Origin of the sequence: Streptomyces sp. NPDC002870, from assembly GCF_042888505.1 — a bacterium.
Classification (GTDB): domain Bacteria; phylum Actinomycetota; class Actinomycetes; order Streptomycetales; family Streptomycetaceae; genus Streptomyces.
Genome location: NZ_JBIAPW010000011.1, coordinates 177,129 through 233,786, shown reverse-complemented (window position 1 = coordinate 233,786; position 56,658 = coordinate 177,129). Strand labels below are relative to the sequence as shown.

At 69.8% G+C, this 56,658-nt stretch carries 52 protein-coding genes, 1 pseudogene and 1 riboswitch (1 of these 54 cut by a window edge); of the genes and pseudogenes, 39 read left to right on the top strand and 14 right to left on the bottom strand.

The window, feature by feature from the left end:
• On the bottom strand, positions 1–906 hold the 5' portion of the coding sequence (gene glgX / locus ACFYWY_RS16945; protein ID WP_389186333.1) for a glycogen debranching protein GlgX. 1,371 nt of this gene lie to the left of the window's left edge; 906 of the gene's 2,277 nt are visible here — the first part of the coding sequence; its start codon is at positions 904–906; its stop codon lies off the left edge, out of view.
• A 204-nt stretch (positions 907–1,110) separates the two neighbouring features.
• On the opposite strand from glgX, the gene ACFYWY_RS16940 reads away from it, so the two are divergent.
• From ACFYWY_RS16940 to ACFYWY_RS16915, 6 genes and pseudogenes are all read left to right on the top strand, one after another.
• Positions 1,111–2,337: an Ig-like domain-containing protein gene (locus ACFYWY_RS16940; RefSeq protein ID WP_389186330.1), complete on the top strand. Its 1,227-nt coding sequence runs from the start codon at positions 1,111–1,113 to the stop codon at positions 2,335–2,337.
• A gap of 185 nt (positions 2,338–2,522) precedes the next feature.
• On the top strand, positions 2,523–3,767 hold the full coding sequence (locus tag ACFYWY_RS16935) for an Ig-like domain-containing protein (RefSeq protein WP_389186327.1): 1,245 nt from the start codon (positions 2,523–2,525) through the stop codon (positions 3,765–3,767).
• A gap of 82 nt (positions 3,768–3,849) precedes the next feature.
• A complete protein-coding gene (locus ACFYWY_RS16930) occupies positions 3,850–4,617 on the top strand; it encodes an enoyl-CoA hydratase/isomerase family protein (RefSeq protein ID WP_389186324.1) in 768 nt (255 codons plus the stop codon).
• 251 nt (positions 4,618–4,868) lie between these two features.
• Positions 4,869–5,384 carry an ATP-binding protein gene (locus ACFYWY_RS16925; protein ID WP_389186321.1) on the top strand — a complete coding sequence of 172 codons (516 nt, stop codon included), beginning with the start codon at positions 4,869–4,871 and terminating at the stop codon, positions 5,382–5,384.
• A gap of 530 nt (positions 5,385–5,914) precedes the next feature.
• Positions 5,915–6,172: pseudogene (locus tag ACFYWY_RS16920) on the top strand (polysaccharide deacetylase family protein); the annotation flags it as partial.
• On the top strand, positions 6,172–7,362 hold the full coding sequence (locus tag ACFYWY_RS16915) for a YncE family protein (protein WP_389186318.1): 1,191 nt from the start codon (positions 6,172–6,174) through the stop codon (positions 7,360–7,362). The pseudogene ACFYWY_RS16920 and the gene ACFYWY_RS16915, both read left to right, overlap by 1 nt.
• A gap of 38 nt (positions 7,363–7,400) precedes the next feature.
• Here the strand turns inward: ACFYWY_RS16915 and ACFYWY_RS16910 are convergent, their stop codons facing one another.
• Positions 7,401–8,039 (bottom strand): GNAT family N-acetyltransferase, encoded by a 639-nt coding sequence (locus ACFYWY_RS16910; RefSeq protein ID WP_389186314.1) that lies wholly within the window; start codon positions 8,037–8,039, stop codon positions 7,401–7,403.
• A gap of 82 nt (positions 8,040–8,121) precedes the next feature.
• Between ACFYWY_RS16910 and ACFYWY_RS16905 the strand changes: the two genes are divergently transcribed.
• A complete protein-coding gene (locus ACFYWY_RS16905; protein WP_389186311.1) occupies positions 8,122–8,337 on the top strand; it encodes an EF-hand domain-containing protein in 216 nt (71 codons plus the stop codon).
• 86 nt (positions 8,338–8,423) lie between these two features.
• Here ACFYWY_RS16905 and ACFYWY_RS16900 read toward each other — a convergent pair whose 3' ends face one another.
• From ACFYWY_RS16900 to gcvT, 5 genes are all read right to left on the bottom strand, one after another.
• Positions 8,424–8,816, bottom strand: a complete 393-nt coding sequence (locus ACFYWY_RS16900) for an STAS domain-containing protein (RefSeq protein ID WP_389186308.1) — start codon at positions 8,814–8,816, stop codon at positions 8,424–8,426.
• Between the two features lie 196 nt (positions 8,817–9,012).
• Positions 9,013–10,380 carry an L-serine ammonia-lyase gene (locus ACFYWY_RS16895; protein ID WP_389186305.1) on the bottom strand — a complete coding sequence of 456 codons (1,368 nt, stop codon included), beginning with the start codon at positions 10,378–10,380 and terminating at the stop codon, positions 9,013–9,015.
• A gap of 137 nt (positions 10,381–10,517) precedes the next feature.
• The gene (glyA, locus tag ACFYWY_RS16890; RefSeq protein ID WP_389186302.1) at positions 10,518–11,780 is read right to left on the bottom strand and encodes a serine hydroxymethyltransferase; all 1,263 of its coding nucleotides are present in this window, start codon (positions 11,778–11,780) and stop codon (positions 10,518–10,520) included.
• Positions 11,781–11,791: 11 nt separating this feature from the next.
• Positions 11,792–12,169 (bottom strand): glycine cleavage system protein GcvH, encoded by a 378-nt coding sequence (gene gcvH, locus ACFYWY_RS16885; RefSeq protein WP_307660977.1) that lies wholly within the window; start codon positions 12,167–12,169, stop codon positions 11,792–11,794.
• A 61-nt stretch (positions 12,170–12,230) separates the two neighbouring features.
• Positions 12,231–13,364, bottom strand: a complete 1,134-nt coding sequence (gene gcvT / locus ACFYWY_RS16880; RefSeq protein WP_389186298.1) for a glycine cleavage system aminomethyltransferase GcvT — start codon at positions 13,362–13,364, stop codon at positions 12,231–12,233.
• Positions 13,365–13,512: 148 nt separating this feature from the next.
• A riboswitch (glycine riboswitch) is annotated at positions 13,513–13,610 on the bottom strand.
• A gap of 148 nt (positions 13,611–13,758) precedes the next feature.
• On the opposite strand from gcvT, the gene ACFYWY_RS16875 reads away from it, so the two are divergent.
• The 10 genes from ACFYWY_RS16875 (at position 13,759) to ACFYWY_RS16830 (ending at position 24,748) form a co-directional block, all read left to right on the top strand.
• Complete coding sequence (locus ACFYWY_RS16875; RefSeq protein WP_389186295.1) at positions 13,759–14,448, top strand: AAA family ATPase; 690 nt, start codon at positions 13,759–13,761, stop codon at positions 14,446–14,448.
• A gap of 106 nt (positions 14,449–14,554) precedes the next feature.
• Positions 14,555–15,325: an enhanced serine sensitivity protein SseB gene (locus ACFYWY_RS16870; protein WP_389186292.1), complete on the top strand. Its 771-nt coding sequence runs from the start codon at positions 14,555–14,557 to the stop codon at positions 15,323–15,325.
• 102 nt (positions 15,326–15,427) lie between these two features.
• On the top strand, positions 15,428–16,219 hold the full coding sequence (locus ACFYWY_RS16865; protein WP_389186290.1) for an enhanced serine sensitivity protein SseB C-terminal domain-containing protein: 792 nt from the start codon (positions 15,428–15,430) through the stop codon (positions 16,217–16,219).
• 450 nt (positions 16,220–16,669) lie between these two features.
• Positions 16,670–17,674 (top strand): ABC transporter permease, encoded by a 1,005-nt coding sequence (locus tag ACFYWY_RS16860; protein ID WP_389186287.1) that lies wholly within the window; start codon positions 16,670–16,672, stop codon positions 17,672–17,674.
• A 128-nt stretch (positions 17,675–17,802) separates the two neighbouring features.
• Positions 17,803–19,578: an ABC transporter substrate-binding protein gene (locus ACFYWY_RS16855; RefSeq protein WP_389186284.1), complete on the top strand. Its 1,776-nt coding sequence runs from the start codon at positions 17,803–17,805 to the stop codon at positions 19,576–19,578.
• Positions 19,579–19,708: 130 nt separating this feature from the next.
• Positions 19,709–20,707: an ABC transporter permease gene (locus ACFYWY_RS16850; protein WP_389186281.1), complete on the top strand. Its 999-nt coding sequence runs from the start codon at positions 19,709–19,711 to the stop codon at positions 20,705–20,707.
• The gene (locus tag ACFYWY_RS16845) at positions 20,704–21,828 is read left to right on the top strand and encodes an ABC transporter ATP-binding protein (RefSeq protein WP_389186278.1); all 1,125 of its coding nucleotides are present in this window, start codon (positions 20,704–20,706) and stop codon (positions 21,826–21,828) included. The genes ACFYWY_RS16850 and ACFYWY_RS16845 overlap by 4 nt, the downstream gene beginning before the upstream one ends.
• The gene (locus ACFYWY_RS16840) at positions 21,825–23,180 is read left to right on the top strand and encodes an ABC transporter ATP-binding protein (RefSeq protein ID WP_389186275.1); all 1,356 of its coding nucleotides are present in this window, start codon (positions 21,825–21,827) and stop codon (positions 23,178–23,180) included. The genes ACFYWY_RS16845 and ACFYWY_RS16840 overlap by 4 nt, the downstream gene beginning before the upstream one ends.
• 18 nt (positions 23,181–23,198) lie before the next feature.
• The gene (locus tag ACFYWY_RS16835; RefSeq protein WP_389186272.1) at positions 23,199–23,858 is read left to right on the top strand and encodes a trimeric intracellular cation channel family protein; all 660 of its coding nucleotides are present in this window, start codon (positions 23,199–23,201) and stop codon (positions 23,856–23,858) included.
• A 41-nt stretch (positions 23,859–23,899) separates the two neighbouring features.
• Positions 23,900–24,748 carry a thioesterase family protein gene (locus ACFYWY_RS16830; protein WP_389186270.1) on the top strand — a complete coding sequence of 283 codons (849 nt, stop codon included), beginning with the start codon at positions 23,900–23,902 and terminating at the stop codon, positions 24,746–24,748.
• Positions 24,749–24,772: 24 nt separating this feature from the next.
• Here ACFYWY_RS16830 and ACFYWY_RS16825 read toward each other — a convergent pair whose 3' ends face one another.
• Positions 24,773–25,651: a helix-turn-helix transcriptional regulator gene (locus tag ACFYWY_RS16825; protein ID WP_389186267.1), complete on the bottom strand. Its 879-nt coding sequence runs from the start codon at positions 25,649–25,651 to the stop codon at positions 24,773–24,775.
• 433 nt (positions 25,652–26,084) lie between these two features.
• Here ACFYWY_RS16825 and ACFYWY_RS16820 point away from each other — a divergent pair, with 433 nt between their 5' ends.
• Positions 26,085–26,948, top strand: coding sequence for a helix-turn-helix domain-containing protein (locus ACFYWY_RS16820; protein WP_389186264.1), 864 nt, complete (start codon positions 26,085–26,087; stop codon positions 26,946–26,948).
• Between the two features lie 118 nt (positions 26,949–27,066).
• Here the strand turns inward: ACFYWY_RS16820 and ACFYWY_RS16815 are convergent, their stop codons facing one another.
• Both ACFYWY_RS16815 and ACFYWY_RS16810 read right to left on the bottom strand, forming a co-directional pair.
• The gene (locus ACFYWY_RS16815; protein WP_389186261.1) at positions 27,067–29,538 is read right to left on the bottom strand and encodes an alpha/beta fold hydrolase; all 2,472 of its coding nucleotides are present in this window, start codon (positions 29,536–29,538) and stop codon (positions 27,067–27,069) included.
• Positions 29,539–29,588: 50 nt separating this feature from the next.
• Entirely contained in the window at positions 29,589–29,990 is a 402-nt protein-coding gene (locus tag ACFYWY_RS16810; protein ID WP_389186258.1) for a nuclear transport factor 2 family protein, read from the bottom strand.
• Positions 29,991–30,140: 150 nt separating this feature from the next.
• Between ACFYWY_RS16810 and ACFYWY_RS16805 the strand changes: the two genes are divergently transcribed.
• The 6 genes from ACFYWY_RS16805 to ACFYWY_RS16780 all read left to right on the top strand — a co-directional run bounded on the left by ACFYWY_RS16805 (position 30,141) and on the right by ACFYWY_RS16780 (position 37,306).
• The gene (locus ACFYWY_RS16805; RefSeq protein ID WP_389186255.1) at positions 30,141–31,607 is read left to right on the top strand and encodes an MFS transporter; all 1,467 of its coding nucleotides are present in this window, start codon (positions 30,141–30,143) and stop codon (positions 31,605–31,607) included.
• Positions 31,608–31,733: 126 nt separating this feature from the next.
• A complete protein-coding gene (locus ACFYWY_RS16800) occupies positions 31,734–33,293 on the top strand; it encodes an FAD-dependent monooxygenase (protein WP_389186252.1) in 1,560 nt (519 codons plus the stop codon).
• Complete coding sequence (locus ACFYWY_RS16795) at positions 33,290–34,300, top strand: ketoacyl-ACP synthase III family protein (protein WP_389186249.1); 1,011 nt, start codon at positions 33,290–33,292, stop codon at positions 34,298–34,300. The genes ACFYWY_RS16800 and ACFYWY_RS16795 overlap by 4 nt, the downstream gene beginning before the upstream one ends.
• A 108-nt stretch (positions 34,301–34,408) precedes the next feature.
• Positions 34,409–35,494, top strand: a complete 1,086-nt coding sequence (locus ACFYWY_RS16790; RefSeq protein WP_389186246.1) for a ScbA/BarX family gamma-butyrolactone biosynthesis protein — start codon at positions 34,409–34,411, stop codon at positions 35,492–35,494.
• Positions 35,491–36,222, top strand: a complete 732-nt coding sequence (locus tag ACFYWY_RS16785; RefSeq protein WP_389186243.1) for an HAD family hydrolase — start codon at positions 35,491–35,493, stop codon at positions 36,220–36,222. The genes ACFYWY_RS16790 and ACFYWY_RS16785 overlap by 4 nt, the downstream gene beginning before the upstream one ends.
• 22 nt (positions 36,223–36,244) lie before the next feature.
• Positions 36,245–37,306: a 3-oxoacyl-ACP synthase III family protein gene (locus tag ACFYWY_RS16780; protein ID WP_389186240.1), complete on the top strand. Its 1,062-nt coding sequence runs from the start codon at positions 36,245–36,247 to the stop codon at positions 37,304–37,306.
• 170 nt (positions 37,307–37,476) lie between these two features.
• On the opposite strand, the gene ACFYWY_RS16775 is transcribed toward ACFYWY_RS16780, so the two are convergent.
• On the bottom strand, positions 37,477–38,406 hold the full coding sequence (locus ACFYWY_RS16775; protein ID WP_389186236.1) for a LysR substrate-binding domain-containing protein: 930 nt from the start codon (positions 38,404–38,406) through the stop codon (positions 37,477–37,479).
• Positions 38,407–38,630: 224 nt separating this feature from the next.
• Here ACFYWY_RS16775 and ACFYWY_RS16770 point away from each other — a divergent pair, with 224 nt between their 5' ends.
• From ACFYWY_RS16770 to ACFYWY_RS16760, 3 genes are read left to right on the top strand one after another with little or no spacing between them, the layout of a single operon-like run.
• Positions 38,631–39,581: a zinc-binding dehydrogenase gene (locus ACFYWY_RS16770; RefSeq protein ID WP_389186234.1), complete on the top strand. Its 951-nt coding sequence runs from the start codon at positions 38,631–38,633 to the stop codon at positions 39,579–39,581.
• A 2-nt stretch (positions 39,582–39,583) separates the two neighbouring features.
• Entirely contained in the window at positions 39,584–40,231 is a 648-nt protein-coding gene (locus ACFYWY_RS16765; protein WP_389186231.1) for an NAD(P)H-binding protein, read from the top strand.
• The gene (locus ACFYWY_RS16760; RefSeq protein ID WP_389186228.1) at positions 40,228–41,313 is read left to right on the top strand and encodes a hypothetical protein; all 1,086 of its coding nucleotides are present in this window, start codon (positions 40,228–40,230) and stop codon (positions 41,311–41,313) included. Before ACFYWY_RS16765 ends, ACFYWY_RS16760 begins: the two co-directional genes overlap by 4 nt.
• Positions 41,314–41,372: 59 nt before the next feature.
• Here ACFYWY_RS16760 and ACFYWY_RS16755 read toward each other — a convergent pair whose 3' ends face one another.
• Complete coding sequence (locus ACFYWY_RS16755; protein ID WP_389186225.1) at positions 41,373–41,993, bottom strand: TetR family transcriptional regulator; 621 nt, start codon at positions 41,991–41,993, stop codon at positions 41,373–41,375.
• Between the two features lie 122 nt (positions 41,994–42,115).
• Between ACFYWY_RS16755 and ACFYWY_RS16750 the strand changes: the two genes are divergently transcribed.
• The 3 genes from ACFYWY_RS16750 to ACFYWY_RS16740 all read left to right on the top strand — a co-directional run bounded on the left by ACFYWY_RS16750 (position 42,116) and on the right by ACFYWY_RS16740 (position 43,848).
• A complete protein-coding gene (locus ACFYWY_RS16750; RefSeq protein WP_389186222.1) occupies positions 42,116–42,268 on the top strand; it encodes a hypothetical protein in 153 nt (50 codons plus the stop codon).
• Positions 42,269–42,282: 14 nt separating this feature from the next.
• Positions 42,283–42,594: a DUF4190 domain-containing protein gene (locus tag ACFYWY_RS16745; protein ID WP_389186219.1), complete on the top strand. Its 312-nt coding sequence runs from the start codon at positions 42,283–42,285 to the stop codon at positions 42,592–42,594.
• Between the two features lie 90 nt (positions 42,595–42,684).
• Positions 42,685–43,848, top strand: coding sequence for a cysteine desulfurase family protein (locus ACFYWY_RS16740; protein ID WP_389186216.1), 1,164 nt, complete (start codon positions 42,685–42,687; stop codon positions 43,846–43,848).
• Here ACFYWY_RS16740 and ACFYWY_RS16735 read toward each other — a convergent pair.
• Positions 43,841–44,566 (bottom strand): N-acetylmuramoyl-L-alanine amidase, encoded by a 726-nt coding sequence (locus ACFYWY_RS16735; protein ID WP_389186213.1) that lies wholly within the window; start codon positions 44,564–44,566, stop codon positions 43,841–43,843. The two genes, ACFYWY_RS16740 and ACFYWY_RS16735, sit on opposite strands and share 8 nt — an antisense overlap.
• A 61-nt stretch (positions 44,567–44,627) precedes the next feature.
• On the opposite strand from ACFYWY_RS16735, the gene mnmA reads away from it, so the two are divergent.
• Positions 44,628–45,755: a tRNA 2-thiouridine(34) synthase MnmA gene (mnmA, locus tag ACFYWY_RS16730; RefSeq protein ID WP_389186210.1), complete on the top strand. Its 1,128-nt coding sequence runs from the start codon at positions 44,628–44,630 to the stop codon at positions 45,753–45,755.
• Positions 45,756–45,890: 135 nt separating this feature from the next.
• Here the strand turns inward: mnmA and ACFYWY_RS16725 are convergent, their stop codons facing one another.
• A complete protein-coding gene (locus ACFYWY_RS16725) occupies positions 45,891–46,217 on the bottom strand; it encodes a DUF427 domain-containing protein (RefSeq protein WP_389186207.1) in 327 nt (108 codons plus the stop codon).
• Positions 46,218–46,335: 118 nt separating this feature from the next.
• Here ACFYWY_RS16725 and ACFYWY_RS16720 point away from each other — a divergent pair, with 118 nt between their 5' ends.
• The 8 genes from ACFYWY_RS16720 to gatB all read left to right on the top strand — a co-directional run bounded on the left by ACFYWY_RS16720 (position 46,336) and on the right by gatB (position 56,525).
• A complete protein-coding gene (locus ACFYWY_RS16720; protein WP_389186203.1) occupies positions 46,336–47,025 on the top strand; it encodes an SDR family oxidoreductase in 690 nt (229 codons plus the stop codon).
• Positions 47,022–48,017: a methionine synthase gene (locus ACFYWY_RS16715; protein WP_389186200.1), complete on the top strand. Its 996-nt coding sequence runs from the start codon at positions 47,022–47,024 to the stop codon at positions 48,015–48,017. Before ACFYWY_RS16720 ends, ACFYWY_RS16715 begins: the two co-directional genes overlap by 4 nt.
• A 41-nt stretch (positions 48,018–48,058) precedes the next feature.
• Positions 48,059–50,242: an NAD-dependent DNA ligase LigA gene (ligA, locus tag ACFYWY_RS16710; RefSeq protein WP_389186197.1), complete on the top strand. Its 2,184-nt coding sequence runs from the start codon at positions 48,059–48,061 to the stop codon at positions 50,240–50,242.
• Positions 50,243–50,557: 315 nt separating this feature from the next.
• Entirely contained in the window at positions 50,558–52,690 is a 2,133-nt protein-coding gene (locus ACFYWY_RS16705; RefSeq protein WP_389186192.1) for a putative bifunctional diguanylate cyclase/phosphodiesterase, read from the top strand.
• A 278-nt stretch (positions 52,691–52,968) separates the two neighbouring features.
• Complete coding sequence (gene gatC / locus ACFYWY_RS16700) at positions 52,969–53,265, top strand: Asp-tRNA(Asn)/Glu-tRNA(Gln) amidotransferase subunit GatC (RefSeq protein WP_389186189.1); 297 nt, start codon at positions 52,969–52,971, stop codon at positions 53,263–53,265.
• A gap of 5 nt (positions 53,266–53,270) precedes the next feature.
• The gene (gene gatA, locus ACFYWY_RS16695; protein ID WP_389186186.1) at positions 53,271–54,764 is read left to right on the top strand and encodes an Asp-tRNA(Asn)/Glu-tRNA(Gln) amidotransferase subunit GatA; all 1,494 of its coding nucleotides are present in this window, start codon (positions 53,271–53,273) and stop codon (positions 54,762–54,764) included.
• A complete protein-coding gene (locus tag ACFYWY_RS16690; RefSeq protein WP_389186183.1) occupies positions 54,761–55,000 on the top strand; it encodes a hypothetical protein in 240 nt (79 codons plus the stop codon). The genes gatA and ACFYWY_RS16690 overlap by 4 nt, the downstream gene beginning before the upstream one ends.
• Before the next feature lie 16 nt (positions 55,001–55,016).
• Positions 55,017–56,525, top strand: coding sequence for an Asp-tRNA(Asn)/Glu-tRNA(Gln) amidotransferase subunit GatB (gatB, locus tag ACFYWY_RS16685; RefSeq protein ID WP_389186180.1), 1,509 nt, complete (start codon positions 55,017–55,019; stop codon positions 56,523–56,525).
• The last annotated feature ends 133 nt before the right edge of the window (positions 56,526–56,658 follow it).

Sequence of the window (56,658 nt, the reverse complement as noted above, 5' to 3'; positions counted from 1 at the left end):
GCCGACCTGCTCGCCCCGCGTCCCGCTCGCCGAGTACCCGGCATGCGGCGCGAAGTAGCCGATGGAGTTGTAGCCCCAGTAGTTGCGCAGCCCCCGCTTCAGCAGATGGTCCTCGTGCGCGTACTGGTGCACCGGCAGCAGCTCGACCGCGGTCACCCCGAGCCGCACCAGATGCTCGATCGCCGCCGGATGCGCGAGCCCCGCGTAGGTGCCCCGCAGCTCTTCGGGGATCCCCGGATGGAGCTTGGTGAAGCCGCGCACATGAAGTTCGTATATGACCGAGTCCGCCCACGGGGTCTTGGGCCTGTGGTCGTCCATCCATTCGTCATCGGGGGCGTCATCGTGGACGACGACACCCTTGGGCACATGGGGCGCCGAGTCCCGGTCGTCGCGCACGGTGTCCGCGACATGCTGCTGCGGCCAGTCCCGTACGTGTCCGTACACCTCCGCGGGCAGGGCGAAGTCCCCGTCCACCGCCCGGGCATAGGGATCGAGCAGCAGTTTCGCCGGATTCCAGCGGGCGCCCGTCCACGGGTCCCAGCGGCCGTGCACCCGGTAGCCGTACCGCTGACCCGGCCGGATCCCGGGCACGAAGCCGTGCCAGATCTCATGCGTCAGCTCGGTCAACGGCACCCGCGTCTCCGTGGCCGAATCGCCCCCGTCGTCGAAGAGGCACAGCTCGACCGCCTCCGCTCCGCCCGCCCAGAGCGCGAAGTTGGTCCCCGCCACCCCGTCCGGACCGACCCGGAAACGGGCCCCGAGCGGCGTCGGCGCCCCCGGCCACACCGATGGCCTGCGGGCACCGGGCTCCCGGTGGCGGCCGCCCACCCCGGCTGCCGGAAGGAGGCCGGGCAGGCCGCCCCGCACCCCCTCCTGCACTGTCTCCTGCTCGGCTGCGCTCGACACCTGCCGGCCTCCCGCGGCTCGTCGGGCCCCGCTGGGATACCTCTCCCAGGCCCCTCAGGGCACTGGGGGAGTACGGCTGCTCGCGGCGTCCCGGCCGCGGCAGCCCACGCGTGGTCCTCCCACCTGTTCTGCCCGCGCTGCTCTTGTCCCAACATGGCCCTGCTCTCACGTTTCCCCTGGAGGGGCGTGGTCGTTGGGCGGTACGTGAGACACGTAATGAAGCGGGCAGGGCAGGGCATGGCAGTCGTCCTGACATGGGCAGGACTCATGGCCGGGCTGACGGGCTGCACCAGCGAGAAGCTGGACATCGGCAGCAAGCCCCGGTCGGTCCAGGACACGATCCGAGTCGTCCCCGAGGACGGCGCGAAGGGGGTCGGCCCGGAAGACCCCCTCGAGGTGCGGCTGCCCAGCGGGCGGCTCGAGCGGGTCAAGGTGACGCAGGTGGAGGACGCCCAGCCCACCGAGGTCCACGGCGCGATCTCCGAGGACGGCCTGAGCTGGAAGCCGGACCCGGGCACCCGCCTCGACCTGTCCGCCAAGTACAGCGTGGACGTGGTCGCGCTGGACGCGCACGGCCGGCGCTCGGCGCGCCACACGACCTTCACCACGCAGGTGCCCGAGCGCCGCTTCATCGGCTACTTCAAACCGGAGAACCGCTCGACCGTCGGCACCGGCATGATCGTCTCCTTCGACTTCAACCGGGAGATCGAGAATCTCGAGGCCGTCGAGCGCGCCATCCGCATCAGTTCGGACCCGCCGGTCGAGATCGCGGGCCACTGGTTCGGCAACGAGCGACTCGACTTCCGTCCGCGCGACTACTGGAAGCCGGGCACCAAGGTCACCGTCGAGCTGCGGCTGCGCGACGTCGAGGCCGCGCCGGGGGTGTACGGCATCCAGCAGAAGACCGTCACCTTCACCATCGGCCGTTCGCAGGTCTCGCTCGTCGACGCGGCGAAGCACACCATGGAGGTACGGCGCGAAGACGGGGTTCTGGCGACCCTGCCGATCACGGCCGGAGCGCCCAAGTCGACGACGTACAACGGAAAGATGGTGGTCATGGAGATGTTCGAGGTGACCCGGATGAACGGTGCGACGGTCGGCTTCAAGAGGCGGAACGGCAGGGGCGAGTACGACATCAAGGATGTGCCGCACGCGCTGCGGCTGACGAACTCCGGCACCTTCCTGCACGGCAATTACTGGGCCGCGCCGGAGACGTTCGGCTCGGCGAACGTGTCCCACGGCTGTGTCGGACTGCGTGATGAGAAGGGCGGCAGCGGGGACGCCCCGGCCGGCTGGTTCTTCGACCGGACGCTGATCGGCGATGTGGTCGAGGTCTTCAATTCGCGTGACAAGAAGGTCGACCCCAGCAACGGCCTCGGCGGCTGGAACCTGGACTGGAAGGCGTGGAAGGCCGGTTCCGCGCTGCACTGACCCTCGCTGACCTGCAGGGCCCGCACCGATTCAGATGAGCCCACCGGACAAGTTGGGACTGAACGGTGACATTCGCGGGGAGGATCAACTACCCGCGGTGTGATTGTCTATCGCCGTGCGTGCGTGAGGCACGCGCGGGGGTGCGGGCTTTGGCGGGGCCAGGCCGTGCGAGGGGAGAGACCATTTTGAACGGGCAGCCGATATCGGGGGCGTCGGCCGGGGCGGGACGCGGACGCGGGCGCGGGGGCGCTCCACTGCGAGCTCTGGTTCTGGGGGCATTGCTGGTGCTGGTCACGGCTTGCGGGGGCGGGGACTCCGACAAGGACGGCAAGGGCAAGAAGGACGGTGGGAAGGTCGGGAACGCGGCCTCCCAGGCGGTGGTGACCATAGCGCCCAAGGACGGCGCAGGCTCGGTCGCCACCAGTGGCGTGCTGAAGGTCAGCGCGGCCAAGGGCAAGCTGACCACGGTCACTGTCCAGGACGACAAGGGCACCCCGGTCGAGGGCAAGCTCGCCGCGGACGGCAGCAGTTGGCAGCCGCTGCAGCATCTGGCCGGCTCCACCAAGTACAAGGTGCACGCCGTCGCCAAGGACGCGGACGGCCGTGAGTCGGCGAAGGACACCAGCTTCACCACGCTCGTTCCGAAGAACACCTTCATCGGGCACTACAGCCCCGAGGAGGGATCGACGGTCGGCGTCGGCATGCCGGTCTCGATCAACTTCACCCGTGGCATCACCGACCCGGACGCCGTCGAGAGGGCCATCAAGGTGACGGCCGAGCCGTCGGTGCCGATCGAGGGCCACTGGTTCGGCAACGACCGCCTCGACTTCCGCCCGGAGAAGTACTGGGCCGCGGGCACCAAGGTGACCGTGAAGCTGAACCTGGACGGCGTCGAGGGGCGCCCGGGTGTGTACGGCAAGCAGTCCAAGACCGTGAAGTTCACCATCGGCCGCAGCCAGGTCTCCACCGTGGACGCGGCGGCGCACCGGATGAAGGTCGTACGCGACGGCAAGCAGATCAAGAACGTCCCGATAACCGCGGGCGCGCCGTCGACCACGACGTACAACGGTCAGATGGTCATCAGTGAGAAGTACAAGGTGACCCGGATGAACGGCGCCACCGTCGGCTTCGGCGGCGAGTACGACATCAAGGACGTGCCGCACGCGATGCGCCTGTCCAACTCGGGCACCTTCATCCACGGCAACTACTGGGCCTCGTCCGGGACCTTCGGATCGGCGAATGTCAGCCACGGCTGCGTGGGCCTGCGCGACGCCCGCGGCGCCGGTGACGGCTCCACTCCGGCGGCCTGGTTCTTCGACAACTCGATCATCGGCGACGTGGTGATCGTGAAGAACTCCAAGGACAAGCAGATATCCCCGGAGAACGGCCTGAACGGCTGGAACATGTCCTGGGCGGAGTGGACCAAGTAGTTTCCGCACGACGAGAACGGACCCGGTTTCTGTGACGCAGAGCACCGGGTCCGTTGCCGTTAACGCGCGCTAACCTCGGTCCATGACAGTCAATCTTGAGGTCTCCGAAGGCGTCGGCACGATCCTTCTCGACCGCCCGCCGATGAACGCGCTGGACATCGCCCTCCAGGACCGGCTGCGCGAGCTCGCCGACGAGGCGGCTCGCCGGGACGACGTACGAGCCGTGATCCTGTACGGCGGCGAGAAGGTGTTCGCGGCCGGCGCGGACATCAAGGAGATGCAGGCGATGGACCACACGGCGATGATCGTGCGGTCCCGGGCGCTCCAGGACTCCTTCACCGCCGTCGCCCGCATCCCCAAGCCCGTCGTCGCGGCCGTCACCGGCTATGCGCTGGGCGGTGGCTGCGAGCTGGCGCTCTGCGCCGACTTCCGGATCGCCGGGGACAACGCCAAGCTCGGTCAGCCGGAGATCCTGCTGGGCCTGATCCCGGGCGCCGGCGGCACCCAGCGGCTGTCGCGGCTGATCGGCCCGTCCAAGGCCAAGGATCTGATCTTCACCGGTCGCATGGTGAAGGCGGACGAGGCGCTCGAACTGGGCCTGGTGGACCGTGTCGTACCGGCCGCCGAGGTGTACGAGCAGGCCCACGCCTGGGCCGCGAAGCTCGCCCAGGGGCCCGCGCTGGCGCTGCGCGCCGCCAAGGAGTGTGTCGACGCGGGTCTCGAGACGGACATCGAGACGGGCCTCGCCATTGAACGCAACTGGTTCGCGGGCCTGTTCGCGACGGAGGACCGCGAGCGCGGGATGCGCAGTTTTGTGGACGAGGGCCCGGGCAAGGCCAAGTTCCTCTGAATTAAGTTCAGTTGGACAGATCGGCTGTCCGCGTCAACTCTGTGTGCGGCTTAGCTGGGTCTTAAGGCAGCCTTAAGTCCCGTCGGCCCGCTGCGCCTTGCGATCATTTGCGGGCAAGGCGTCAGGGCAGCTCAGGGTGGGCGTGAGGGCCTGCATACAGCCGCGGTCATATGCCATCCGACATTCCCGGAGCAGCCGATTCCGGGGGCCCTATTCCGCCGGAACGGCCCCGGAATTCGCTCGTTGCGGCCATGATGGGGGGCATGGCGCGCCTCGAAGGTGTGGAACAGCCGCGGCAGCGCGGCAACGCTGCCGCGGCGCGGTGGTTGCCTGCGGTCGAGGACGAACAGGCGCTCAAGGCGCTGGAGTTGTTCGGCAATCCCACGGACGAGGAAATAAAGCTTCCCTCCCGTCCCGAGTCCGCCGCCACCGCGCGCCGGCTCACCCAGTGCGTGGTGCTGCGCCAGTGGGCACTCTCGTCGCAGACCGCCGAGCACGCGGTGTTACTGGTCTCGGAACTCGTCGGCAATGCCGTACGGCACACCGGGGCGCGGGTGTTCGGGCTGCGGATGCTGCGCCGCCGCGGCTGGATCAGGATCGAGGTCCGCGATCCCTCGCGAGGTCTGCCCTGTCTGATGCCGGTCCAGGAGATGGACGTCAGTGGCCGCGGGCTCTTCCTCGTCGACAAGCTCTCCGACCGCTGGGGCGTGGATCTGCTGCCGCGCGGCAAGACCACGTGGTTCGAGATGCGGGTCTCCGAGCGCTGACGCGATCCAGACACACAGAAGCCCCCTGAGCGGGGGCTTCTGCGGAGCGCCGTGGATTGGGGGGGTGTATCCACGGCGGCTTACGACGACCTGGCCCGGGTCAATGGGGGTCGTGCCCTCGACTATGGCAGACGCAAGGTCGCACCGCCAAAGCCCTTACTCGGGCATAGCTGAGTAAAGTGGCGCATCTTGGAAGTGAATCGTAGGTGAGGTGAGCCACCTGCCTAATAAATGCTGAGTAAATATAGGGTTCAGCTAGCGTTTCATTGCCCGCCTGCTCAAGGCGGGGCTCCGGCGGTCGCGACCTGCGCATATCCCGAATTAGGTCAATCGTTATCTTTTGGCTGGTTCGCCCTTACTGTGCTTTCCCGTGAGCTCGATCGACCGCCGCAGCGCACTGCGCGCAGGAGTGGGGGCCGCCGCCGCGGGCGCCCTTGCCACAGGCTGCACCGACGACGGTCCCGCCACGGCGCCGCCCGCCCCGCCTGCCGCTGCGTCCCGCGGTCCCCGTCTCGCGCCCGCCCCCCGCGTACGCGACCCCCCTCGTCGCCAGACCCGCCCACCAGGCCGGATACCCGCACGTCCTCGCGTACGACGTCGGCTCCCTCGACTTCACCTCGCCGGGCGCCTCGGCCGTCACCCGCCACGTCACCGGGCAGATCCAGGGCGGATCCGTGGTGAGCCTGCACTTCGGCTACGCGGACACGGTCGCCGCCCTGCCCGGACTCCTCGACGAACTCGACCGCCGCCGTCTGCGCGCGGTGACGACCACGGAGCTGCTGACCTGATGGACCCGATCATTCCGCTCACCAAGAGAACCGCCGCGCTGATCGCCGGCGCGCTGCTTGCCCTGCTCGCCCTGTTCGTGGGCTGCAGCTCACCCGACGACCAGGCGGAAGTGCGCCACACCAAGGCCGCCGCCAAACCCCACAAGGCCCTCGCCCCCGCCGGACTGCCCGGCATGCCGCCGGTGCTCGACCCGAACGACATCTACGCCGCGGACCGGCCGGGCAAGCTCTCGCCGGTGGTCAGGGGCTTCCCGTCCCGGGTGTACGTCCCCAACAGCAGCTCCAACACGGTCTCGGTCATCGACCCCGCAACGTACAAGGTCATCAGTACGATCCCGGTCGGCGTCCAGCCGCAGCACGTCGTCCCGTCCTGGGACATGAAGACGCTCTGGGTCAACAACAACCGCGGCCACACGCTCACCCCCATCGACCCGGTCACCGGCATCGCGGGCAAGGCGGTCGAGGTGCACGACCCGTACAACCTCTACTTCACGCCCAACGGCAAGTACGCCATCGTGATGGCCTCACTCGACCGCGAACTCGTCTTCCGCGATCCGCACACCATGCAGGTGGTCAAGACGACCCCGGTCTCCTGCTACGGCGTCAACCACGCGGACTTCTCCGCCGACGGCAGGTACTTCATCGTCTCCTGCGAGTTCTCCGGCGAGCTGCTGAAGGTCGACACGCAGCTGATGGAGGTCATCGGCCTGCAGAAGCTGCCCTTCCACGGCGCGATGCCGCAGGACGTGAAGCTCTCCCCGGACGGCAAGACCTTTTACATCGCCGACATGATGGCGCACGGCATGTGGGTGCTCGACGGCGACAGCTTCCTGACGCCCCAGCTGCTGCCCACCGGCAAGGGCTGTCACGGCCTCTACGTCAGCCGTGACTCCAAGGAGATGTACGTCTCCAACCGCGGCGAGGGCTCCGTCTCGGTCTTCGACTTCAAGCAGAACAAGCTCACCAAGAAGTGGTGGCTGCCGGACGGCGGCAGCCCCGACATGGGCGGCGTCTCGGCGGACGGCAAGGTGCTGTGGCTGTCGGGGCGTTACGACTCCGAGGTGTACGCGATCGACACCACCACCGGCAAGCAGCTGGCCCGTATCGCGGTGGGCGGCGGCCCGCACGGGCTCGCGGTCTACCCGCAGCCCGGCCGCTACTCGCTCGGCCACACCGGCGTATTCCGGTAGGGCGTGCCCATCCGCCCGGGGCCTTTCCTGCCGCCTGTTCAGCCGGCCACGAACAGCGCCTCTGAGCCCACCGGTTTGAAGCCCGCGGCCTGGAACGTCCGCACGCTGCGGGCGTTCCCCGGCGACTGCTGGGCCCACACCACGTCGTCCGGCACCAGATGGCGGGCCGCCAGCGCGAGCGCCACGCCCAGGCCGAGGCCGCGCGCCCGCTCGTCCACCTCGATCGCGCTCTCCCAGCGGCCGGCCACCCCCCGGCCGAGCACCACCACGCCGCCGGCGGCTGCCCAGACCCGTACGCCGTCACGGAACTTCAGGGCCCGCGCCACCCGCGGGTGGTCCGGGTCCTCGATCTCGTGCAGCTCCAGATCGGGCCTGCCCGGCAGCGCCCCGGCGACCGTCAGCATGTCGATGGTGTTCATCGAGCGGCCGGTGCGGGCCAGCATGGCGGCGAGGAACGCCGGGTTCATCGCGGCCGCAAGCCGGTCGGAGTCGGTCGCGGCGAGCTCGGCCCGTACCCACTCGGGATCCTCGTCCGTGAAGATCACCGAGTGCGCGGTGAACGCCACCACGCCCGCGTCGCGCGCGTTCGGCTGCCCGATCACGGTGGTGGAACCGTCCGGTGGCGGGAACACCCCGGCCGCCGCGGCTGCCAGAATCCTCGCCAGTGCCTCGCTCATCCCGTGTACCTCCTCGTCCCAAGTCTCCACCAGGCCGTTAATCTGACCCCCGTCAGTAATGCACCAAGAAGGGGCGGAAGCAGTGGCGGACATCGAAGAGGCGCGCCGGGCGTTCGAGCGGTACGACGTGAACGGCGACGGCCTGATCACGGCCGCGGAGTACAAGAGCGTGATGGCGCAGCTGGGGGACTTCAATGTCACCGAGACGGTCGCAGAGGCAGTGATCAGGACCAAGGACGCGAACGGCGACGGTCAGTTGACGTTCGAGGAGTTCTGGGCCTCGCTCAACAAGAGCTGAACAAGGCCTGATTCACCGGGGGCGCCTCCCAGGCCGAAGGCTCTGGGGGGAGGCTCCCCGCCCGGGCCGGGGACCCGCCCGGGAGTTCACCAGTCCTCGGCCGCCAGGGCGTCGTCCAGCGTCGGCAGCGTACGGAACACCTCGAGCACCGCGCCCGCGCGGAACACGCGCAGAATCGCCGGGCGGCCGCACACCACCCACATCCGGCCGTCGTTCTCGGCGGTGCGCCGCCGCGCGCGGCACAGCAGGGCCAGCCCCGAGCAGTCGAAGAACGCCACATGCGTCAGATCGATCACCACATGGTGGCCCCGGACGGCGGTGACCACGTCCAGATAGGCCCCGATGGGCTTCGCCGTGGCGATGTCGACCTCGCCGTGCAGCTCGACGACGGTACGGCCCCGGGTGCGGTAGGCCCGGCCGCTCTGTCCGGGCAGGGGTGCGTGTAAGCCGGACGACGTGGAAGTCAGCCCCTCGGCCATGGCTGTTCTCCTTGCTGAGGCGAGCCCGATGTGGCCACCTGGGGTTGGGCGTACTGGCTGGGAGGCTAGTGCGGGGTTTCGGGCGCACGGAGGTGAAAAAACGTTCGGAGCTCTGAAAACTCCCCCGTGTGGGTGAATTCGCATGAACTGGCTTGACCTGTCCAGTTCTGTGCACCGGCTCAGCGGCGGATGACGCTCAGCACTCGATGATGTTCACCGCGAGGCCGCCGCGCGCGGTCTCCTTGTACTTCACCGACATGTCCGCGCCGGTCTCCTTCATCGTCTTGATGACCTTGTCCAGCGAGACCTTGTGGCTGCCGTCGCCGCGCATCGCCATCCTCGCCGCCGTCACGGCCTTCACCGCCGCCATGCCGTTGCGCTCGATGCACGGGATCTGGACCAGGCCGCCGACCGGGTCGCAGGTCAGGCCGAGGTTGTGCTCCATGCCGATCTCCGCGGCGTTCTCGACCTGCTCGGGGGTGCCGCCCAGCACCTCGGCGAGTGCGCCCGCGGCCATCGAGCAGGCGGAGCCGACCTCGCCCTGGCAGCCGACCTCGGCGCCGGAGATGGAGGCGTTCTCCTTGAAGAGCATGCCGATCGCGCCCGCGGCCAGCAGGAAGCGGACCACGCCCTCCTCGTCGGCGCCGGGCACGAAGTTCATGTAGTAGTGCAGCACGGCCGGGATGATGCCCGCGGCGCCGTTGGTGGGGGCGGTGACCACCCGGCCGCCCGCGGCGTTCTCCTCGTTCACGGCCATCGCGTACAGCGTGATCCACTCCATGGAGCGGGCCAGCGCGTCGCCCTCGGCGCGCAGCTGGCGGGCCGAGTTGGCCGCGCGCCGGCGGACCTTGAGACCGCCGGGCAGGATGCCCTCGCGGGACATGCCGCGCGAGACGCAGGCCTGCATGACCCGCCAGATCTCCAGCAGGCCCTCGCGGATCTCGTCCTCGGAGCGCCAGGCCTTCTCGTTCTCCAGCATCAGCGCCGAGATGGACAGGCCGGTCTCCTGGGCGAGCCGCAGCAGCTCGTCACCGGTGCGGAAGGGGTACTTCAACACGGTGTCGTCGAGCACGATCCGGTCCTCGCCGACGGCGTCCTCGTCAACGACGAAGCCGCCGCCCACCGAGTAGTACGTCTTTTCCAGAACGGTCGCGCCCTCGGCGTCGTACGCGAAGATCGTCATGCCGTTGGCGTGGTACGGCAGCGTCTTGCGGCGGTGCAGGACCAGATCCTGGTCGAAGTCGAAGCCGATCTCGTGGGTGCCGAGCAGACTGATCCGGCCGTCGGTCCGGATGCGCTCGACCTGCGCGTCCGCGGTCTCGACGTCGACGCTGCGGGGGGAATTGCCCTCCAGGCCGAGCAGGACGGCCTTGGGGGTGCCGTGGCCGTGGCCGGTCGCGCCCAGGGAGCCGAAGAGCTCCGCGCGTATGGCGGCGGTGTGGGCCAGCACGCCCTCGTTCTTGAGCCGCCGGGCGAACATGGCGGCGGCGCGCATCGGGCCGACCGTGTGGGAGCTGGACGGGCCGATACCGATCGAGAACAGGTCGAAGACCGAGATGGCCACGGAGAACTCCTAGAGGGTTGGTAGACGCCGTTGTCTGCCGGGGTGGTGCAGAAGCGAGCGGATTACACGGTGCGGGGCACCGCGCGCACAGTCCAGTGTGCGCGGTGCCCCCCAGGTTCGTACAAAAGGGTACGGAACTACTTCAGGCCGGGGTAAAGCGGGTGCTTCGCGGCCAGTGCCGAGACCCGGGCGCTCAGCGCCTGAGTGTCGTACGACGGCTTCAGCGCCTCGGCGATGATGTCCGCGACCTCACGGAAGTCCTCGTCCTGGAAACCACGGGTGGCCAGCGCCGGGGTGCCGATCCGCAGACCCGAGGTGACCATCGGCGGCCGCGGGTCGTTCGGAATGGCGTTCCGGTTGACGGTGATGCCCACCTCGTGGAGCCGGTCCTCGGCCTGCTGGCCGTCCAGCTCGGAGTTGCGCAGGTCGACCAGGACCAGGTGCACATCGGTGCCGCCCGACAGGACGGAGACGCCGTGCTCGGTCACATCGTCGCGGACGAGACGCGTGGCGAGGATCCGGGCGCCGTCGATGGTGCGCTGCTGGCGCTCCCGGAACTCCTCGGACGCCGCGACCTTGAAGGAGACCGCCTTCGCCGCGATGACGTGCTCCAGCGGACCGCCCTGCTGGCCCGGGAAGACCGCCGAGTTGATCTTCTTGGCGAGCTCCTGTGTGGACAGGATCACACCGCCGCGCGGACCGCCGAGGGTCTTGTGCGTGGTGGTGGTGACGACGTGGGCGTGCGGCACCGGGTTCGGGTGCAGTCCCGCGGCGACGAGACCCGCGAAGTGGGCCATGTCGACCATCAGATACGCGCCGACCTCGTCGGCGATCCGGCGGAAGGCCGCGAAGTCCAGGTGACGCGGGTACGCGGACCAGCCGGCCACGATCAGCTTCGGCTTCGACTCCTTGGCGAGCCGCTCGACCTCGGCCATGTCGACCTGGCCGGTGGCGTCGTCGACGTGGTACGCGACCACGTTGTAGAGCTTGCCGGAGAAGTTGATCTTCATGCCGTGGGTCAGGTGCCCGCCGTGCGCGAGGTTCAGACCCATGATCGTGTCGCCCGGCTTGAGCAGCGCGAACATCGCGGCCGCGTTCGCCTGGGCGCCCGAGTGCGGCTGGACGTTGGCGTGCTCGGCGCCGAAGAGCTCCTTGATGCGGTCGATGGCGATCTGCTCGACCACATCGACGTGCTCGCAGCCGCCGTAGTAGCGGCGGCCCGGGTAGCCCTCGGCGTACTTGTTGGTGAGGACGGAGCCCTGCGCCTCCATGACCGCGACCGGAGCGAAGTTCTCCGAGGCGATCATCTCGAGGGTGGACTGCTGTCGGTGGAGCTCGGCGTCGACAGCGGCGGCGACGTCGGGGTCCAGTTCATGGAGAGGGGTGTTGAGAACAGACATGCCATACGTCCTTAGGAGCCGGAGAACTCGGTGTACTCGTCGGCGGAGAGCAGGTCCTTCGGCTCCTCCGCGACGCGCACCTTGAAGAGCCAGCCGCCCTCGAAGGGGGCGGAGTTCACCAGCGACGGGTCGTCCACCACGTCCTGGTTGGCCTCGACGACCTCACCGCTGATGGGGGAGTACAGGTCGCTGACCGACTTGGTCGACTCCAGCTCGCCGCAGGTCTCGCCCGCGGTCACCGTGTCACCGACCTCCGGGAGCTGTACGTACACCACATCGCCGAGCGCGTTGGCCGCGTGCTCCGTGATGCCGACCGTCGACACGCCGTCCTCGGCGGGCGACAGCCACTCGTGCTCCTTGCTGTAGCGCAGCTGCTGGGGGTTGCTCATGGCCTGAATTCTCCTGTACGCGGGGGAGTGCTGGTGAACGGGCGTGGTGCGGGCTCGATGATCACTTCTGGCGCTTGTAGAACGGCAGCGCGACGACCTCGTACGGCTCGTGGGCGCCGCGGATGTCGACGCCGACGCCCTCGGTGCCGGGAGCGGCGTGCGCCGCGTCCACGTACGCGATGGCGATCGGCTTGCCCAGCGTCGGCGACGGGGCGCCCGAGGTGACCTCGCCGATCACCTGACCGCCTGCGACGACCTGGTAACCGGCGCGGGGGACCCGGCGGCCCTCGGCGATCAGGCCGACGAGCTTGCGCGGCGGGTTGGTCCCGGCGCGCTCGGCTGCGGCCTCGAGGGCCTCACGGCCGACGAAGCGCCCGCCGTTGGCCGTCTTCTCGAACTTCACGACCCTGCCCAGGCCCGCGTCGAACGGGGTCAGCGCCGTCGTCAGCTCGTGCCCGTACAGCGGCATGCCCGCCTCCAGGCGCAGCGTGTCGCGGCAGGAGAGGCCGCAGGGGATCAGACCGGCCGGCTCTCCGGCCTCGGTCAGCGCCTGCCAGAGCTTCTCGGCGTGCTGCGGCTCTACGAAGAGCTCGAAGCCGTCCTCGCCGGTGTAACCGGTGCGGGCGATCAGCGCCGGGACACCGGCGACGGTGCCGGGCAGACCCGCGTAGTACTTCAGCCCGTCCAGGTCGGCGTCGGTCAGCGACTTCAGAATGCCGGGGGACTCGGGGCCCTGGACGGCGATCAGGGCATACGCGTCGCGGTCGTCGCGCACGTCGGCGGCGAAGCCGTCGGCGCGGGAGGTCAGCGCGTCCAGCACCACCTGGGCGTTGCCCGCGTTGGCGACGACGAGGTATTCGGGCGCCTCGCTCTCGCCCAGGCGGTAGACGATCAGGTCGTCGAGGATCCCGCCGTCCTCCTGGCAGATCATGGTGTAGCGGGCGCGGCCGACGGCGATGCTGCCGATGTTGCCGACGAGCGCGTAGTCGAGGAGGTCGGCGGCCTGTGGCCCGGTGACGGTGATCTCGCCCATGTGGGAGAGGTCGAAGAGACCGGCCTTGGTGCGGACGGCGTTGTGCTCGTCGCGCTCACTGCCGTACCGCAGCGGCATGTCCCAGCCCGCGAAGTCGGTCATGGTGGCGCCCAGCGAACGATGCAGGGCATCGAGGGCGGTCAGACGGGGGACGTTGCTCATAGATGTGGCTCCCAGGGCATGCTGGCGAGGACAATCCTCCCCATCTGTCATCGGAACCTGAGAGGTTCGTCGCGACCGCACGTATTGGTGGTCGTGACTTGCACCTTGGGTGGAGCCACTCGACAGCGGCTCGCTTTTCAGATCTGCCTCATCACACGCGGTACGGGGCCTGAGAGATTCAAGGGAGGGACTTGCTCCTTCGGCGCCCGGCGCACACAGTGGCCAGGACTCTCCCGCGTGGATTCAAGCGGCCGGTATGCAGTTGGCGCGCACATCATTGCACGCATCGTGGCGGAGTGGGGCGACAGGCCCATGGCTGCAATATGGTTGTGCCGCATTACCGTTTCTTTACACTTCATGGGCAAGGGTGGGTAACCCGGCATGGGGGAGGGTGATGACGTTGCAGCGGTCTGAGGCATACGCGACGACCGCGGGGGTGCCCGCCCCGCCGGGCGCGTCCGCCCGGCGACTGGCCGAGGCGCCCGCGCCCGTGCTGCGTGACCTGAGAGACCGCTCGGGGCACAGTCCGCGCAGTCTGGTCTTCGCCGCAGGTGACGTGGTGGTCGTCTCCGGCCTGCCCGGCAGCGGAAAGTCCACGCTGATCCGGCGCGCGGCCCGCGGCCGCGGCATCGACTCGCAGGACACCCGGGACCGCTGGGACGCGCGGATGCCGAAGCTCCTGCCGTACGCCGTCTACCGCCCGCTGGTCCGGATCGCGCACTACGCCGGACTGCGGCGCGCGCTGCGCTCCGGCGAGAGCGTCGTCGTACACGACTGCGGCACCCAGGCCTGGGTGCGGCGCTGGCTGGCCCGTGCGGCGCGACGCCGCGGCCGCGGCCTGCATCTGGTGCTCCTCGACGTCACGCCCGCGGTCGCCAGGGAGGGGCAGCGCGAGCGCGGCCGCGGGGTGTCGGGGTACGCATTCGCCCGGCACCGGCGGGCGGTGGGCCGTCTGGTCGGCGACGCGGAGGCCGGGCGGCTGCCCGCGGGCTGCGCCTCGGCGGTGCTGCTGGACCGGGACGCGGCGGGGGCGCTCGGCCGGGTCGGCTTCGAGGAGTCGAAGGCAGGCCCGTCGGGCGATTGAGGACGAGCGGCGCGAGAGGCCGCGCCCCCACCCGCCCCGGCGGGCCACCACGGCGTTAGGGTCGTGGCGCGCAACCGTGGGAACGCAGGGGGAGAAGGACAAGCACATGCAGACACCGGAGCATCCGCATCCGCATCCGTACGGCGGCTGGCCGGCGAACGAGCTCGAAGAGGTGCTCGCCGCATCCCTCGGCAACCCCTCCGCCGGAGGCCGCCTCGTCGAGGTGCTCGGCCGCAGCCAGATCTGGGTGCCGCTGCCCAACGGCGGCGGTCCGGACAGCCCGGACCTCGATCTGCCCACCATGGAGATCGACGGGGCCGCGTACGTCCCGGTCTTCAGCTCCGAGCAGCAGTTCCTGCAATGTGTCGGCGGCCATATGCCCTGCACCGTCGCACCTGCCCGCGAATTCGCCCGCGGACTGCCCCCGCAGCTCGGCATCGCCGTGAACCCGGGCGGCACGGTCGGCGCCCCGCTGCCGCCGCCCGCCGTCGCCGAGCTGTGCCGGGTGGGACGCACACCCCTGGACGGTCCGGCGACCGGCGGCCGGGTGCGGCTCTTCGAGCCCGACTGGCAGGAGGAGCCGGTCGACTTCCTCGCCGCCGCGGCCGGCGAGTTCGAGAGTTCCGGCGTCGTCCTCACCGCCCGCCGCGCGCTCGCCTCCATCGAGGGCGAGCCGCCGACCCTGTTCATCGGCGTCCAGCTCTCCTCCTGGGAGGCCGCCGAGCGCAACGCCCCGATGGACGCGCTCGGCCGGGCGCTGGGCCGGGCCCAGGTGGGCTGGCCGGTCAATCTCGTACTGCTGGACGTGGCGCAGGACCCCGTCGGCATATGGATGCTGGAGCGGGTGCGGCCCTTCTACCAACGACAGCACGTGTAGTCGTCAAGTCGGCGTCAGAACTCCCGATTATGCTGGTTTGATGGCGAGAGAGGACCCGCCGCACTTGTGTGCCGGGTCGATCGAAGAGGGGCGGAACCCAGGGTGAGTGCGTCAGGCACCGCGGCGGCCGGGCAGGTCGAGCACATGCTGCGCCAGGTGACTCCCGGACGCTACGACGCGTACGAGGCGCTGCTGCAGGCCATCGCCGACCCGGCGAGCGGCCGACTCTGGATGCTGCTCTGGCACGGCCGGGCGGGCTCGCCCGACGCCCAGTACGGAAACATGGAGGTCGACGGCGTCGGCTACGCCCCTTGCGTCACCTCCGCCCAGGAGCTCTCCGTCTCCGGCTGGAACCGCGCCCACGAAGTGGTCAGCGGTCCGGACGTCGCCCGCTCCCTGTTCCCCGACCGCTGGGGGATCTGGCTCAACCCGCACGCCCCCGGCGGCGGCGTCGGCATTCCCTGGCTCGATCTGCGCAGGATCGCCACCGGCCTCGACCGGATGCCCGCCGGACCCCTGCGGATGTCCGAGCCGGCCATCGAGATCCCGCACTTCTACGCCCTGCTCGCGCAGAACGCCCACCGCACGGCCGCGGTCCGCTCGTTGCGCCGCACCTGGGTGCAGCCCGCGCTTGGCGCTCCGTATCTGGCCATCGGGCTCGATCTGTACGACACCGGCAGGCAGTCCGTCGACGCGGTGCGCGCCATGATGCAGCAGTCGATCGCCGCGGTACCGGACGGGCTGCCGGTCTCCACCGTCGCGATGTCCGACGAGTACGACCCGGTGACGATGTGGCTGCGGGCCAACGCCCGTCCGTTCTACGACCGGGACGCCCACGGCGGCGGCGCACCGGCCGCCGGAGGGTACGGCTACCCTCCGCCGCACGGCCGCTGAACCATTGCACAGCGGGGCCGTTGAAGGCCTCGCTCAGCGCACTTCCGTGCCCTGGAGTGACGGTCAGGGTGGGATTGTGTGCGCCTTGAGCCTCAAGGGCCTTTCAATCGAATGAGTCGATGAGTGCGGCAGGCGAGTCCGCATGGCGGTACCTCACTCAACTTTCGCCCCATACGCGGTAGATGGCGATCCGCTCAGTCAGAGCTGTCGTCCGTATAACGGAACCCCCCTCCCCTCATCACGTTTGGGCAAACATTCCCCGGGGGGTCTGGCGGGTGATCGCGAGACCGTTGAAGACTCCCGCACCAAGGGGATATTCGCCCCTGTGTACGGCGTGCTTCACGCGTACTTCCCGCATCAAAGCTCCACGTGCACCACAAGTTGTGAACAATGCCGCTACAGCGGCGGGTACGGGCCGGTCACCTCCGGCCGAGAGGGGTCCCCACCACGATGACGGCACCATTGCACGACACGAGCACGGACGCGGACAAGGCCGCAGCCGTCGATGTCGCGGCGGATGTAGTCAAGAAGTCGGTAGAAGGGCGGTCGCTGCGACAGATCGCCTGGACGCGCCTCAAGCGGGACAAACTGGCGCTGGCCGGCGGCATCGTCGTCATCTTCCTGGTGCTCGTGGCGATCTTCGCGCCGCTGATCGTGAGTCTGCTCGGCCACCCGCCCAACGAGTTCCACCAGGATCAGATCGACCCGCTGTTCGGCACCCCCAAGGGCTCCTTCGGCGGCATGAGTTCGGACTTCCTGCTGGGCCTCGAGCCGCAGAACGGCCGCGACGTGTTCAGCCGCATCGTCTACGGCGCCCGTATCTCGCTGCTGGTGGCCTTCCTCGCCGCGCTGGTCGCCGTTCTGCTCGGCACCGTCTTCGGCATCGTGGCCGGTTACTTCGGCGGCTGGGTCGACGCGATCATCAGCCGGGTGATGGACATGCTGCTGGCCTTCCCACAGCTGCTCTTCATCATCTCGCTGGTCTCCGTGCTCCCCAGCGATCTGTTCGGCCTCACCGGCACCAGTGTCCGCATCGCCGTCCTGGTGATGGTGATCGGCTTCTTCGGCTGGCCGTACGTGGGACGCATCGTGCGCGGCCAGACCCTCTCGCTGCGCGAGAAGGAGTACGTCGAGGCGGCCAGGAGCCTGGGCGCCGGTCAGCGGTACGTCCTCTTCAAGGAGTTGCTGCCCAACCTGGTCGCGCCGATCACCGTCTACACCACACTGATGATCCCCACGAACATCCTCACCGAGGCGGCGCTCAGCTTCCTCGGGGCGGGCGTGAGGCCGCCGACGGCCTCGTGGGGTCAGATGCTCTCCAAGGCAGTGGAGTACTACCAGGAGGACCCGATGTTCATGGTCGTCCCGGGTGTGGCGATCTTTGTGACGGTGCTGGCCTTCAACCTCTTCGGCGACGGAGTGCGGGACGCACTCGACCCCAAGGGCACCCGGTGACGGCATCCCCCGCGGCGCCGTCCGGCCGCAGACAACTGAACGTGCCCCTGCCACACATGTCAGGCGGCTCCCCGATGGTTCCCCGGCATCAAGCCAAGGACCGCGCTACTCCGGAGGTTGCAGAAACAATGAAACCCCTACGTTCGTCGAGGAGCAGGCAGATCGCCGGTGCGGCGGTTGTCGTGGCAGCCCTCATGTCCACCGCGGCGTGCGGTGGCGGCGGTTCCAAGGACGATGACGGCGCCGGCAAGGCCGCCGGGTACAACGCCGGTACGAAGGGCGTCGCCAACGCCTCCGCCAAGAAGGGCGGCACGCTCAAGTTCATCGGCAAGCAGGACTTCGACTCCACCGACCCGCAGCGCCAGTACTACGGCATGGCCTGGGACTTCTCCCGGTTCTACGCGCGCCAGCTGGTCTCCTACGCGCCGAAGCCGGGTGCCGGCGGCGCCGAGCTCGTCCCCGACCTCGCCAAGGCGAACGGTGTGGTCTCCAACGGCGGCAAGACGTACACGTACGAGCTGCGGGACGGGATCACCTGGGAGGACGGCACGCCGATCACCTCCAAGGACATCAAGTACGGCATAGAGCGCATCTGGGCCACGGACGTCATCACCGGCGGCCCCGCCTACCTGCGCCAGGTCCTCGACCCCAAGGGCGAGTACAAGGGTCCCTACAAGGACACCACTGCGGACAAGCTCGGTCTGAAGGCGATCCAGACGCCGAACGACAAGACCATCGTCTTCAACCTGGCGACGCCCAACGGTGACTTCGAGCAGATGCTCGCGATGCCGGCCGGCTCCCCGGTGAAGAAGGAGAAGGACACGCAGGCCAAGTACCAGCTGAAGCCGTTCTCCTCCGGCCCGTACAAGTTCGAGTCGTACGCGCCCAAGAAGAGCGCTGTCCTCGTCCGCAACGACAAGTGGCAGAAGGCCTCCGACCCGATCCGCGCCGCGCTGCCGGACAAGATCACGGTCACGATCAACTCCAACATCGAGGCGATCGACCAGCTGCTGATCAAGGGCGACTACGACCTCGACCTGAACGCCACGGGCATGTCCCAGTCGGGCCGCACCTCGGCGCTCAAGCAGCACAAGGACAACGTCGACAACATCGAGACCAGCTTCATCCGGTACGTCGACATCGCCACCAAGGTCCCGCCGTTCGACAACATCGAGTGCCGCAAGGCCGTGATCTACGCGGCCGACTACAAGTCGATGCAGACGGTCCGCGGCGGCCCGGACGCCGGTGGCGAGATCGCCACGAACATGCTGCCCAAGTCCATCAAGGGCTCGGACGACTACGACCCGTACGGCATCCTGGCGCGCGACGGCAAGCCGGACGTCGCCAAGGCGAAGGCGGCCCTGAAGGCGTGTGGCAAGCCCGAGGGCTTCACCACCAACATCAGCGCCCGCAGCAACAACCCGGGTGAGGTCCAGGTCGCCGAGGCGCTGCAGCAGTCGCTGCAGGCCGTCGGCATCAAGGCCCAGGTGGAGTCGATCGACGGCGCCGAGTCCTCCAGCATCACCGGTGCTCCCGCGGTGGTGAAGAAGCGCGGTCTCGGTCTGGTCATGACCGGCTGGGGTCCGGACTTCCCGACCGGCCAGGGCTTCTCGCAGCCGCTGGTCGACGGTCGCTTCATCGTGGCCAACGGCAACTACAACGTCTCAGAGACGAACGACCCGAAGATCAACAAGTTCTTCGACGACGCTCTCAAGGAGACCGACCCGGAGAAGGCCGGTGAGATCTACAAGCAGATGAACCACGCTGTCGCGGACCTCGCCGTGCAGATGCCGTTCATCTACGAGAAGAACTTCACCTGGCGCAGCTCGCGGCTGACCAACGCCTACTCCACCGCGGCGTACAACGGCCGTTACGACTACGTCTCCCTGGGCGTCGTCAAGTAACCGTCCCTCGTGACGAGTCACAACCCACCATCGCCCAACCCGCCAGTCCCGAAGGGCAGGTGATGGCCTCGGGCGGCGGTCCGGGGAACCCGTAATCCGGGATCTCCGGGCCGCCGCCGGGCCGCGCACAGTGCTTGCTTACGTCATCCGGCGCTTGTTCGCCGTCGCCATGATGCTGATGGTCGTTACCCTGACGACCTTCGTCATCTTCTTTGTGCTGCCGAAGTGGGCCGGAATGGACCCCGCCTACTTGTTCGCCGGCAAGCAGACCGACCCGGCCTCCATTGAGGGAATCCGTCAGAAGCTGGGGCTCGCCGATCCGGTCCTGGTGCAGTTCTGGCACTTCGTCCAGGGTCTGTTCGTCGGTCGTGACTACATCAGCGGCACGGATGTCACGCACTGTCCGGCACCCTGCTTCGGCTACTCCTTCCGCACCGAGCAGGAGGTGTGGCCGCAGCTCACCGAGGCGATCCCGGTCACCCTGTCGCTCGCTGCGGGCGCCTGCCTGCTCTGGGTCGTCGGCGGTGTCGCCACCGGCGTCGTCTCCGCGCTGCGCCGGGGCACCCTGTGGGACCGGGCGGCGATGACCGTCGCACTGGCCGGCGTCTCGCTTCCCATCTACTTCACCGGCCTGTTGTCGCTGGCCATCTTCAGCTACCAGCTGGACTGGGTCAGCGGGGAGTTCGCGCCGTTCAGCGAGGACCCGGCCCAGTGGTTCCAGACGCTGATCCTGCCGTGGATCACCCTCGCCTTCCTCTACGCGGCGATGTACGCCCGGCTCACCCGGGCCACCATGCTGGAGATCATGGGTGAGGACTACATCCGTACGGCCCGGGCCAAGGGCCTCACGGAGAGGGTCGTCATCGGGCGGCACGCGATGCGCTCGACCTGGACGCCGGTGCTGACCCTGCTCGGCCTGGACCTTGGCGCGCTGCTGGGCGGTGCGGTGCTCACGGAGTCCACGTACAACCTGCCCGGCCTCGGTCACCTCGCGATCGATTCGATCGAGACCAAGGACCTGCCGCTCATCCTCGGTGTCACCCTCATCGCGGCCCTGTTCATCTGCGTGGCCAACCTCTTCGTGGACCTTCTGTACGCAGTCATCGACCCGCGAGTGAGGATCGGATGACCAATCTCGACAAGACCGGTACCGAGGACCTCGCGGTGACCGGCACCGCACTGGGGGAGCCCGCCGCGGTCGGCTCGCCCGCCCCCACCGCCTTCCTGGAAGTACGCGACCTCAAGGTCCACTTCCCGACCGACGACGGTCTGGTCAAGTCCGTCGACGGCCTCAGCTTCCAGCTGGAGAAGGGCAAGACGCTCGGCATCGTCGGCGAGTCCGGCTCCGGCAAGTCCGTCACCTCGCTCGGCATCATGGGCCTGCACACCGCGGGTCAGTACGGCCGCCGCAAGGCACAGATCTCCGGCGAGGTCTGGCTGGACGGCCAGGAGCTGCTCGGCGCCGACCCGGACACGGTGCGCAAGCTGCGCGGGCGCGAGATGGCGATGATCTTCCAGGATCCGCTCTCCGCGCTGCATCCGTACTACACGATCGGCCGCCAGATCACCGAGGCGTACCGGGTGCACCACGACGTCGACAAGAAGACCGCGCGCAAGCGCGCGATCGAGCTGCTCGACCGGGTGGGCATCCCGCAGCCCGACAAGCGCGTGGACGGTTATCCGCACGAGTTCTCCGGCGGCATGCGCCAGCGCGCGATGATCGCCATGGCGCTCGTCAACAACCCCGAGCTGCTGATCGCCGACGAGCCGACGACCGCGCTGGACGTGACCGTCCAGGCGCAGATCCTCGACCTCATCCGTGATCTGCAGAAGGAGTTCGGCTCCGCGGTCATCATCATCACCCACGACCTGGGCGTCGTCGCCGAGCTGGCCGACGACATCCTGGTGATGTACGGCGGCCGGTGCATCGAACGCGGCCCCGCCGAGAAGGTCTTCTACGAGCCGCAGCACCCGTACACCTGGGGCCTGCTGGGCTCCATGCCGCGCATCGACCGGGACCAGACCGAGCGCCTCATCCCGGTCAAGGGCTCGCCGCCCAGTCTCATCAACATCCCCGACGGCTGTGCCTTCAACCCGCGGTGCCCGTACGCCGATGTGCCGAAGGACAACCTGACGCGCACCGTCCGCCCCGAACTCCACGAGGTCGGCAGCCGGCACTTCTCCGCCTGCCACATGTCGCAGGACGAGCGGACGCGGATCTGGACCGAAGAGATTGCGCCCAAGCTGTGAGTGAGAACGATGTGAAGATCCCCGAGCAGCAGACTGCCGCGGCCGCCTCCTCGTCCGAGGCGCTGCTCAAGGTCGACGGCCTGGTCAAGCACTTCCCCATCAGGAAGGGGCTGCTGCAGCGGCAGGCCGGGGCCGTGCAGGCGGTCGACGGGCTGACCTTCGACGTCCGCCCGGGCGAGACCCTGGGCGTGGTGGGCGAGTCCGGCTGCGGCAAGTCGACGATGGGCCGGCTGATCACGCGGCTGCTCGAACCGACCGGTGGGAAGATCGAGTTCGAGGGTCACGACATCACGCACCTGGGCGTCGGCAAGATGCGCCCGCTGCGGCGCGACGTCCAGATGATCTTCCAGGACCCGTACTCCTCGCTGAACCCGCGGCACACGATCGGCACGATCGTCTCCGCGCCGTTCAAACTGCAGGGTGTGCGACCCGAGGGCGGGATCAAGAAGGAGGTCCAGCGGCTGCTCGAGCTGGTGGGCCTCAACCCCGAGCACTACAACCGTTATCCGCACGAGTTCTCCGGCGGCCAGCGCCAGCGCATCGGCATCGCGCGTGCGCTCGCCCTCAAGCCGAAGCTGGTCGTTGCGGACGAGCCGGTCTCCGCGCTGGACGTCTCCATCCAGGCGCAGGTGGTCAACCTGCTGGACGACCTCCAGGACGAGCTGGGCCTGACGTACGTGATCATCGCGCACGACCTGTCGGTGATCCGGCATGTGTCGGACCGGATCGCGGTGATGTACCTGGGCAAGATCGTGGAGCTGGCGGACCGCAAGTCGCTGTACGAGGCGCCGATGCACCCGTACACGAAGGCGCTGATGTCGGCGGTGCCGGTGCCGGACCCGCGGCGTCGCGGCGGCAAGAGCGAGCGCATCCTGCTGAAGGGCGACGTGCCCTCTCCGATCGATCCGCCGACGGGTTGCCGGTTCCACACGCGGTGCTGGAAGGCGACGGAGATCTGCAAGAAGCAGGAGCCGCCGCTGATCGCGCTGCGACCGGGCCAGCAGGTGGCCTGCCACCACCCGGAGAACGCGGAGGACCAGGCGCCGGAGGATGCGGCGCTGGCGTCGGCGCGGGAGGCGATCGAGATCGTGACGGCGACGCCGAAGTCGGAGGAGTCGGCGACGGCGGAGAAGGCCGAGGCGGCCCTCGCGAAGGCCGAGGCGCGCGAGGCGAGCCTGGCGAAGGCTGACGCGGCCGGGGCGGCTGCCGGGGCGGGCCTGGCGAAGGCCGACGCCGACGTGGCCAAGGCCGACTCTGGCGACAGCCAGGACCGGCCCGCCGAAGGCACCGGCAACGCTGACAGCGCTGACTCCGACCGTTCCGAGGGCTCGGGGGACATCTCCAAGGAGTAGAACCGGCACAATCGTCCGGTGCTCCAAGAACTGTTCACGCCTTCCGTCCAGCACGCGCTCGACATCGTCGGGATCTTCGTCTTCGCGATCTCCGGCGCACTGCTCGCCGTACGCAAGAACTTCGACGTCTTCGGCATCGCGGTGCTCGCAGAGGTCACCGCGCTGGGCGGAGGGCTTCTCCGTGACCTGATCATCGGGGCCGTACCGCCGGCCGCCTTCACCGATCTCGGGTACTTCCTCACGCCGCTCGTGGCGACCGTCCTCGTCTTCTTCCTGCACCCGCACGTCGAGCGCATCCAGGTCGGCGTCAACGTCTTCGACGCCGCCGGCCTCGGGCTGTTCTGCGTCACCGGCACCACCAAGGCGTACGAGTACGGGCTCGGCCTGACCGCCTCCGCCGCGCTCGGGCTCGCCACCGCCGTCGGCGGCGGTGTTCTGCGCGACGTACTGGCCAACGAGGTCCCCTCCCTGCTGCGCTGGGACCGCGATCTGTACGCCGTCCCCGCCATGGTCGGCGCGACCATGATCGTGCTGTGCATCCGCCTCGACGTGCTGAACGCGGCCACCAGCGGTCTCGCCGTGGTGACCGCGTTCGTCCTGCGCCTGCTCGCGATGCGTTTCCACTGGCGGGCACCGCGCGCCTGGAACCGGCGCTCCGCGGCCGCCGAGGAGAGCTGAAAAAGCTACCGCTCAGTAATTGTCTGTTGTACGGTGCTGCCATGGCACAGGCTGTACAGGCATCCATCGGGGACAGTGAGTTCGACCGCGACACCGCTGTCACCCCGCGCGCTCCCGGCGTCTACGACGCGGAGCTCTCGGCGGGCTGGACGATCATCAACGCCGTCAACGGCGGCTATCTGCTGGCCCTGCTCGGCCGCGCGCTGGGCGAGGCGCTCCCGCACCCCGACCCTTTCACGGTCTCCGCGCACTACCTGAGCGCGTCGCAGCCGGGTCCCGCGGTGGTCCGCACCGACGTCGTACGCACCGGGCGCACGCTCTCCACCGGCCAGGCGTCGCTGTTCCAGTACGGGGAGGACGGCGCCGAGATCGAGCGGATCCGCGTCCTCGCTACGTACGGAGACCTGGACGCGCTGTCCGACGACGTACGGACGACGGCGAAGCCGCCCGCCATGCCGCCGCTCCAGCACTGCCTCGGTCCGTCCGACGGCCCCGCGCCGAAGATTCCCGGCAGCTCGGCGATCACTGACCGTCTGAACATCAAGCTGGACCCGGCGACCGTCGGCTGGGCCGTGGGCGCGCCCTCCGGCAATGGCGAGATGCGCGGCTGGTTCTCCCTCGCGGACGGCCGCGACGCGGATCCCTTCTCGCTGCTGCTCACGGTCGACGCGCTGCCGCCGACATCCTTCGAGCTGGGTCTGAAGGGCTGGACCCCCACGGTCGAACTCACCACGCACATCCGGTGCCGCCCCGCGCCGGGCCCGCTGCGGGTCTCGATCACGACCCGCAACCTGGCCGGCGGCTTCCTGGAGGAGGACGCGGAGGTCTGGGACAGCGCGGACCGGCTGGTGGCCCAGTCGCGCCAGCTGGCGATGGCCCCGCGCCGCTGACGCGCGAGGGTATGTCGTCCGCTCTCATGGGGCGGGCGGCAACGAGGCCTGCCGCCCAAGGGGGTCCTGTGGCCATACCGGCAGGGCGGCGAGGCGGCTGAGGGCCTTCTCCGACGGGGTGTCCGGTTCCGCGCTGAAGACGAGCACCTGCTGCCCCGGATCGTCCGGGGGCTCCACGTTCTCGTAGGCCAGTTCCATGCAGCCCACCACGGGGTGCCGGAAGAGCCGGGTGCCGAAGGCCCTGGCGCGCACGGGCGGCTGAGACCACAGCGCGGCGAACCCGGGGTCGGATTCGGTGAGTTCACCGATCAGGGCGGCCAGTCTGTCGTCCCGGGGATGTTCGTCCGAGGCGAGGCGGAGGCCCGCGGCCACCCCGCGGGCCTCGACCGCCCACTGCGGATACAGCTCGCGGGTGCGCCGATCGAGGAACAGCATCCTCGACAGGTTCGGGCGGTGGCGTGCGCTGAGAGGGCTGTCCCTGTCGAGGTGGCAGGCGAGCAGCGCATGCCCCAGCGGGTTCCAGAAGAGAACGTCGTGGCGGTGGTTCAGGGCGACGGCGGGCATGCCCTTCAGACCCCCCATCAGCTGCCGGACACCTGGCCCGGCGCATTCGTCGGGTACCGGTTCCGCACTCTGCGCGAGACGGTACAAGTGGGCGCGCTCGCCGTCGTCGAGCCGTAACACCCGGGCGATAGCGTCGAGTACGGCGAGCGGGGCTTCACGGTGCCTGCCTTCTTCGAGGCAGATGTAGTGGGTCAGGCCAAGCCCGGCGCGTCTTGCCACCTCTTCTCGCCGCAGGCCCGGACCGAGGTCGCTCGAACCAGCGGTGGGACTGGTCTCTTCCGGGGGCATGCGGGCACGCCGGGTGCGCAGAAACTCCCCCAGGTCGGCAGGTCTGTCCATGTGAACAAGTCTCCAACAGGCGGGGAGGTTGGGGGAGGGCCCCAGCCTGCCCCTGTCAGCCCCACCTCCCGAATGGGCACCCACCCCGCGCTATCACCAATTTTGGCTGATGGTTCAACAATATGCAGAAACTTCCCGGATCTTGGCCTATTTCGCTCTCTCAATAAACCGAACAGTGCGAGACTTTGAGCACCGACTGGCCGATTAGCATCCGACTGCGTGCAGCTGACCGGGCGACCGTGAGCAGGGCATTTTCATCGACACCGAACGTAATCACCATTCGTGAAACGAAGATTTAACTCCACACCGGACAGGGAAGCGCATGCATCACATGCGGAAGTGACCTACATCACTCTGGCTTTTTTCCGATGCCTGCCCGCCCGCGGGGCTTGACCACACCGCCCCTGTACCGCCATGCGGAAGGAGATCAACCTTGCAGAAATCCACGGGGGATCGAAGAACCGAGTTGGGGAGATTCCTCCAGTCGGTGCGCAGCCGGCTGCGCCCGGAAGACCTCGGTCTCGCCGGTGACGGCAAGCGCCGCCGGGTGGCCGGACTGAGGCGTGAGGAAGTCGCCCTGCTCGCGGGAGTGAGCGTCAACTACTACACACGGCTGGAGCAGGGGCAGAACCGGAACGCTTCACCAGAGGTGCTGGACGCGCTCGCCACCGCACTGAGACTGAGGCCGGACGAACGCGCCCACTTGCACGACCTCGTCCGGCCGACCCATGCCACCAAGGCGCCGCGGACGACCGAGCAGGTACGCCCGGGCCTGGAGCGGATGATCGGCTCCTTCGAGAGCGGTCCCGCCGTGCTCCTCGGCAGACAGACCAAGGTGCTCGCCTGGAACCACCTGGCCCGCATCCTCTTCACCGGATACATCGATCTAACCGGCCGGGACGGCGACTTCGAGCCGCCCAACCTGGCCCGGTTACTCTTCTGCGCCTCCGGCGCGCGGCAGCTCTACACCGACTGGGAGTACGAGGCCCAGGACCTGGTCGGCTATCTGCGACTGATGCACGGCCGTTACGCCGGCGATCCCGAACTGACCGATCTCATCGCCGAACTCTCGTCGAGGAGCCGGGAGTTCTCCGCGATGTGGTCGGAGCACCGGGTCTGGGACAAGTCGCACGGCACTCGCCGGCTCAACCACCCCGATGTGGGCGCGCTTACGCTCATTTATGAGACGTTCAGGCTCCCCGAGGCTCCTGATCAAGCCATCGTGCTGTACCAGGCCGAGCCTGGATCGCCTTCCGAAGCCACACTTCGCAGGCTTCTGGAGAAGCGGGAGACCTGAGCGCACCCCGGGGCCTGGGCGGACGCCGGATTTTCGCTGTCCTTCATCAAACGCCGACACGGCGGATACCCGGCCGCCGACAGGAGGGCCTTCAGGTATCCGCCGTGAGTTCTCGGCACTACGCGGCGAGGAACTTCTCCAGCGCAGTGGCCAGCGCGATGGGGGTCTCCACCATCGGGTAGTGGCCCGAGTTGCCCATGACCAGCAGCTCGGCGTTCGGGTAGTGCTTCATCCAGGTCTCGTTCATGGCGTCGGCGTTGACCGCCGGATCGTTCTCGCCGACGACCGCCAGCGCGGGCACCTCGGCCCCGGCGATGCGGGCCGAGAAGTCCGTGGAGCGGAACGAGTCGAGGTAGCCGCGGAAGGCCACCGGGCCGACCTCCTTCATCGACTGCTGTGCCCAGGCGTCCACCCAGGTTGCGGAGAGCCGGTTTCCGGTGGTCAGATCGATGATGATCCGCCGGTTCTCCACCTGGTGGGCGGCGTCGGCGAAGAGCGGGAAGTCCGAGTCGGGTATGGGCATTCCGGTGGCCGGCACCGGGCTCAGGCCGATCAGCTTGCGTACCCGCTGGGGGGCCTTGAGGAGCACCTGCTGGATCGGCATTCCGCCCAGTGAGTGGCCGATGAGCGAGAACTCCTGCCAGCCGAGGCTGTCCGCCAGCGCGAGCGTGTCCGACGCGATCTCGTCCGTGCTGTAGGTGCCCGTCACATCGAGGGCCTTGCCGAAGCCCCGGGCGTCCATGAACGCGTAACTGAACCGGGTCCCGTCCAGATAGGGCCACCAGGCGCGGAACGATTCGAGTCCGCCGAAGAGTGAGTGCAGCACGATGACCCGGTGCGGGCCATTGCCGATGACATGGCTGTTGGGGACGTAGCGGCCGTTGCCGGACATGGTTTCCTCCGTGGAGTCGGTCGGAAGGGCGGTGGCTTCCCGAATGTCGGGAGCCAGGTCGGGGGACGGATCGGGATCCGTGAAGATCCGGTTCAACTCGCCGTACAGAGCGTCGAGTTCGTCGTGGTGGCCGTGCATGACGATGTGCCCGTCGGGGCGCACCAGGTGGAATCCCGCGCGCCGGCAGTGCAGTTCCCGGTGCGCGCGGCGCAGCAGTTCGGTGCCGCGCCGCCCGCCGCCCGGACGGCCGGCCCCCGCGTCGATCACCCGGACCTGGCGTTGCCACGGCCGGGCGAGGTGGCGTACCGCCTCGGCGAGCCGGCCGTCACCGCCCTTGGCGGCAGGGACGACCACGACGGCGAACCGGTTGGGGTCGGCTTCGGGACCCGCGGCGCCCAGGCCGAGGGCGAGGTCCCTCGGGAGCGCGGCGCCCTGCTTGGCGTGCCGGCGCAGTGAGGACCTCATGTCGCACCAGTCCGCGGGTACCTGCCGGCGGGGGCTGTCCGCGGAGGCCGCCGTGGGGTACACCCAGCGGCGTCCGGCCGCGATGGGGACGTAGAACCGCTCGAGCGTCCGGGTGCGGTCCAGTGCGCGCATGGCGGTGTCGCGCAGCGCCACCTGCGTGCTCTTGTTCCACATGGCCGCGCGGGTCTGCAGATCGGTGTCCCGGACGACGGCGTCGGCCACTGCCGCCCGCTCGGGGGTGTAGCTCTCCAGCAGGCCGGTCCGCGCGTCACCACGGATGACGGAGGCCAGTTTCCAGGCCAGGTTCTGGGCGTCCTGGATCCCGGTGTTGAGGCCCTGGCCGCCCATCGGGCTGTGCGCGTGCGCCGCGTCTCCCGCGATGAACACCCGGCTCAGCTGGAAGGAGGCGGCACGGCGCCGGTGCACCCGGAAGGTGGTGACCCAGTCCGGCTCGATGAGCCGCAGGCCACCGGGGCCGCGCACGTCCACCAGGCTCTGCATGTCCGCGAGCGTGCCGTTCTCCAGGTCCGCCGGGGCGTTGGTGAAGAAGCGGTACAGGCCGTAGGGCTGGGGGACGATCGCCAGTACGCCGATCCGCGACTGGTAGTAGTGGATCTCGTCCGGGTCCAGCGGATTGTTCGCGATCCGGGCGTCGGTGATGAGGAAGCGGTTCTCGTACGTCGCGCCCTCGTACGGGATGCCGAGCTGGTTGCGTACGACGCTCGTCGCTCCGTCCGCGCCGATCACCCAGGGCACGGTGAAGCGCTCGACGGAGCCGTCGGCATGTTCCAGGGCGGCGGTCACCCGGTGGCCCGGTGTGATCCGGCCGCTGAAGTCGATGCCCTGGAGCCCGAGCAGCCGCACCTCGCGCTCGATCGCGCCACCCAGGCCCTTGAGGCCGGAGATGAGGATCTCCTCGGTGTGCCGCTGCGGAAGGCAGTACGGGGCCAGGTCGTCGGGCATCCGCATCCGGGTGACCGGGCGCCGCTCCGAGTAGTACGTCATCTGCCGTAGTTTCACGGCGACTTCGTCCACCGATTTCGCAAGACCCAGGTCCTGCAGGACATCCAGGGTGCGCGGCCATACGAGCATCGCCTTGGAATGCACACTCGCCTGCGGAGCGGCATCGACAAGACGCACCCTGATGCCGCGCCGCAGGAGTTCGCAGGCCGCGGTCAGACCGGTCGGCCCGGCTCCGACGATGAGCACATCGCAGTCATTCTCGGTGTTCATGGAGAGCCTCCTACGCGGTCGGCTACTGGGGCTGGGTGTACTACTCGGCTTCAGGTGAGGAAGGCCAGGGAAATGGCGTAGCTGTCCTCGTGCATGCGGTAGCGGTCGATCAGCCCGTCGGTCACGCGGAGTTCGAGGGCGAAGTCCGACGCGAAGCTCTTTCCGGTCGCATTCACCTTGTACTGGAAGTGGCCGAGCACGATGGCGAGCTCGCCTTCCACCACGATCCGGTGCACCTGGAATTTCTCCGGCTCCATGTTCTCGCCAGCCTGCCGGAAGAATTCACGTACCTCCGCGTGACTCGACCTGCTGCCCATCCAGGGAATGAGATCGGTGTCGCCGGGAGTGAACCAGTCGATCGGCTCGGAAAGCAGTTCTGTCGCACGTTCGAGATCACCGCCGCCAAGCAGCCGGAAGTATTCCTCGACGACGCTTCGTGTGGAGTTTGGCATGCGCCGAAGGTATTCACTTTTCGGCCGGATGAGACAGACCCTGCCAGTGGTAGGAACCAGGGCCATATGAGGACGCGGGTACTGGCTAGGCCTCCGTCGCGACTCGGATGCTCGTTGCCGAATCAGCCGACAGGAATCGAAAGGCCTCCCATGTCAACTGTCAATAGTGCGGACGGGACAAGGCCGGCTCCGGCCACCGAGCCGGACGCGCCGCCGAACCGCATGACGCGGCGCCAGACGCTGACCCTTGTGCTACTGCTCGGCGCTCAATTCACGCTCGCGGTGGACTTCTCGATCATGAACGTCGCGGTTCCGGTCATCGGCCGGGAACTCGACGTCGCCCAGGAAAACCTGCAGTGGATCGCCACGTCCTTCGCCCTCGGCGCGGCCGGCTTCAGCCTCCTCTTCGGCCGTATCGCGGACATGATCGGGGCACGCCGGGTGTTCCTGGCGGGCCTGGCGCTGCTCACGGTCGCCTCACTGCTCGGTGGTCTCGTCGACTCCTCGGGGCCGCTGCTGGCCGCCCGCGTCGCCCAGGGCCTGGCCACGGCGATGGTGACCCCCGCGGGCCTGGCTCTGCTCACCACCTCGTTCCCCGAAGGGCCACTGCGGGAGCGTGCGTTGGGGCTCAACGGAGCCATGCTCTCCGCGGGCTTCACCTGCGGCGCGATCGTCGGCGGCCTGCTCACCGACACGCTGAGCTGGCGCTGGGGCTTCTTCATCAACGTGCCGATCGGCCTGCTGCTGATCATCGTCACCCCCATGCTCCTCGCGGGCAGCCGCGGCAACCGCGGCAGCAAGCTGGACATCCCCGGCGCGATCACGGTGAGCGCGGGTCTGATCGCCCTCGTCTACGGCATCTCGGCGGCCGGCCAGTACGGCTGGTCCGACTCCACCACACTGCTGGCCTTCGGGATCGGTGTGGTGCTGCTCGCGGCCTTCGGGTTCATCGAGCTGCGCGCCGCGGAACCGCTCGCGCCGCTACGCGTGTTGAAGCTGCGCAGCGTGACGTGGGGGAACATCGGCGGCTTTGTGACGTTCATCGGCTTCACCGCCATGATCTTCCTGCTCACGCTGTACCTCCAGGAGGTGCTGGGCTACTCGGCGATGACGACCGGTCTCACCTTCGGTGTGCTGGGTGTCGGCGCCTTCCTCGGTGGTGTCACCGCGCCCCGCTGGATCGGCGTACTCGGCAGCCCCCAGGCGCTTTTGGTGGCCGGTCTGATCGTCCAGGGCGTCACTGTCGGTGTGCTGTTCTTCGCCGGCGCCGAGCGCGGCTGGCTGATCCCGGTGCTGGTCCTCGCCTTCCTCAGCAGCTATGGCCATGTGGCCGCCATCGTGGGCTTCATGGTCACGGCGACGTCCGGGCTGCCGAACGAGCAGCAGGGCCTGGCCACCGGTATCACCACACTCACCCAGCAGGTGAGCATCACCATCGGAATTCCGATCATGAGTGCCATCGCCACAGCTCGGATCCGCTCTCAGGCCGGGGCGCCGATCAGGGACGCGACGCTCAGCGGGATCAATGTGGCGATCCTTGCCAACGGTCTGCTGATCGTCGCCGTCGCTCTCCTCGTCGGCTTCTTCCTCAAGAAGCGCAGGACAGCCATGAGCTGACCGGCAACGAGCTGAAGGGCCGGCCGACCGGCCCTTCAGCCCGCCGGAGTCCTGCTGTCGACGTCCCACCCATGTGCCCGCTATGGACACCAGCTCCGCCATGAACACCGCTGTCACCCAGGGGGAATGATGGATCGAGAGACGAACCACGGGTCGGTCACGCACACCGGAACCGACGTCCTGATCATCGGCGCCGGGCCGACCGGCCTCATGCTCGGCTGCGAACTGCGGCGGCGGGGCGTCGACTGTCTCGTCGTCGACCGGGAGAGCCGGATCGACCGCCGCACCCGCGCGGTGATGGTGCACGCGGCCGGCCTCGAACAGTTCGAAGCGCTGGGCCTGCGAGCGGAGCTGGAGGCGCGGGGCGTCCCTCAGCAGCGGATCTCGTTCCATACGTACCGCGGCGTCACACACACCATCGACTTCGCCGGACTGGACACCGCCTACCCGTACTACCTCAATGTGCCCCAGCCCGAGGTCGAGGCGGTACTGGCCGCCGCGTACCGGGACATGGGCGGCACGCTGATCCGCTCTCTGCGCTACGAGCGGCACACGCAGGAGGCCGGCAGCGTCCGGGCCGAGCTGACCGGTGAGGCGGGCCCCCACTTCGTCACCGCGCGCCATCTGGTGGGCGCCGACGGCGCCGGGTCGACCGTGCGCGAGCGGCTCGGCATCGAATTTCCCGGCGTCACCTACCCCATGAGCTACCTCCTTGCCGAGGGCACGCCCGCCGTCCAGGTCGACCGCGGCGAGTCCGCCATGTACATCGGCCCGGCGGGGGCGGTCTCCCTCCTCCCGCTCCCCGACGGCCTGGTCCGCATAGCGGGCCCCGTCTCCGCCGCACAGCTCGACCGCGATACGACCGTCGAAGTGACTGAGTTCCAGTCGACGGTGGACCGTCTCGGATTCGGCAGCAGGCTACGGCTGGCCGAGGCGCGCCGCGTCGCCCACTACCAGGTGCACGAGCGGCTCGCCGACCGCTTCCGTACGGGCGGGGCAGTACTCGCCGGGGACGCCGCCCACCTCAACTCTCCGGCCGGCGGCCAGGCCATGAACACCGGCTTCGGCGACGCAGCCGCGCTGGCCTGGCGGCTCGGCCACCCCCTCGACGGAGCGGACCCCGGTCGGGGCGGCCCCGGTCCGCTCGACGACTACGCACGCGAGCGGCGGGCCTTCGCCGCGGATGTCGCCCGCACCACCGGAGTGCTCGGGCTCCTCGACGCCATGCGCGACGCGGTGACCCCCGCCGCTCACCAGGCCGTTCAGGACGCGCTCTCAGGACTCGCCGAGGCCTGGAGCCAGTTGTACGTCACCTACCCGGCCGCCGACTCCGACGGCGGCGGTCCCCAGGAGCGGCCGCACCGCGACGCCTACCGGCTGCGGCCGGGCGCCCGGGTCCCCGGCCACACCCCGGATCCCCGCCGCTTCACTCTGCTCCTGCCGCCCGGCGGCGACCCCTCGGCCGCCGCCTGGGCAACCGGCATCCCGGCAGACACGCTCAGCGCCGGACAGACGCCCCGCCAGGCCGCGCTGCTGCCGGTCCCCGCCGCCGTACTCGTACGCCCCGACGGTCATGTCGCGGCCGTGCTCCCCGAGTCACCCGGCGGCCGTCCGTCAGCCGGAGAACACGCGGAGCGCACAGAGCACGCGCACCACCATGACGTCATCAAGGGAGTCGCCGTATGACCACGCCCGTTCTCACGATCACCGGCACCGGCAGCTACCTCCCCGAGACCCGGGTGGACGTCGCCGACGCCGCCGAGCGGTACGAGGGGGAGGCCGAACGCATCCTCTCCACCGGATACCGCACCGTCTGCGCCGAGGACACCCTCTACCCGGCGGACATGGCTCTCATCGCGGCCCAGCGCGCACTGTCCGCGGCGGGTACCAAACCCGAAGACCTCCAGCTGCTGCTCGTGACCGCCATCCACCGGCACGGCCACAAGCGGCTCTGGTCACCCGCCTCCTGGCTGCAGTCCCAACTCGGCGCTCCCCAGGCGCTGCCCCTCACCGTCAACCAGGGGTGCAACGCCCAGATGCTGGCACTCGACGTGGCGAGCCGGTTTCTGGCGGGAGGCAGCGGCGGGAGCGCGCTCGTCGTCGCGGCCGACCAGTTCGCCTCCTCGGGCTTCGACCGCTTCACCGCCGACTTCGGCATCGTCTACGGCGACGCGGCCGCGGCAGCGGTCCTGACGTCCGGGGCGTCCGGACCGGGATGGCGGGTGCTGCGCACTCGTACGGTCTCCGATCCCGGCCTCGAAGGACTCCACCGCGCCGACGCGCCGGCCCCAGAGAACCCCGAACTCCTCGACGCGGAGCACGACGTGCGCAGCGCCAAGCGGCGGTTCTTGACCGAGAACGGCGCGGACCGGCTGCAGCACTCCACCCGGGCGGCCGTCAACGAGATCCGCCGCGCCCTGCTGCCGGACGGCGACGACCCCCGGCTGCGCCGGGTCGTCTACCCCAACCTGGGGCTCCGCCTGCTCGAGGAGAACTACTTTCCGGAGTTCCCGGGCGGCGAGGCGAAGTCGCTGTGGCACTTCGGGCGGACCGTCGGACACCTCGGCAGCGGCGACCAGATCGCCGGTCTCGACCACCTCGCCGACGAGGAGTTCGCCGCCGGCGACCGGGTCCTGCTGCTCGGCGCCGGGGCCGGATTCACCTGGACAGGGACTCTCCTCGAACACGACTGAGCATCCGGACATGACCTATCGAACCTATCGAACACGACCGAACTCCCATATCACCGCAGGCGGTCCACCGCACAGGGCCGACCCACCTCGCAAAGGCAGGCTCTGATCATGACGACTACGACTCTCTCGCTGGACGACCACACCCCAGAAGACGCCGAGCTGACCTACACCCGGACCGTCGACCGCGCACTGGTGCACCGGGACTCGCTGGGCGAGGTCTTCCTCACCGACCTGCGGCCGCTCAGTGACACGTGCTACGCGGCGGCAGCCCAACTCCCGCGCTCCCACGCCTATTACGGTGACCATCTGCTGCGCCCCAGCGCCTACGACCCGGTGCTGCTCCTGGAAGCCTGCAGGCAGTCCTGCCTGGCCGGCGCCCATGAGTTCTACGGGGTCCCGGCCGGCCACAAGTTCATCCTCACCCATCTGCGCATCCAGCTGACGCGCCTGGAACGCATAGCCGTGGGGACGGCCCCCTGTGCGCTGTCGATGCGGGTGACGGTCGTCGCCCACCGTCGGCGAGAGGGCCGTACCACCGGACTGGACTACGAGATCGGCCTGTTCGTCGGGCGGATCGAGATCGGCACCGCCTCCGTCGGCCTGCGGTTCAAGTCACCCGAGGACTATGTGGAGTTGCGGCTGAAGAACCGCGGCGGGATGCCGCTGCCGTCGTCGGGTACGCACGAGGACACCAACCCGGCCAGGGCCGTCGACCCGTACCTCGTCGGCCGGACCAACCCTCGTAACGTGGTGCTCGCCGACGCCGTGGCCGAGGACGACACCGCGACGGCGGTGCTGCGGATACCGGGTGACCACCCGAGCATGTTCGACCACCCGCAGGACCACCTCCCCGGCATGGTGATCGCGGAGGCCGCCCGGCAGATCGCGCTGCTGACCGCGCTGGAGGCCCGCGGTATGTCCCCCTCCAAGACCCTCCCCACCGCCCTGTCCGTGGTCTTCAGTCAGTTCGGTGAGCTGGAGAAGACGACCGTGATCACCTCCCAGGTGGGCGAGGAGCGCCAAGCCCCGGCCGACGACGAGCACGTGTACTACACGCAGGGCGGCACGCTGGAGCTGGACCCCGCCGCGTCCGCGTCCGCCGGCCGGCTGCCGGTGCGGGTCGTGGCCGCCCAGGACGGCGAGACGCTGTGCGTCTTCTCCCTCACCCTGAGCCGCGTCGGGTTCCGGTCATGACGTACCTGAATCCGCCTGTACGGGAGACCTCGGCCGCGTTCTTCGACGTGGACGAGACGCTGATCAAGGTCAAGAGCATGTTCAGCTTCCTGGAGTTCTATCTGCGCAAGCGGGGCGAGCCCGAGGCCACGTACGGGCGGCTGGCCGCCGAACTGCGCCACTCGGCCGGGCTGGGAGTCCCCCGCAAGGACATCAACCGTCACTACTACCGTTTCTACGCGGGTCACAGCGCACAGCAGCTGGCCCGGGCCGGCCGTGAGTGGTTCACCGCCGAGCGGGAGAAGGGGAGTCTGTTCATCCCGGAAACGGGGGCTCGACTCCAACGCCACCTGCAGCAGGGTGAGTTCGTGGTCCTGCTGTCCGGTTCCTTCTTCGCCTGCCTGGAGCCGGTCGTCGAACATCTCGGCGCCCATTGGGCCATCGGCACCCGGCCGGTGATCCGCCGGGGCAGGCTCACCGGCGAGGTGCTGACCCCCATGATCGGTTCGGCCAAGGGGCGCGCCGCGCGAGCCACCGCGGCCGTCCGGGGGTTCGACCTCGCGCAGTGCAGCGCGTACGGGGACCATGCGAGCGATCTCGACCTGCTCGCCTCGGTGGGCCGGCCGGTCGTCGTGGGGGACGACCCCGTCCTCGCGGACCACGCGGTCCGTGCGGGCTGGCAGCGGATCGTCCCCGGCCACACCCTCGCCCCGGCCATGGCCCCGGCAGAAGGCATCGCGGTCCGATGACCGCCCGACACCAGGAGGCGACATGTACGGCCCGATCGGGATTGTGAGCACCGGGTCCTACCTCCCCGCCACAGTCGTGGGGAACGAGGAGATCGCCCGGGGCGCCGGGGTGAGCGACGAATGGATCGTCCGCAAGACCGGAATCCGTGAGCGACGGCGAGCCGCCCCGGGGGAAGCCACCTCGGATCTGGCGGCCGAGGCGGCCCGGCGGGCGCTGGACCAGGCCGGGCTGCGGCCGGCGGACCTGTCGTACATCGTGGTCGCCACCTCGACTCCGGACCAGCCGCAGCCCGCGACGGCCGGAATCGTCCAGAACCTGCTCGGCGCGCGGAACGCGGCGGGCTTCGACATCAACTCGGTGTGCAGCGGCTTCATTTACGCACTCACCGTCACCGAACGGCTGCTCCAGGCAGACGACCGGGCGACATACGGTCTGGTCGTGGGAGCCGACATCTACTCCCGCATCCTCGACTACTCCGACCGCAGAACCGCCGCCCTCTTCGGCGACGGCGCGGGCGCCGCGGTCATCGGGCCGGTCGACCAGGGGCAGGGGGTCATCAGGACCAGCCTGCTCACCCGGGGCGACCAGCACCACCTCATCGGCGTGACGGCGGGCGGCAGCCGGCTCCCCGCCTCCCCGGCGACCCTCGCCGAGGGCGGCCACTACTTCCGGATGGAGGGGCGAGGGGTGCGTGGCTTCGTACAGGAGCAACTGCCCACGGCCGTACGGGATTTGCTCACCACCGCAGGGGTCACCGGCGACGCCGTCGACCACTTCGTCCCGCATCAGGCCAACGGGGTCATGCTCGCGGAGGTCTGGCCCGACCTGGGGCTCGGATCGGCCGCGCTGCATCTGACGCTGGAGCGGTACGGCAACACCGGCGCCGCCTCCGTCGCCGTCACCCTCGACGAGGCGCACCGGCAGGGCCGGCTGGCCGTCGGCGACCGCGTCCTGCTGGCTGCCTTCGGCGGCGGCATGTCCGTGGGGGCGTCCCTGGTCGACTGGGCCCCCACCCGGCACGCACGGCACGGGACGGAGCAGTCCCTGGCCGGACTCGTCCCCGCCCCCAGGGGCTCCGTGTGAGGGGCCGCCCGGTCCGGCGCCCCCGGGTGCGGGACCGGGCGGCGCCGCCAGAAGGGAGAAGTCACTGTGTACGAGAGAGCACCCCACTTGCCGGACGAGGAGGAGAGGTCGGCCGTCATCGCCGCACTCCTGGGGGCCACGCTCCACTGGATGGGCGCCGCTGATCAGGATCAGGCCGCCCCGCTCGCCGAGTTGAGCCAGCCCGCCGCTTCGGCGACGGCTGCCGCCACTTCCTCGAAGCGCGCGGTCACGGGAGGCAACTCGCCCTCCGGAAAGACGATCTGAGTCACCAGATCGTCCACAGGCCCGGCCACCGGCGCCCAGCGCAGCCAGTCGGCCAGGCCGTCCGCCATCCCCTCACCCACCAGACCCACCATCTGCCCGTCGCGCAGCACCCGCTGCGTGGGGTCGAACGCGACCGACCGCTCGATCAGCCGAGGCGTCGCACCGGCCCGGCGGAACATCTCGACCACCTGGTCGTAGTGCGCGGGATTCGCCTCCCGCGCATGCACCACCACCGGGAACTTCGCGACGGCGGCGAGCTCCACACCCTCGGGCGCGTCGGCCGTCAGTGGATGCCCGGCCGCGACGAGAACGCCCTGCCGCTCCCGGCGCACCGGGCGCAGCCGCACCCCCGCGACCGGCTCTGGCGTACGCGCGACGCCCGCGTCCGCCCGTCCGTCGAGCACCGCGCGCGCGATGTCGGGCGTACGCACCGGCTCGGCGCTCACGTGTACGTCGGGGTGGCGGGCGCGCATGGCCTCCACGAGCTGCGGGACCGTGCCGTAGCCGGTGCTCGTGCTGTAGGCGAGCCGCAGCCGGCCCAGCTCACCGCGGCCCGCTCGCCGCGCGGCGTCCCAGACCTCGTCGAGCGCCGCGAGGGCGGCGGCTCCACGCTCCTGGACCGCCCGTCCGGCGTCGGTCAGCCGCACACTGCGCGTCGTGCGCTCCAGCAGCCGCACGCCGAGCTGGGCCTCCAACTGACGGATCTGCGCGCTCAGGGCGGGCTGAGCGATGTGCAGCCGCTCGGCTGCCCGCGTGAAATTGGACTCCTCGGCGACGGCCAGGAAATAGCGGAGCAATCTCGCTTCAGGTGTCATCGCCACCAGGATAGGCATGCGGAGAACACCGGAATCGGGCTCGGCAATGGGCAATGGGCAATCGGCATGAGGCCCGGCATTGGACCGGCATCGGGACCGGGACCGGTATCGGGACCGGACCGGCATCGGGACCGGACCGGCATCGGGATTCAGAAGCGTCGCCTATGAGTCGAGAGCACACCGGTCTTTCCCTCCGGCACTCCCGCGCTCCTAGCGTGAACGTCATGAATCCAGCTGTTGTCCCCGCTGATCCCGAGACCATGCGCGCCTACGTCGGCACGCCCGAAGGCCCGGACCTGAGGCAGGTACCGGCGCCCAGCCCCGAGCCCGGTGAGGCACTGGTGCGGGTCGGGGCCTTCTCCGTCAACCGCGGGGAGCTGGGCCTGTTCGCCCGGCGTGCGGAGGGGTGGCGTCCGGGCCAGGACCTGGCGGGAACCGTGGTACGCGCCGCGGCCGACGGCAGTGGTCCGGCGGCCGGGATCCGCGTCGCGGCGATGGTCGACTTCGGCGGTTGGGCCGAGTACGTGGCGGTCCCCACGGACCGGATCGCGCCCCTGCCGGACACGGTGAAGGTGCCGCAGGCGGCGACCCTGGGCGTGGCCGGGCTGACGGCTCTGCGCGCGCTGCGCCGCGGCGGGGCGCTGCTGGGGCAGCGGGTGCTGATCACCGGCGCGAGCGGCGGCGTGGGATCGTTCGCGGTCCAGCTCGCGGCGGCCGCGGGCGCCGAGGTGACGGCGCTGACCGGCAGTCACAGGTCGCTGGACGTGGCGGCGCTCGGGGCCCGCACGGTCATCGATGAACTCGAGAGCCTGGAAGGGGAGTTCGACTTCATCTTCGAGTCCGTCGGCGGCGAGGTGCTGACGACCGTGCTCAAACTGCTCGCCCCGCTGGGGCACATCGTGCTGCTGGGCACGTCGTCGCGGCTGCCGGCCGCTCTGACGATCTCCTCCTTCGTCCCGCATGTCCGTCAGACGCTCCACCCCTTCTGGGTGTTCGGCTCCGGAGAGCCGGTCGGGCAGGATCTCTCCGTACTGCTGCGGCTGATGGCCGCCGGGCAGATGGATCCGGTCGTGGGCTGGACGGGCTCATGGGAGCGCCTCCCGGAAGCGATGGCTGCCCTCCGGGAGCGCCGCGTGGCAGGCAAGGCCGCGCTCACCGTCGACGGAGGTGCGTGAGCGTGGCCCGGATCGTGGTCGCGGCATCGGGTTATCGCGGGTCCACCGGTCTGCTGGTGGCCGGCGCGGCCCGGGAGCGGGGCCACAGCGTCGTCGAACTCACCGATCTCGGGGACGATTCGGCCGTCGGCCGGGCACTCGACGGCGCCGACGCGATCGTCCTCATCCCCCGGCGCGGCAACGCCTGGCTCCATACGCACCGGGCCGTACGCAGCCTGATCGCCGCGGCCGCGCCCGCCGGCGCAGCGCCGCATCTGGTGCTCCTCAGCTCTTTCGCCGTCGGCCACGGTCCGGCCCACCCCCTCAACCGGATCGACGACGCGCTGCTGCCGGGCCGGGAAGCCGCGGAGGAGGAGCTGCGCGCCGGTGGCCTGCCCTACACGATCGTGCGGCCCACCTGGTTCACCGATGATCCCCCCGGTTCACACGCGCTGACCTTCACCCAGCACCCCAGGCCCGACGGCATGGTGGCCCGTGCCGACATCGCCGCCACGCTCGTGGCCGCCGTCGAGATCCCTGCGGCCCGTTCCACCACCTTCGCCCTCTACAACGAGCCCGGGGAGCCCGCCGCCGACTGGGCCGCGGCCTTCGCCCGCCTCCGCCCGGACACGGACGACCAGCCGGGCCCCGACCCAGAGGACCTTTCATGACATCGCTCCCCGAAGCCCAGCACGCCTGGGAGTCGACGTTCCGTACGGATCCCGAGGGCCGGCCACTGGCGCCGCTGTTCCACCGGCTGCTGATGCTCGACGTCGTGGGTACGCCGACGCCGGACGACGCCGACCGGCTGGAGGGTGCGCTGCGGACTCTCGAGGAGGAGCTCCCGTACGGCCCGGACGGGCTGCTCACCGCTCTGGCCTGGGGGCCCGGCTGGTTCGAGCGGCACACCCCGCTGCGCCGCTCCCCGGTCGGGCGGCCGCTGCCGATGGCCCGTTGGGAGAATCCCGTCCTCGAAGAGATCGACGCCTGTCTTCATCTCGCGAGCGACGACGAGGAGTTGCTGGCCGACGTCAGCGGCCGGCTCTTCGCAGCGGGCCCCCTCGACCAGCGCACCCGGCTGCGGCTGCGCGAGGTACGGACCGGATTCGTTGGCCGTGGCCTGCCGGCCCGGCGGCTGCCCGGCGCGAGCCTGCCCAAGAGCGCTCCGCTGATGCTCGGCTTCCACTCGGGCCTGCGCGGCAACCAGGCCGACGAGGACAGCATCACCATCCCAGAAGGGCCGCTCGCCGGTGGGACGACGATGCACGTGAGCTATCTGACGCTCGACCTCGACAGCTGGTACGAGCAGGACGCGGACGCCCGCAGCGCCCACATGTTCTCCCCTGGCATCAGCGCCGAAGCCGCCGAGAAGCTGGTGGACGACGCACGGAGCGACGCGGACGACCTGCCGGCCACGGCCGCGTCCCACGGGCTCGTCGGCCACGCCCAGGCAGCCGGACGGGCCCGCCTGAACGGCCGCGCCCGCATCAACCGCAGAGACTTCGCCACCCTCGACCACGGCTCACCCGGCACACACTTCGTTTCCCTCCAGCGCACGATGGAGGACTTCCACGCGACCCGCGCGATGATGAACGCGGCGGACGCACCGTCCCACCATCCCGCGGTCGGAGTCCGGCGCGGCAACGGCATCAACGGCTTCATCGAGGTCCGCAGCCGCGCGACGTTCGCGATCCCGCCGCGTGCCGCGAGGGCATTCCCCCATCTCTCGGCACCGGCCCCCGCCACGCCCTGACGTCCCGGCAGGGATCGGCGGCCCCGCACACGGTGGTCCGGCCGTACGCGTAGGCGCCGTCAGTCCAGCCAGTGCCGGCGGCCGAGGCTGATCAGACGCAACTGACGGCGCGCCACCGAACCGACCTGCTCCTCGCCCTCCGGGCCGGCCTCCAGGAACGTGCAGGCCGTCATGACCATGTGGTCCACGTACACACCCGCGAGCATCTGCAGATCCGCCTCGCTCCACCCCGCCGCCTCCGGCTCCCCGGCGAACGCCGCCGCCACCTCGTCGGCGAACCGCCGCAGTTGTGCGCCTATGGCCTCCCGTACTGGCTGTACACCGCCGTGCCGTTCGCGGGCGATGAAGCGGACATGCGCGGGGGAGGTACGCACCAACTCGGCGATCAGCGCGACCGTCCGGTCGATGCGCACGTCGTCACCGCTCTCGGCGAGCGCCTCGCCGATCGTGGCGTGCAGGCTGCCGAGTGTCTCCTCGACGAGCGCCACGCCGAGGTCCGCCGTGTCCCGGAAGTGCCGGTAGAACGCGGTCGGCGCCACACCCACCGCCCGGGTCACTTCACGCAGGCCGAGGCTGCTCAGACTCTGCTCCTCGAGCAGCTGCAGCGCGGCGTCCAGGAGGGCCTGACGGGTCTTCTGCTTCTGGGCCTGACGGATCCCTGCGGTGTGACTGTGACTCATGCCATTCAGTAAACAACCGTTCTCCCAAGAAGGGAAGAGTAGACTCATTAGTCAGTGAACAGCTGTACTCACAAGTGTTCACCGAAAATTGACCGCAGATTCCGAAATCTGAGAGGAAGACGATGATCGGCCTCGTCGCAGCGCTCCTTCTGTTGGGGATCATGCTGGGCGCCGTGGTCCAACTCCCCTTCTCCGTATCCCTCGTGGCCTGCACCGTCATCGGCGTATGGCTGCTCGTCTTCGCCGTGCGCGAGCGCCGCGCCCGCCGACACTGACCCGGAGAACCTCCATGCAACTCACTGCCATCGCTCGAAACGCACCCACCGAGAGCGGCGCCGGGAGCCCGGACACCCGGGCCGAGGCCCCGCGGGACGCCGACGGCATGGCCGTCGCCGCCTTCGTGCTCGGCCTCGTCGGCCTGCTCGTGATGAACATCCTGCTCGGCCCGATCGCCGTCGGGCTCGCCAGCGTCGCCCTCTGGCGCGGCACCGCTCGTCGCGGCCGCGCCCTCCTCGGACTCGCCCTCGGCGTCGCCGACCTGGTCGTCCTCGCCGTGCTCGTCACCGCGAACGGAACCGTCGTCTGGGGCTTCGGCAGCTGACGCCCGCAGCAAGGGGAGCGGCCCCCGCACGGCCGTACCCCCCTGCGCCGCGTCCGCGCCCCCGCCGCGCCTCGTAGAATCGTGGTCACCATGGCATACCTCGACCACGCTGCGACCACTCCCATGCTGCCGGAGGCCGTCGAGGCGATGACCGCGCAGCTCACCGTCACCGGCAACGCCTCCGCGCTGCACGCCGCCGGGCGCCGGGCCCGCCGCGCCGTCGAGGAGGCCCGCGAGACCCTCGCAGAGGCGCTCGGCGCGCGGCCCAGCGAGGTGGTCTTCACCTCCGGCGGCACCGAGGCCGACAATCTCGCGGTGAAGGGCCTGTACTGGCAGCGGCGCGACGCCGACCCGGCCAGGAACCGGGTGCTGGCCAGCCCCGTGGAGCACCACGCCGTCCTCGACGCCGTCGACTGGCTCGGTGAGCACGAGGGCGCGAACGTCGAGTATCTGCCGGTGGACGCGTACGGGCGGGTGCACCCCGAAGCCCTGCGCGAAGCCATCGAGCGCAACCCCGACGATGTCGCGCTCGCCACCGTGATGTGGGCCAACAACGAGATCGGCACCGTCATGCCGGTCAGGGAACTCTCTGCCGTGGCAGGGGAGTTCGACGTCCCGCTGCATGCTGACGCGGTCCAGGCCTTCGGACAGCTCGACGTCGACTTCGCCGCGTCGGGCCTCGCCGCCATGACCGTCTCCGGACACAAGATCGGCGGACCGTACGGCATCGGCGCGCTGCTGCTCGGCCGGGAGTACACCCCCGTCCCCGTACTGCACGGCGGCGGCCAGGAGCGCCATGTCCGCTCCGGCACCCTCGACGCCCCCGCGATCGCCGCCTTCGCCGCGGCCGGCCGCATCGCCGCCGAGCGCCGCGAGGACTTCGCCCACGACATCGGCGCACTGCGCGACCGACTCGTCCAGGCCGTGCGCGTCGCAGTCCCGGACGCGATCCTCGGCGGCGACCCGGACGACCGCCTCCCCGCCAACGCGCACTTCGCCTTCCCCGGCTGCGAAGGCGACTCCCTGCTCCTCCTCCTCGACGCTCAGGGCATCGAATGCTCCACGGGCTCCGCCTGCACGGCCGGCGTCGCCCAGCCCAGCCATGTCCTGCTCGCCGCCGGCATTGACCCGGACCTGGCCCGCGGCACCCTGCGCTTCAGCCTCGGCCACACCTCCACCAAGGCGGATGTCGAGGCGGTCGCCGAGGCCATCGGCCCCGCGGTGGAACGGGCCCGTACGGCAGGGCTCAGCTAGCCCGCCCGGCCGCCTCGGACGCCGCGGCCCCGGACTTTGCCGCCTCGCGCGCCGTCGGCAGCGCCTTGCGTACGAGCGCGAGATAGCGGTTCCAGTCCCAGTGCGGCCCGGGGTCGGTGTGGTCCGTTCCCGGCACCTCCACATGCCCGATGATGTGCTCGCGGTCGGCGGGTATGCCGTACCGCACGCAGATCCCGGCCGTCAGCTGCGCCGAACCCCGGTACATCGCGTCCGTGAAACCGGCCGGCCGGTCCACGTAACCCTCGTGCTCTATGCCGATGCTGCGTTCGTTGTACGAGCGGTTCCCCGCGTGGAACGCCACGTCCAGCTCGCGGATCATCTGCGCCACATGCCCGTCCTTGCGTACGACATAGTGCGTCGCGGCGCCGTGCCCCGGGTTCTTGAAGACCCTCAGGGCCGTCGGATAGCTGCCCTGGACGACATGGATGATCACGCGGTCGATGCGGTAGTCGTCGGGCCGGTCCGCCAGCCGCCAGTTCGCCCGTGCCGCCGCCGTCCACTCCGCGCCCAGATGGTCGAGCTCACCCTCCTTGCGCGGCTTCGCCATTCCCGGCAGCTTCCACCAGACACGCCGCAGCTCGTCCTGTGCCAGCGCACCGACGCCCAGCACCACGGCCCCTCCGCCGATCAGCAAGGCCCGTCGGCTGACGCCCCGCCCCTTGCCCCGCTTGCTGCCGGGCTTCGATTCGCTCCCCATGCGATGCCCAACGCATACTCGCGGGCTTTCGGTTCCCGGAGCCCCTTACTCTGGTAGAGCTATGACTCCTCAGACTCCCCAGCGCCCCCTCCGAGTACTCGCCGCGATGTCCGGCGGCGTGGACTCCGCCGTCGCCGCGGCCCGCGCCGCCGAGGCCGGGCACGATGTCACCGGTGTGCACCTGGCCCTGTCCGCGAACCCGCAGTCCTTCCGTACGGGCGCGCGCGGCTGTTGCACCATCGAGGACTCGCGCGACGCCCGCCGCGCCGCGGACGTCATCGGCATCCCCTTCTACGTATGGGATCTCGCCGAGCGCTTCCGCGAGGACGTGGTCGAGGACTTCATCGCGGAGTACGAGGCCGGCCGCACCCCCAACCCCTGTCTGCGCTGCAACGAGAAGATCAAGTTCGCGGCGCTGCTGGACAAGGCGCTGGCCCTCGGCTTCGACGCTGTGTGCACGGGCCACTACGCGACGGTCGTCATGGGCGCGGACGGCAACCGCGAGCTGCACCGCGCCAGCGACATGGCCAAGGACCAGTCCTACGTCCTCGGAGTGCTCGACGAGCGCCAGCTCGCGCACGCCATGTTCCCGCTCGGCGACACCCTCACCACCAAGGACGAGATCCGCGCGGAGGCCGAGCGCAGGGGACTCGCGGTCGCCAAGAAGCCCGACAGCCACGACATCTGCTTCATCGCCGACGGCGACACCCAGGGCTTCCTCGCCTCGCGCCTGGGCGCGGCGGAGGGCGACATCGTCGACGAGTCGGGGTCGAAGCTGGGCACGCACGACGGTGCCTTCGGCTTCACCATCGGCCAGCGCAAGGGCCTGCGCATCGGCCACCCCGCCCCCGATGGCAAGCCGCGCTACGTCCTGGACATCTCACCGGTGAACAACACGGTGACGGTCGGCCCGGTCGAGGCACTGGACGTCACGGCCCTGACCGCGATCAAGCCCCGCTGGTGCGGGACGGCTCCGGCGGGCCCGGGGACGTACACCGCGCAGCTGCGCGCCCACGGCGGCGAGACGCCGGTGACCGCCGAGCTGGTCGGCGACGAGCTCCAGGTCTCCTTCGCCGAGCCGGTGCGGGGAGTGGCCCCTGGCCAGGCGATCGTGCTGTACGACGGCACGCGTGTGGTCGGCTCGGCGACGATCGCGACGACGCAGCGGACGGCAGCGTCCGTCGCCTGAACCCGAGCGGGGGGCTGGGCGGAACCCGACCCCGAGAGCTAAGCGGGGAAGAACTCCCTCAGCACCCGGGGCCGCGCTGACCGGCATACGGCGCAGAACTCATCGCCCGGCCGCGGGATTCGTTGGATCCTCAGGTCAGTCCTGGACGACCTCGGTGTCGTAGAAGCACAAATACCCCTTGATCCGGGCTACTTCGTCCTTGGGCTCCGGGTACGCCCACACCAGATCGGCTGCGTCCGGCAGCGACCAGTAGTCGGCGTCACCCTTGAACGGGCAGTGGGTGTGGGTGTCCGAGCGGGTGAGCAGATCGGTGCGTACGTCCTCCGGGGGGAGGTAATAGCGGACCGGCAGGCCCGTCTCGTGCAACAGCAGAGGCCGCCGGCTCTCGGCGAGGAGCTGCCCGTCGTGCACGACCCGTACATGGTCCGTGCCCTGCTCGATGGTGATCGTGTGTCCAGCCATACCCTTCACAGCACCCTCCGGGCCGTACTTCTTCCCCCTGCCGCGACCTCAGCGATATCAAGGGAAATCAGCGGCTCCGCCGCGGGCGCAGGCGCGCGGTAGTGCGAGCATGTTCCGTATGGCTACACATCTGATCACCGGAGCAGGCTCAGGCATCGGCGCGGCCGTCGCGCGCCGGCTGCACGAGCGCGGCGACGAGCTCATCCTGCTGGCCCGCGACGCCGGGCGCGCCAAGGAGCTCGCCGCAGAGTACGAGGGCGCCCGCACGCTCGTCGCCGACCTGGCCGACCCGGACCGGATCTCCAGGTCGCTCGGCATGCAGCCGATGCCGGACCGACTGGACTCCCTGCTGCACATCGCGGGCATCGTCGACCTCGGCCCGATCGTCGAGCTCAGGCCCAAGACCTGGCACCAGCAGCTCAACGCCAATCTGATCTCGCCCGCCGAGCTGACCAGGCTGTTCCTGCCGCAACTCCGGGCAGCCCAGGGGCATGTGCTGTTCGTCAACTCGGGCGCGGGCCTTCATGCCCATGCCCAGTGGGGCGCTTACGCCGCCTCCAAGCACGGGCTGAAGGCGCTCGCCGACTCACTGCGCTACGAGGAGCACGGCAACGGCGTACGCGTGACATCGGTCTACCCGGGCCGCACGGCCAGCCCCATGCAGGTCAAGGTGCACTCCCAGGAGGGCAAGGAGTACGACCCCTCCCGCTGGATCGCCCCGGAGTCGGTCGCGACGACGATCCTGACGGCGCTGGATCTGCCGCGCGACGCGGAGATCAACGACCTGACGGTGCGGCCGGGGCGATGAACGCATTCCCATGGGGTCCGGCCACCGGCGTCGGGTCCATGCCCGGCGGTGACGCGCGCGAGGCCGCGAAGGCCGTCGTCGGGTCCTTCGAGGACTTCCCGTATCTGCCCGAGCTGCCCGCCCGCGGGCCGGGCGCCGACATGATCGGGCGGACCATCGGGCTGCTCGTCGAGATGTACGCGCATGTCGAGCCCAGCGGCTGGCGGATCAGCGACCGGCCCGGACGCGAAACCCGCCGCGCCCACTCCTGGCTCGGCGAGGACCTCGACGCGCTCGAGGAGTTCACCCAGGGCTACGACGGCCCGCTGAAGGTGCAGGCCGTGGGGCCGTGGACGCTCGCCGCCGCGCTGGAACTGCGGGGCGGCGAGGCCGCGCTGGGTGATCCCGGCGCCGTCCGGGACCTCGCGGACTCGCTCACGGAAGGGCTGCGGGCGCATCTGGCGGAGGTGCGCCGCCGGGTGCCCGGCGCCCGCGTGGTGCTGCAGCTCGACGAGCCGTCGCTCACCGCCGTACTGCGTGGACAGATCAGGACCGCCAGCGGGTATCGCACCTACCGGGCGGTGGACCGCCAGATCGTCGAGAGCACACTGCGGGATGTGATCGGGGTGAGCGACGATCCCGTCACCGTCCACTCCTGCGCGCCGGACGTGCCGTTCGCGCTGCTGCGCCGGGCCGGGGTCGCGGGCGTCTCGTTCGATTTCGGTCTGCTCACCGAGCGTGATGAGGAGCAGATCGGTGAGGCGGTCGAGGGCGGCACGCAGCTGTTCGCGGGCGTCGTGCCGTCCACGGACGCCCCATTGTCAGACCCTGCCGGTAGCGTCATGGGTGTCAGGACGCTGTGGCGCAGGCTGGGGCTGAATCCGGGGACTCTCACCGAGTCCGTGGTGATCACCCCGTCGTGCGGTCTCGCGGGTGCGTCACCCGCGTACGCACGGGCGGCGCTCGCCCACTGCGTCCGGGCCGCGAGATCGCTCGCGGACAACCCTGAGTAACGGGTTGAAGTAACGGGCTGAAGTAACGGGAGGACGAGACGGTGGCTGTCGAACAGCAAGGGCAGGTGCCCGCCGAGGCACGGGAGAAGCACGCCCGGCTGGCCGAGCAGGTCGAGGAGCACCGCTTCCGGTACTACGTGAAGGACCAGCCGGTCATCAGCGACGGCGAGTTCGACAAGCTGTTGCGCTCGCTGGAGGCGCTGGAGGAGGAGTATCCCGAGCTGCGTACGCCCGACTCGCCGACCCAGAAGGTCGCCGGTCAGTACGAGACGGAGTTCAGCGCGGTCGAGCACCGCGAGCGGATGCTCTCCCTCGACAACGCCTTCGACGACGAGGAGCTGGCCGCCTGGTCCGAGCGTGTCGCGCGCGAGGTCAACACCTCCGACTATCACCTACTGTGCGAGCTGAAGGTCGACGGCCTCGCCGTCAGCCTCACCTACGAGAAGGGCCGGCTGACACGGGCCGCGACCCGCGGCGACGGCCGAGTCGGCGAGGACATCACCCCCAATGTCCGGACCATCGCGGACATCCCGGACAGGCTTCAGGGTGGCCGCATCCCGGATCTCGTCGAGATCCGCGGTGAGGTCTACTTCCCGATGGAGAAGTTCGAGGAGCTCAACGCCCGCCTGGTCGAGGCTGGTGACAAGCCCTTCGCCAACCCGCGCAACGCGGCGGCGGGTTCGCTGCGCCAGAAGGACCCGAAGGTCACGGCGACCCGGCCGCTGCGCATGGTGGTGCACGGCATCGGCGCCCGCCAGGGCTTCGACATCGACCGCCTGTCGCAGGCGTACGGCCTGCTGCGCGAATGGGGCCTGCCCACCGCCCAGCACAACAAGGTGGTCGACTCCCTCGAAGGCGTCAGGGAGTTCATCGCGTACTTCGGCGAGCACCGGCACTCCGTGGAGCACGAGATCGACGGCGTGGTCGTCAAGCTCGACGAGATCCGGCTCCAGGGGCGGCTCGGCTCCACCTCGCGGGCGCCGCGCTGGGCGATCGCCTGGAAGTACGCGCCGGAGGAGGTCAACACCAAGCTGGTCAACATCAGGGTGGGCGTCGGACGCACCGGCCGCGTCACACCGTACGCCCAGGTCGAGCCGGTCACGGTCGCCGGCTCCGAGGTCGAGTTCGCCACGCTGCACAACCAGGACGTGGTCAAGGCCAAGGGCGTGCTCATCGGCGACACGGTGGTGCTGCGCAAGGCGGGCGACGTCATCCCGGAGATCCTCGGTCCGGTCGCGGATCTGCGGGACGGCAGCGAGCGGGAGTTCGTGATGCCGGCCGAGTGCCCCGAGTGCGGCACGGCGCTGCGTCCCATGAAGGAGGGCGACGTCGACCTGCGCTGCCCCAACGCCCGCTCCTGTCCCGCCCAGTTGCGCGAACGTCTCTTCTACCTCGCCGGACGCAAGTCACTGGACATCGAGAACTTCGGCTACGTGGCCGCGGCCGCGCTCACCAAGCCGCTGGAGCCGCCCACACCGCCGCTGACCGACGAGGGCGACCTCTTCAACCTCACCATCGAGCAGCTGCTGCCCATCAGGGCGTACGTCCTGGACCAGGACAGCGGACTGCCCAAGCGCGACCCGAAGACCGGCGAGGAGAAGGTCGCCACGGTCTTCGCCAACCAGCTCGGCGAGCCGAGGAAGAACGCCCTGGCGATGCTGGAGAACATCGCGGCGGCCAAGGAGCGCCCGCTGGCCCGGATCATCACGGGTCTGTCCATCCGTCATGTCGGCCCGGTGGCGGCCGAGGCGCTGGCCAGGGAGTTCCGGTCGATCGAGCGGATCGAGCAGGCCACAGAGGAGGAGCTGGCGGCCGTCGAAGGCGTCGGGCCGACCATCGCCGCCTCGCTCAAGCAGTGGTTCGAGGAGGACTGGCACCGCGAGATCCTGCGCAAGTGGCGGGCGGCGGGCGTCCGTATGGAAGAAGAGGGCGGGGGCGAGGACGAGGGGCCGCGGCCGCTGGAAGGACTCACCGTCGTCGTCACCGGCACCCTGCAGAATTACACCCGGGATGGCGCAAAAGAAGCCCTCCAGGGCCTCGGCGCGAAAGTGGCCGGTTCTGTTTCGAAGAAAACGGCCTTCGTGGTGGTCGGCGACAACCCCGGTTCCAAGTACGACAAGGCGATGCAGCTGAAGGTTCCGGTCCTGGACGAGGAGGGCTTCGCCGTATTGCTCGATCAGGGCCCTGACGCGGCCCGTGAGGCCGCTGTGCCTGCAGAGGCGTAACGGAGGGGGCGTGCGCGGGGCTTGGAGGGGGCTCGTACGGGAGCCCGGAGGGGGCGCACGGGCGGGAATCAGACGCCGGGATCCGGGTCCGAACGACCGGTACAGGTCACCCGTTCAGCGCATACCAGACGGATAAGGGTGGCCAGGTCGCATTCGGGCAAGAGCTGTAGAGCGCTGCCCGTCCGAGCCTCCTGCGGCCTACTGTTGAGATGTGCGCCTGTCGTGCACGGCTGCGTGGTGGGATTTCAGTCGTGGTGGCATGACAACGGGAGCCATCGCGAGGCATCGGCACCGCCGGCTGTGAGAGGGACGGGAATGAAACCGACCGAGAGCGCCGCCCCGGTCTCACGGCCGCGTGGATTCGCGGCCCTTGCGGGCACGACGCCGGGGCTGCCCGCCACCGTCGTCTTTTGCGCCGGCGCCCTGCTCGCCACCGGCATCGTCAGAGCGGTGGAGGAGGGCCAAGCCCTCTTCCCCAACTCCACGGTGGGCTGGTCGCTTGCCGTCCTCACCGGGATCATCGTGGGCCATCTGGTCGCGCTCGGCCGCGACCGCTGGTGGGGCGGTACCGGATCGGGTGCCGCCCTCACCCTCGCCGTGCTGCTGCTCTTCGGCTGGGTGCCGGCCGGACTCGTCAGCCTCGCCGTCGTCGCCCTGGTCGGCGCGGCCCGCAGGCACCGCTGGCGCCAGGGTCTGCTGCACGGCTCCGTGGACATCCTCGGCATCGCCGCGGCGGCGCTCGTCCTCGCTGTGTTCGGGGTGGAGCCGAGCGTCGAGCGGCCCTGGTCGCCACTCGACTGGAGTATCGCGGCCGCCCCAGAAGTGACGCTCGCGGCCACCGCCTATCTCGCGGTCACCCGGCTGCTGCTGTGGTATGTGCTGGCCCCCCAGGGCGGCGGCCTGCCCACCGCGGCGCGTACGGCCCTGCTGAGGCAGGGTCTTGTCGCCGTCGCGCTGCTCGGCATCGCCCCGCTGATCTGCGTCGTCGCGGTCGCGCTGCCACTGCTGCTGCCGTTGTTCGCCGTACCGCTGATCGCTCTGGACTCCACGCTCTGGATCGCCCGGGCAAGGGCCGAGGAGCAGCTTCGCGATCCGCTGACCGGGCTGCCCAACCGGCAGTGGCTGCTGGAGCGGACCTGGGCCGCCCTGGAGGACGCCGAGGGCAACGGAGCACGTTCCGCTCTCGTACTGATCGATCTCGACCGGTTCCGTTCCGTCAATGACACGCTCGGCCATCTCGCGGGCGACCGGCTGCTCCTGCAGATAGCCGATCGGCTGCGGCTCGCTCTGCCGCGCGGTGCCGAGGCGGCCAGGCTCGGCGGCGACGAGTTCGCCGTACTGCTCCCCACAGCCGACTCCACCACCAGCGCCCAGCGCGTCGCCCGCAATCTGGTGGCCGAGCTGTCGTCGCCGCTCGACCTGGACGGGCTCACCCTCGTCCTGGAGGCGAGCGCAGGCGTGGCCGTCTTCCCCGAGCACGCGCACGACGCGGAGGGCCTGCTGCGGCGCGCGGACGTGGCGATGTACCAGGCGAAGCGGGACCGCACGGGCGTGGAGGTGTACGAGTCCAAGCGGGACAGCAACACCCCCGACCGGCTCGGCCTGCTGGGCGATCTGCGCCGGGCGCTGGACGCAGGCGACGTAGAGCTCCACTACCAGCCCAAGGTCCGCTTCGACGGCCATGTCGCGGGCCTGGAAGCCCTGGTCCGCTGGGTCCACCCGGAGCGCGGCCGGGTCTCCCCGGACGAGTTCATCGCCATCGCCGAGTCCTCGGGCCTGATGCCGTATCTGACGGAGTACGTACTCGACACGGCCCTCGCCCAGGTCGCGAAGTGGCGCGCGCAAGGGCTGAACGTACCGGTCGCCGTCAATGTCTCGCCGCGCGATGTGCACACGCCCGGCTTCGCCGGATCCGTCGCCGCGCGCCTCGCCCGGCACGGCGTCCCGCCGGGTGCCCTTCAGCTGGAGATAACGGAACACGTCCTCCTGGAGGACCCGCAGCGCGCCGCCGACACCCTCGCCGGGCTCACCGAGCACGGCGTCAAGATGTCCCTGGACGACTTCGGCACCGGCTACTCCTCCCTCGTACATCTGCGCCGCCTCCCCGTCAGCGAGCTCAAGATCGACCGCTCGTTCGTCGCCCGGCTCGCCGTCGACAACGAGGACGCGGAGATCGTCCGCTGCACCGTCGACCTGGCCCACTCGCTGGGCCTGCTGGTGGTCGCCGAGGGCGTCGAGGACGACGAGACCTGGGAGCGGCTGCGCGACCTGGGCTGCGACGCCGTACAGGGCTGGCTGGTCGCGGCCGCGATGCCGCCGCAGGAGACCACCGCGTGGCTGCGGGCCAGGGGCGAGCGTGGCTGGCACCGCCCGGCCGAGCTGCCCGCGGCAACCCCCGCGGCGACCCCGACGGACGCGGACGAGCCGTCGGGCCAGGTCGTCCCCTAGGCGTCAGCGGCACGTGACTCGTCCCCTGGGCGTCAGCGGCACGTGAGTCGTCCCCTGGGCGTCAGCGGCACGTGATGGGGCCGGGGAGCGCCCGGAGCGGCCGGAATTCCGTCCCGTCCGTGCGTTTGGCGACAGGGGCGATCCGGGGCCTGGGCGGAGCCCCCGCAAGGACTTCGGGCCGCCGCCGTGCCCCCGGCCGCATAACCGTTTAGTCGTCGTCGGCCCGCGCCCCATAGGATTGGGCCAAACCACACTCACTCACCCCTGAGGATCGCTGCATGCCTGGCATTACGCGCGAGGAGGTCGCCCACCTCGCCCGGCTGGCGCGTCTGGAGCTGAAGGCCGAAGAGCTCGACCACTTCGCCGGACAGCTCCACGACATCATCGGCGCGGTCGCCCGCGTCTCCGAGGTCGCCGGCCAAGACGTACCCCCGACCTCCCACCCGCTGCCGCTGACCAATGTCATGCGCGCGGACGAGGTCCGTCCGTCGCTCACCCCCGAGCAGGCGCTCTCCGGCGCCCCGGCCCAGGAGCAGCAGCGTTTCAAGGTGCCGCAGATCCTGGGGGAGGACTAATCACCATGACGGACATCATCAAGCTCACCGCCGCCGAGATCGCCGCGAAGATCACCGCCGGCGAGCTCACGGCCGTCGAGGTCACCCAGGCTCACCTGGCCCGGATCGACGCCGTCGACGAGAAGGTGCACGCCTTTCTGCACATCGACCGTGAGGGCGCGCTCGCGCAGGCCCGCGCGGTGGACGCGAAGCGCGAGGCGGGCGAGACGCTCGGCCCGCTGGCCGGCGTTCCGCTCGCGCTGAAGGACATCTTCACCACCGAGGGCATCCCGACCACGGTCGGCTCGAAGATCCTCGAGGGCTGGATCCCGCCGTACGACGCGACGGTGACCAAGAGGCTCAAGGCCGCCGACGTCGTCATCCTCGGCAAGACCAACATGGACGAGTTCGCCATGGGGTCCTCGACCGAGAACAGCGCGTACGGGCCGACGGGCAACCCGTGGGACCTGACCCGTATCCCCGGCGGCTCCGGCGGTGGCTCCTCCGCCGCCCTCGCCTCGTACGAAGCCCCGCTCGCCATCGGCACGGACACCGGCGGCTCCATCCGCCAGCCCGCCGCCGTCACCGGCACGGTCGGCGTCAAGCCGACCTACGGCGGCGTCTCCCGCTACGGCATGGTGGCGTTCTCGTCCTCCCTCGACCAGGGCGGTCCCTGCGCCCGCACGGTCCTGGACGCGGCGCTGCTGCACGAGGTCATCGCCGGTCACGACCCGTTCGACTCGACGTCCATCGACGCCCCGGTCCCGCCGGTCGTCGAGGCCGCGCGCAACGGCTCGGTCGCCGGAATGCGCGTCGGTGTCGTCAAGCAGTTCTCGGGCGAGGGCTACCAGGCCGGTGTCGTCCAGCGCTTCAACGAGTCGGTGGAGCTGCTGGAGTCGCTCGGCGCGACGATCGTCGAGCTGGACTGCCCGTCCTTCGACCTCGCGCTTTCCGCGTACTACCTGATCGCGCCGTCCGAGTGCTCGTCCAACCTGGCCCGCTTCGACGCCATGCGCTACGGCCTGCGGGTCGGCGACGACGGTACGAAGTCCGCAGAGGACGTCACCGCGCTGACCCGCGAGGCCGGCTTCGGCGACGAGGTCAAGCGCCGCATCATGCTCGGTACGTACGCGCTCAGCTCCGGCTACTACGACGCGTACTACGGCTCCGCGCAGAAGGTCCGTACGCTCATCACCCGGGACTTCGAGAAGGCCTTCGAGCAGGTCGACGTGATCGTCTCGCCGACCACGCCCACCACCGCCTTCCCGATCGGCGAGCGCGTCGACGACCCGATGGCGATGTACCTCGCGGACCTGTGCACCATCCCGGCCAACCTGGCCGGCAACGCCGCCATGTCGCTGCCCTGCGGCCTCGCGCCGGAGGACGGACTGCCGGTCGGTCTGCAGATCATCGCCCCCGCCATGAAGGACGACCGGCTGTACAAGGTCGGAGCCGCCGTCGAGGCCGCCTTCGTGGAAAAGTGGGGCCACCCGTTGCTCGAGGAGGCACCGTCGCTGTGAGCACACTTGCCAAGGCCAAGGGCTTCAAGAAGTCCAAGACCGGTACGTATCTGTCCATCGGCACCACCGCGTTCGGCGCGCTGAGTGTGATCAAGCAGGCCAAGAAGGCCCGCACCGAGCACGACACGCTCCGGCTGATCGATGCCGCCGTATCCGCTGCCGCCATCGTCACCGGCCTGGCCCTGCTCTACCGCGAGCTGAAGCGCCTGGGCGACGACGACGTCCTGCTGGGCTGAGAGGGAAAGTTTCACCGTGACCGTCACTGAACTGGTGTCGTACGAGGACGCTCTCGCGGCGTACGACCCCGTCATGGGCCTCGAAGTCCATGTCGAGCTCGGCACCAACACCAAGATGTTCTGCGGCTGTTCGACCGAGCTGGGCGCCGCGCCCAACTCGCAGACCTGCCCCATCTGTCTCGGCATGCCCGGCTCGCTCCCCGTCGTCAACGCGATCGGCGTCGAGTCGGCCGTCAAGATCGGCCTCGCGCTCAACTGCGAGATCGCCGAGTGGTGCCGCTTCGCCCGGAAGAACTACTTCTATCCGGACATGCCGAAGAACTTCCAGACCTCGCAGTACGACGAGCCGATCGCCTTCAACGGCTATCTGGACGTCCAGCTGGAGGACGGCGAGGTCTTCCGCGTGGAGATCGAGCGCGCCCACATGGAGGAGGACACCGGCAAGTCGACGCACGTCGGCGGCGCCACCGGCCGTATCCATGGCGCGTCCCACTCGCTGCTGGACTACAACCGCGCCGGCATCCCGCTGATCGAGATCGTCACCAAGCCGATCGAGGGCGCGGGCGAGCGTGCGCCGGAGGTCGCCAAGGCGTACGTCGCGGAGCTGCGCGAGCTCATCAAGGCGCTCGGCGTCTCCGAGGCGCGCATGGAGCAGGGCCAGATGCGGTGCGACGTCAACCTGTCGCTGCGCCCGCACGGCGTCGAGAAGTTCGGCACCCGCTCCGAGACGAAGAACGTCAACTCGCTGCGCAGCGTCGAGCGTGCGGCCCGGTTCGAGATTCAGCGGCACGCCGCGGTGCTCTCGTCCGGCGGCACGATCATTCAGGAGACCCGCCACTTCCACGAGGAGGACGGCTCCACGACGTCCGGCCGGGTCAAGGAAGAGGCCGAGGACTACCGGTACTTCCCGGAGCCCGACCTGGTGCCGATCGCGCCGACGCGCGAGTGGGTCGAGGAGCTGCGGGCGACTCTGCCCGAGCTGCCGCGGCTCCGCCGCAACCGGCTTCGCGAGGAGTGGGGCGTCTCCGAGCACGACATGCAGTCGATCCTCAACGCGGGGGCGGTCGAGCTGATCGCCGCCACGATCGAGGCGGGCGCGGATACGGCTTCCGCGCGCAAGTGGTGGATGGGTGAGCTGGCCCGTCGCTCCAACGAGGACGGCGTCGAGCTCGCCTCGCTCCCGATCACGCCTGCCCAGGTGGCCAGGGTGGCCGAGCTGGTCGCTGCCGGCGACCTCAACGACAAGCTGGCCCGCCAGGTCATCGAGGGCGTGCTCGCGGGCGAGGGCGCCCCGGACACCGTCGTCGAGAAGCGCGGCCTGAAGGTCGTCTCGGACGAGGGCGCGCTCGGCGCGGCCGTCGATGAGGCGATCGCGGGCAACGCGGCCATCGCCGACAAGATCCGCGGCGGCAAGGTCGCGGCGGTCGGCGCGCTGGTGGGGGCGGTCATGAAGACCACCCGCGGCCAGGCGGACGCGGCGCGCGTGAAGGAACTGATCCTGCAGAAGCTCGGCGTCGAGGCCTGACGACGGGCGTTGGCAGGGGAGTGGGGGGGGGGGGGGGCCGGGCGCCCCGCCCCCCCCCCCCCCCCCCCCCCCGCGGCCGCCGCCCCCCCCCCCCCCCCCCCCCCCGGGCCCGCCCCCCCCCCCCCCCCCGGCG

Coding starts and splice junctions, on each gene's coding strand:
- gatA (WP_389186186.1), top strand. CDS start 53,271: ATGACGGACATCATCAAGCTCACCGCCGCCGAGATCGCCGCGAAGATC.
- ACFYWY_RS16795 (WP_389186249.1), top strand. CDS start 33,290: ATGACCACGCCCGTTCTCACGATCACCGGCACCGGCAGCTACCTCCCC.
- ACFYWY_RS16810 (WP_389186258.1), bottom strand. CDS start 29,990: ATGCCAAACTCCACACGAAGCGTCGTCGAGGAATACTTCCGGCTGCTT.
- ACFYWY_RS16825 (WP_389186267.1), bottom strand. CDS start 25,651: ATGGACAGACCTGCCGACCTGGGGGAGTTTCTGCGCACCCGGCGTGCC.
- ACFYWY_RS16725 (WP_389186207.1), bottom strand. CDS start 46,217: ATGGCTGGACACACGATCACCATCGAGCAGGGCACGGACCATGTACGG.
- ACFYWY_RS16750 (WP_389186222.1), top strand. CDS start 42,116: ATGATCGGCCTCGTCGCAGCGCTCCTTCTGTTGGGGATCATGCTGGGC.
- ACFYWY_RS16800 (WP_389186252.1), top strand. CDS start 31,734: ATGATGGATCGAGAGACGAACCACGGGTCGGTCACGCACACCGGAACC.
- gatC (WP_389186189.1), top strand. CDS start 52,969: ATGCCTGGCATTACGCGCGAGGAGGTCGCCCACCTCGCCCGGCTGGCG.
- ACFYWY_RS16780 (WP_389186240.1), top strand. CDS start 36,245: ATGTACGGCCCGATCGGGATTGTGAGCACCGGGTCCTACCTCCCCGCC.
- ACFYWY_RS16860 (WP_389186287.1), top strand. CDS start 16,670: ATGACGGCACCATTGCACGACACGAGCACGGACGCGGACAAGGCCGCA.
- ACFYWY_RS16720 (WP_389186203.1), top strand. CDS start 46,336: ATGGCTACACATCTGATCACCGGAGCAGGCTCAGGCATCGGCGCGGCC.
- ACFYWY_RS16915 (WP_389186318.1), top strand. CDS start 6,172: ATGGACCCGATCATTCCGCTCACCAAGAGAACCGCCGCGCTGATCGCC.
- ACFYWY_RS16870 (WP_389186292.1), top strand. CDS start 14,555: ATGCAGACACCGGAGCATCCGCATCCGCATCCGTACGGCGGCTGGCCG.
- ACFYWY_RS16790 (WP_389186246.1), top strand. CDS start 34,409: ATGACGACTACGACTCTCTCGCTGGACGACCACACCCCAGAAGACGCC.
- ACFYWY_RS16760 (WP_389186228.1), top strand. CDS start 40,228: ATGACATCGCTCCCCGAAGCCCAGCACGCCTGGGAGTCGACGTTCCGT.
- ACFYWY_RS16925 (WP_389186321.1), top strand. CDS start 4,869: ATGATGGGGGGCATGGCGCGCCTCGAAGGTGTGGAACAGCCGCGGCAG.
- glyA (WP_389186302.1), bottom strand. CDS start 11,780: ATGTCTGTTCTCAACACCCCTCTCCATGAACTGGACCCCGACGTCGCC.
- ACFYWY_RS16830 (WP_389186270.1), top strand. CDS start 23,900: ATGGCACAGGCTGTACAGGCATCCATCGGGGACAGTGAGTTCGACCGC.
- ACFYWY_RS16900 (WP_389186308.1), bottom strand. CDS start 8,816: ATGGCCGAGGGGCTGACTTCCACGTCGTCCGGCTTACACGCACCCCTG.
- ACFYWY_RS16805 (WP_389186255.1), top strand. CDS start 30,141: ATGTCAACTGTCAATAGTGCGGACGGGACAAGGCCGGCTCCGGCCACC.
- ACFYWY_RS16875 (WP_389186295.1), top strand. CDS start 13,759: ATGACGTTGCAGCGGTCTGAGGCATACGCGACGACCGCGGGGGTGCCC.
- ACFYWY_RS16745 (WP_389186219.1), top strand. CDS start 42,283: ATGCAACTCACTGCCATCGCTCGAAACGCACCCACCGAGAGCGGCGCC.
- ACFYWY_RS16855 (WP_389186284.1), top strand. CDS start 17,803: ATGAAACCCCTACGTTCGTCGAGGAGCAGGCAGATCGCCGGTGCGGCG.
- ACFYWY_RS16740 (WP_389186216.1), top strand. CDS start 42,685: ATGGCATACCTCGACCACGCTGCGACCACTCCCATGCTGCCGGAGGCC.
- mnmA (WP_389186210.1), top strand. CDS start 44,628: ATGACTCCTCAGACTCCCCAGCGCCCCCTCCGAGTACTCGCCGCGATG.
- ACFYWY_RS16735 (WP_389186213.1), bottom strand. CDS start 44,566: ATGGGGAGCGAATCGAAGCCCGGCAGCAAGCGGGGCAAGGGGCGGGGC.
- gcvH (WP_307660977.1), bottom strand. CDS start 12,169: ATGAGCAACCCCCAGCAGCTGCGCTACAGCAAGGAGCACGAGTGGCTG.
- ACFYWY_RS16930 (WP_389186324.1), top strand. CDS start 3,850: ATGACAGTCAATCTTGAGGTCTCCGAAGGCGTCGGCACGATCCTTCTC.
- ACFYWY_RS16845 (WP_389186278.1), top strand. CDS start 20,704: ATGACCAATCTCGACAAGACCGGTACCGAGGACCTCGCGGTGACCGGC.
- ACFYWY_RS16775 (WP_389186236.1), bottom strand. CDS start 38,406: ATGACACCTGAAGCGAGATTGCTCCGCTATTTCCTGGCCGTCGCCGAG.
- ACFYWY_RS16715 (WP_389186200.1), top strand. CDS start 47,022: ATGAACGCATTCCCATGGGGTCCGGCCACCGGCGTCGGGTCCATGCCC.
- gcvT (WP_389186298.1), bottom strand. CDS start 13,364: ATGAGCAACGTCCCCCGTCTGACCGCCCTCGATGCCCTGCATCGTTCG.
- ACFYWY_RS16910 (WP_389186314.1), bottom strand. CDS start 8,039: ATGAGCGAGGCACTGGCGAGGATTCTGGCAGCCGCGGCGGCCGGGGTG.
- ACFYWY_RS16705 (WP_389186192.1), top strand. CDS start 50,558: ATGAAACCGACCGAGAGCGCCGCCCCGGTCTCACGGCCGCGTGGATTC.
- ACFYWY_RS16785 (WP_389186243.1), top strand. CDS start 35,491: ATGACGTACCTGAATCCGCCTGTACGGGAGACCTCGGCCGCGTTCTTC.
- ACFYWY_RS16815 (WP_389186261.1), bottom strand. CDS start 29,538: ATGAACACCGAGAATGACTGCGATGTGCTCATCGTCGGAGCCGGGCCG.
- ACFYWY_RS16770 (WP_389186234.1), top strand. CDS start 38,631: ATGAATCCAGCTGTTGTCCCCGCTGATCCCGAGACCATGCGCGCCTAC.
- ACFYWY_RS16755 (WP_389186225.1), bottom strand. CDS start 41,993: ATGAGTCACAGTCACACCGCAGGGATCCGTCAGGCCCAGAAGCAGAAG.